This window comes from Kingella denitrificans ATCC 33394 (genome assembly GCF_000190695.1).
Lineage (GTDB): Bacteria > Pseudomonadota > Gammaproteobacteria > Burkholderiales > Neisseriaceae > Kingella_A > Kingella_A denitrificans.
Window position 1 is genome coordinate 28,043 of record NZ_GL870929.1, and the last position, 47,283, is coordinate 75,325.

At 55.5% G+C, this 47,283-nt stretch carries 44 protein-coding genes; 30 read left to right on the plus strand and 14 right to left on the minus strand.

Translation table 11 applies throughout. The features are described from left to right. Positions 1-174: 174 nt before the first annotated feature. From HMPREF9098_RS00125 to smpB, 5 genes are read right to left on the minus strand one after another with little or no spacing between them, the layout of a single operon-like run. Positions 175-765: a phosphoheptose isomerase gene (locus tag HMPREF9098_RS00125; RefSeq protein WP_003780785.1), complete on the minus strand. Its 591-nt coding sequence runs from the start codon at positions 763-765 to the stop codon at positions 175-177. Positions 766-769: 4 nt separating this feature from the next. Next, the gene (locus HMPREF9098_RS00130; protein WP_003780786.1) at positions 770-1,114 is read right to left on the minus strand and encodes a YraN family protein; all 345 of its coding nucleotides are present in this window, start codon (positions 1,112-1,114) and stop codon (positions 770-772) included. Further along, entirely contained in the window at positions 1,111-1,848 is a 738-nt protein-coding gene (gene pgeF, locus HMPREF9098_RS00135; RefSeq protein ID WP_003780787.1) for a peptidoglycan editing factor PgeF, read from the minus strand. Before pgeF ends, HMPREF9098_RS00130 begins: the two co-directional genes overlap by 4 nt. Then, positions 1,845-2,351: a 2-amino-4-hydroxy-6-hydroxymethyldihydropteridine diphosphokinase gene (folK, locus tag HMPREF9098_RS00140; protein ID WP_003780788.1), complete on the minus strand. Its 507-nt coding sequence runs from the start codon at positions 2,349-2,351 to the stop codon at positions 1,845-1,847. Before folK ends, pgeF begins: the two co-directional genes overlap by 4 nt. A gap of 8 nt (positions 2,352-2,359) precedes the next feature. After that, positions 2,360-2,806 (minus strand): SsrA-binding protein SmpB, encoded by a 447-nt coding sequence (smpB, locus tag HMPREF9098_RS00145; RefSeq protein WP_040564511.1) that lies wholly within the window; start codon positions 2,804-2,806, stop codon positions 2,360-2,362. A gap of 269 nt (positions 2,807-3,075) precedes the next feature. Between smpB and HMPREF9098_RS00150 the strand changes: the two genes are divergently transcribed. The 13 genes from HMPREF9098_RS00150 (at position 3,076) to HMPREF9098_RS00210 (ending at position 13,491) form a co-directional block, all read left to right on the plus strand. Continuing rightward, positions 3,076-4,902, plus strand: a complete 1,827-nt coding sequence (locus HMPREF9098_RS00150) for a peptidylprolyl isomerase (protein ID WP_003780792.1) — start codon at positions 3,076-3,078, stop codon at positions 4,900-4,902. A gap of 90 nt (positions 4,903-4,992) precedes the next feature. Next, complete coding sequence (locus tag HMPREF9098_RS00155; RefSeq protein WP_003780795.1) at positions 4,993-5,274, plus strand: hypothetical protein; 282 nt, start codon at positions 4,993-4,995, stop codon at positions 5,272-5,274. Positions 5,275-5,370: 96 nt separating this feature from the next. After that, complete coding sequence (gene panC, locus HMPREF9098_RS00160; RefSeq protein WP_003780796.1) at positions 5,371-6,207, plus strand: pantoate--beta-alanine ligase; 837 nt, start codon at positions 5,371-5,373, stop codon at positions 6,205-6,207. A gap of 72 nt (positions 6,208-6,279) precedes the next feature. After that, positions 6,280-6,615, plus strand: coding sequence for a YbaB/EbfC family nucleoid-associated protein (locus tag HMPREF9098_RS00165; RefSeq protein ID WP_003780798.1), 336 nt, complete (start codon positions 6,280-6,282; stop codon positions 6,613-6,615). Between the two features lie 16 nt (positions 6,616-6,631). Next, on the plus strand, positions 6,632-7,123 hold the full coding sequence (gene purE, locus HMPREF9098_RS00170; protein ID WP_003780799.1) for a 5-(carboxyamino)imidazole ribonucleotide mutase: 492 nt from the start codon (positions 6,632-6,634) through the stop codon (positions 7,121-7,123). Between the two features lie 102 nt (positions 7,124-7,225). Then, complete coding sequence (hemH, locus tag HMPREF9098_RS00175) at positions 7,226-8,251, plus strand: ferrochelatase (RefSeq protein ID WP_040564111.1); 1,026 nt, start codon at positions 7,226-7,228, stop codon at positions 8,249-8,251. A 79-nt stretch (positions 8,252-8,330) separates the two neighbouring features. Then, on the plus strand, positions 8,331-9,059 hold the full coding sequence (truC, locus tag HMPREF9098_RS00180; RefSeq protein ID WP_003780801.1) for a tRNA pseudouridine(65) synthase TruC: 729 nt from the start codon (positions 8,331-8,333) through the stop codon (positions 9,057-9,059). 10 nt (positions 9,060-9,069) lie between these two features. Further along, a complete protein-coding gene (locus tag HMPREF9098_RS00185; protein WP_003780802.1) occupies positions 9,070-9,765 on the plus strand; it encodes an alpha/beta hydrolase in 696 nt (231 codons plus the stop codon). 81 nt (positions 9,766-9,846) lie between these two features. Continuing rightward, positions 9,847-10,779 (plus strand): ACP S-malonyltransferase, encoded by a 933-nt coding sequence (gene fabD / locus HMPREF9098_RS00190; RefSeq protein WP_040564112.1) that lies wholly within the window; start codon positions 9,847-9,849, stop codon positions 10,777-10,779. A 40-nt stretch (positions 10,780-10,819) separates the two neighbouring features. Continuing rightward, positions 10,820-11,566, plus strand: coding sequence for a 3-oxoacyl-ACP reductase FabG (fabG, locus tag HMPREF9098_RS00195; RefSeq protein WP_003780804.1), 747 nt, complete (start codon positions 10,820-10,822; stop codon positions 11,564-11,566). 79 nt (positions 11,567-11,645) lie between these two features. Beyond that, entirely contained in the window at positions 11,646-12,446 is an 801-nt protein-coding gene (gene cysE, locus HMPREF9098_RS00200; protein ID WP_003780805.1) for a serine O-acetyltransferase, read from the plus strand. 12 nt (positions 12,447-12,458) lie between these two features. Next, positions 12,459-12,842, plus strand: coding sequence for a glycine cleavage system protein GcvH (gene gcvH / locus HMPREF9098_RS00205; RefSeq protein ID WP_003780806.1), 384 nt, complete (start codon positions 12,459-12,461; stop codon positions 12,840-12,842). 7 nt (positions 12,843-12,849) lie between these two features. Next, positions 12,850-13,491 (plus strand): arylesterase, encoded by a 642-nt coding sequence (locus tag HMPREF9098_RS00210; RefSeq protein WP_003780808.1) that lies wholly within the window; start codon positions 12,850-12,852, stop codon positions 13,489-13,491. Positions 13,492-13,723: 232 nt separating this feature from the next. Here the strand turns inward: HMPREF9098_RS00210 and HMPREF9098_RS00215 are convergent, their stop codons facing one another. After that, positions 13,724-14,923 (minus strand): acetate kinase, encoded by a 1,200-nt coding sequence (locus tag HMPREF9098_RS00215; RefSeq protein ID WP_003780810.1) that lies wholly within the window; start codon positions 14,921-14,923, stop codon positions 13,724-13,726. A 129-nt stretch (positions 14,924-15,052) separates the two neighbouring features. After that, positions 15,053-16,252, minus strand: coding sequence for an oligosaccharide flippase family protein (locus HMPREF9098_RS00220; protein WP_003780812.1), 1,200 nt, complete (start codon positions 16,250-16,252; stop codon positions 15,053-15,055). Between the two features lie 186 nt (positions 16,253-16,438). Between HMPREF9098_RS00220 and tal the strand changes: the two genes are divergently transcribed. Continuing rightward, positions 16,439-17,494: a transaldolase gene (tal, locus tag HMPREF9098_RS00225; RefSeq protein ID WP_040564512.1), complete on the plus strand. Its 1,056-nt coding sequence runs from the start codon at positions 16,439-16,441 to the stop codon at positions 17,492-17,494. A gap of 228 nt (positions 17,495-17,722) precedes the next feature. On the opposite strand, the gene HMPREF9098_RS00230 is transcribed toward tal, so the two are convergent. The 3 genes from HMPREF9098_RS00230 to HMPREF9098_RS00240 all read right to left on the minus strand — a co-directional run bounded on the left by HMPREF9098_RS00230 (position 17,723) and on the right by HMPREF9098_RS00240 (position 23,708). After that, a complete protein-coding gene (locus HMPREF9098_RS00230) occupies positions 17,723-19,150 on the minus strand; it encodes an efflux transporter outer membrane subunit (protein WP_040564514.1) in 1,428 nt (475 codons plus the stop codon). Between the two features lie 73 nt (positions 19,151-19,223). Then, positions 19,224-22,394 carry an efflux RND transporter permease subunit gene (locus tag HMPREF9098_RS00235; RefSeq protein ID WP_003780817.1) on the minus strand — a complete coding sequence of 1,057 codons (3,171 nt, stop codon included), beginning with the start codon at positions 22,392-22,394 and terminating at the stop codon, positions 19,224-19,226. Between the two features lie 15 nt (positions 22,395-22,409). Beyond that, positions 22,410-23,708 carry an efflux RND transporter periplasmic adaptor subunit gene (locus HMPREF9098_RS00240; protein WP_040564113.1) on the minus strand — a complete coding sequence of 433 codons (1,299 nt, stop codon included), beginning with the start codon at positions 23,706-23,708 and terminating at the stop codon, positions 22,410-22,412. 178 nt (positions 23,709-23,886) lie between these two features. Here HMPREF9098_RS00240 and mtrR point away from each other — a divergent pair, with 178 nt between their 5' ends. Continuing rightward, positions 23,887-24,510, plus strand: a complete 624-nt coding sequence (gene mtrR, locus HMPREF9098_RS00245; protein ID WP_040564515.1) for a multidrug efflux system transcriptional repressor MtrR — start codon at positions 23,887-23,889, stop codon at positions 24,508-24,510. A 195-nt stretch (positions 24,511-24,705) separates the two neighbouring features. Here the strand turns inward: mtrR and HMPREF9098_RS00250 are convergent, their stop codons facing one another. Genes HMPREF9098_RS00250 through HMPREF9098_RS00260 form a run of 3 tightly spaced genes read right to left on the minus strand, consistent with a single transcriptional unit; the run spans position 24,706 to position 26,840 of the window. Further along, positions 24,706-25,155, minus strand: coding sequence for an ExbD/TolR family protein (locus HMPREF9098_RS00250; protein ID WP_003780824.1), 450 nt, complete (start codon positions 25,153-25,155; stop codon positions 24,706-24,708). Positions 25,156-25,158: 3 nt separating this feature from the next. Beyond that, complete coding sequence (locus HMPREF9098_RS00255) at positions 25,159-25,818, minus strand: MotA/TolQ/ExbB proton channel family protein (protein ID WP_003780825.1); 660 nt, start codon at positions 25,816-25,818, stop codon at positions 25,159-25,161. 56 nt (positions 25,819-25,874) lie between these two features. Continuing rightward, complete coding sequence (locus HMPREF9098_RS00260; RefSeq protein ID WP_003780826.1) at positions 25,875-26,840, minus strand: energy transducer TonB; 966 nt, start codon at positions 26,838-26,840, stop codon at positions 25,875-25,877. 223 nt (positions 26,841-27,063) lie between these two features. On the opposite strand from HMPREF9098_RS00260, the gene HMPREF9098_RS00265 reads away from it, so the two are divergent. The 9 genes from HMPREF9098_RS00265 (at position 27,064) to aroC (ending at position 35,724) form a co-directional block, all read left to right on the plus strand. Beyond that, positions 27,064-27,594, plus strand: a complete 531-nt coding sequence (locus HMPREF9098_RS00265) for an inorganic diphosphatase (protein WP_040564114.1) — start codon at positions 27,064-27,066, stop codon at positions 27,592-27,594. A 123-nt stretch (positions 27,595-27,717) separates the two neighbouring features. After that, positions 27,718-29,130, plus strand: a complete 1,413-nt coding sequence (dnaB, locus tag HMPREF9098_RS00270; RefSeq protein ID WP_003780830.1) for a replicative DNA helicase — start codon at positions 27,718-27,720, stop codon at positions 29,128-29,130. 25 nt (positions 29,131-29,155) lie between these two features. Next, positions 29,156-29,854, plus strand: a complete 699-nt coding sequence (locus HMPREF9098_RS00275; protein WP_050781206.1) for a GspH/FimT family pseudopilin — start codon at positions 29,156-29,158, stop codon at positions 29,852-29,854. Between the two features lie 38 nt (positions 29,855-29,892). Next, entirely contained in the window at positions 29,893-30,516 is a 624-nt protein-coding gene (gene pilV, locus HMPREF9098_RS00280; protein ID WP_003780835.1) for a type IV pilus modification protein PilV, read from the plus strand. Positions 30,517-30,536: 20 nt separating this feature from the next. Beyond that, positions 30,537-31,601: a PilW family protein gene (locus HMPREF9098_RS00285; protein ID WP_040564518.1), complete on the plus strand. Its 1,065-nt coding sequence runs from the start codon at positions 30,537-30,539 to the stop codon at positions 31,599-31,601. 14 nt (positions 31,602-31,615) lie between these two features. Beyond that, positions 31,616-32,218: a pilus assembly PilX family protein gene (locus tag HMPREF9098_RS00290; RefSeq protein ID WP_003780838.1), complete on the plus strand. Its 603-nt coding sequence runs from the start codon at positions 31,616-31,618 to the stop codon at positions 32,216-32,218. 15 nt (positions 32,219-32,233) lie between these two features. After that, positions 32,234-32,722, plus strand: a complete 489-nt coding sequence (locus HMPREF9098_RS12375; RefSeq protein WP_003780840.1) for a type IV pilin protein — start codon at positions 32,234-32,236, stop codon at positions 32,720-32,722. A gap of 131 nt (positions 32,723-32,853) precedes the next feature. Next, a complete protein-coding gene (locus tag HMPREF9098_RS00300; protein ID WP_003780842.1) occupies positions 32,854-34,524 on the plus strand; it encodes an AMP-binding protein in 1,671 nt (556 codons plus the stop codon). A 102-nt stretch (positions 34,525-34,626) separates the two neighbouring features. Next, a complete protein-coding gene (gene aroC / locus HMPREF9098_RS00305) occupies positions 34,627-35,724 on the plus strand; it encodes a chorismate synthase (protein WP_040564116.1) in 1,098 nt (365 codons plus the stop codon). Positions 35,725-35,880: 156 nt separating this feature from the next. Here aroC and purL read toward each other — a convergent pair whose 3' ends face one another. Next, the gene (gene purL / locus HMPREF9098_RS00310; protein WP_003780845.1) at positions 35,881-39,777 is read right to left on the minus strand and encodes a phosphoribosylformylglycinamidine synthase; all 3,897 of its coding nucleotides are present in this window, start codon (positions 39,775-39,777) and stop codon (positions 35,881-35,883) included. Positions 39,778-39,991: 214 nt separating this feature from the next. On the opposite strand from purL, the gene tkt reads away from it, so the two are divergent. The 6 genes from tkt (at position 39,992) to HMPREF9098_RS00340 (ending at position 47,191) form a co-directional block, all read left to right on the plus strand. Then, positions 39,992-41,971 carry a transketolase gene (tkt, locus tag HMPREF9098_RS00315; protein ID WP_003780847.1) on the plus strand — a complete coding sequence of 660 codons (1,980 nt, stop codon included), beginning with the start codon at positions 39,992-39,994 and terminating at the stop codon, positions 41,969-41,971. Between the two features lie 178 nt (positions 41,972-42,149). Beyond that, entirely contained in the window at positions 42,150-43,199 is a 1,050-nt protein-coding gene (pseI, locus tag HMPREF9098_RS00320) for a pseudaminic acid synthase (RefSeq protein WP_003780848.1), read from the plus strand. 112 nt (positions 43,200-43,311) lie between these two features. Further along, complete coding sequence (locus tag HMPREF9098_RS00325) at positions 43,312-44,229, plus strand: hypothetical protein (RefSeq protein WP_003780849.1); 918 nt, start codon at positions 43,312-43,314, stop codon at positions 44,227-44,229. Positions 44,230-44,335: 106 nt separating this feature from the next. Next, complete coding sequence (radA, locus tag HMPREF9098_RS00330; protein ID WP_003780850.1) at positions 44,336-45,715, plus strand: DNA repair protein RadA; 1,380 nt, start codon at positions 44,336-44,338, stop codon at positions 45,713-45,715. A gap of 147 nt (positions 45,716-45,862) precedes the next feature. Further along, positions 45,863-46,165 (plus strand): hypothetical protein, encoded by a 303-nt coding sequence (locus HMPREF9098_RS00335; RefSeq protein ID WP_003780852.1) that lies wholly within the window; start codon positions 45,863-45,865, stop codon positions 46,163-46,165. A gap of 357 nt (positions 46,166-46,522) precedes the next feature. Next, positions 46,523-47,191, plus strand: a complete 669-nt coding sequence (locus tag HMPREF9098_RS00340) for a hypothetical protein (RefSeq protein WP_003780855.1) — start codon at positions 46,523-46,525, stop codon at positions 47,189-47,191. Positions 47,192-47,283 lie beyond the last annotated feature (92 nt).

The following is a 47,283-nucleotide window of genomic DNA, read 5'->3' on the forward strand; positions in this document are numbered from 1 at the left end:
ATACGGCGTTGGCTCACCTTGACGTACTACCTGTACGCCTTGCGGCTCGCCGCCTTGTCTCATTTTTATTTTAATCCACTATATTTTGCCGGATACGCCAAACGGTACGTTGCAATGGAAAAAGCAGCCTGCATGGCGTTTTTCAACGTGCAGGCTGCTTTTTGGGCAGATAGTTCAGCCTTCCAGCAACATGGAATCAATGCAGTCGCACAGCGCGTGTATCAACAGCAGGTGCACTTCCTGAATGCGGGCGGTGCGCGGGTAGGGTACATTGAGCAGCACGTCGCCGTCGCGCAGCAGTCCGGCAATTTTGCCGCCGTCGCGTCCGGTGAAGGCAATCACGTTCATTTCGCGTTCGTGCGCGGCGTGAATGGCTTCGATGATGTTTTTGGAATTGCCCGATGTGGAAATGCCGACCAGCACGTCGCCCATCCGCCCCAAGGCGCGGACTTGTTTGCTGAAAATGTGGTCGAAGCCGTAATCGTTGCCGATGGCGGTGAGGGCGGAAGTGTCGGTGGTGAGGGCGACGGCGGCCAGCTCCATGCGTTCCTGTTCGAAGCGGCCGGTCATTTCGGCGGCAAAGTGCTGGGCGTCGGCTGCGGAACCGCCGTTGCCGCAAATGAGGATTTTTCCGTCGTTGGCCAATGCGTCAAATAAGAGCTGCGCGGCTTGGGCGGCGGCTTCGGTCAAAACTTCCTGCGCCATCTGCTTAGTGCGGATGCTCTCTTCAAAATGGTCAAAAACACGTTTGTTCAAATCAATCATGGGTTTATCCTGAAATATTCTGTATCCATTGCGGTGCCTGCGCGCCTTGCAGCAAAACGGCGTCTAAGCGGCAGTGCGGGTTAATGTGTTGGGTTTGCAGGTAATATTCTGCGCTGCGTTGCAGTTTGGCCAATTTGGCGGGGGTGATGCTGTATGCCGCGCCGCCGAATGCGTTGCTGCTGCGGAATTTCACTTCGACAAACAGCAGCGTTTCCCCGTGCTGCATAATCAGGTCGATTTCGCCGTAGCGGCAGTGCCAGTTGCGTTCGCGCAGCAGGCAGCCTTGTTGTTGCAGAAACTGCAATGCGCGTTCTTCGGCGGCGCGGCCTGCTGGATGGTTCAGTTTCATCGCTCAATCCAGACGGCGCTGGCCATGCGTCCGGTTTGACCGTCGCGGCGGTAGGAGAAGAAGCGGTCGGATTCTTTCACGGTGCAGAAATCGCCGCCGTAAATCCGCGACACGCCGGCCTGTTGCAGGATTTGGTGTGCCAGCCCGTAAATATCGGCCAGATATTTGCCGTTGCCCAGCGGTGCGAAGCAGGATTGCGCGGCGGGGTTCGGGGCGCAGAAAGCAGCCTGCACATCGCCGCCCACTTCAAACGATTCCGCGCCGATGGCCGGTGCCAGATACGCCATAATTTCATGCGCCGGAACGCCCATCGCCCGAACGGTGTTTTGCAGGATGCCGCCGGCCAGCCCGCGCCAACCCGCGTGTGCGGCGGCCACCACATTGCCCGATTGATGGCAGAACAGCACGGGCAGGCAGTCGGCCGTCATGACGGTGCAGGCTGCTTTTCCCGTGTCGTCCCACGAAGCGTCCGCATTTTGCGGTTGCGCGATGCTGTCGGCGGCGCGAACCACATCGGTGCTGTGCGTCTGGTTCAGATACGCCATCGGCACGGGCACGGCCTGCTGCACCAAGGCGCGGTTGTGCAATACATGCTGCGGACGGTCGCCCACATGCAGGCCCAGGTTCAGGCTGGCGAACACGCCCTCGCTCACGCCGCCCTGCCGTGTGGTGATTAAGGTTTTGACCGAAGGCGGCGCGTCCCAATCGGCCGTGAAAAAGCAGCCTGCACTCATGTGGTTTCCTCCTGCAAACGGACAATGCCGTCATCTGCCAATGCGCGTGCCAAATCGGCGGCGCGGCCGTGGCTGCCCAGCACATAATCGGGGGCGATTTCCGCCAGTGGGCACATCACAAAACCGCGTTCGTGCGCACGCGGATGCGGCAGGGTCAGTGTGTCGGTTTGCCAAATTTCATGATGAAAATCAATCAAGTCCAAGTCCAATGTGCGCGGCGCGTTGCGGAAGGTGCGCTCGCGGCCGAACGCCTGCTCCACCGCCTGCAAACGTTGCAGCAGCGCCATGGCCGAGTCGCGCGTCTGCACCAAAGCCACGGCATTGATGAAGTCCGGCTGCTCCGCGTAGCCCACGGGCGCGGTGCGGTATAAAGACGAGAGGCGGAACGACACCATATTCGGCAGTGCCGCCACCGTTGCCGCCGCTTGGCGGACTTGGCGCGCAGGTTCTTCCAGATTGCTGCCGAACGCAATCACGGCGGTGTAAATATCCTGATGATTCATATGCCTGCCTATCGCGCCTGCTTCATCAAACGTTGTTTTTCGCGCTTCCAATCCGATTCTTTGGACGACTCGCGTTTATCGTGCAGCTTTTTGCCTTTCGCCAAACCGATTTCCGCTTTGATTTTGCCGCGGTGAAAGTGCATGTTCAAAGGCACAATCGTATAGCCCGCGCGTTCGGTTTTGCCGATGAGTTTGTTGATTTCGCGCTGGTTCAGCAGCAACTTGCGCGGACGGACAGGGTCTGGGCGGACGTGCGTGGAAGCGGTGGGCAGCGCGGTGATGTGGCAGCCCACCAGGTAAAAAGCATCTTTTTTCCAATAGATATAGCTTTCCTTCAACTGCACGCGCCCCGCACGGATGGCCTTCACTTCCCAGCCTTCCAGCACTAGGCCTGCCTGAATCTGCTCTTCGATATAATAATCGTGGAAGGCCTTGCGGTTGTTCGCAATCGACATGGTCGCTCCTTGCAAAATGTTTAACGGACGGTATTTTAACAGAAAAACAACGGCGGCACAGTGCAGGCTGCTTTCGGCGCGGTTCAAAAGCAGCCTGCACCTCCGTTTTCCCGTTGCAGGCTGCCTTCGAATTGCGATTTCCACCAACGGCACAGGCGCAATCTGTTATAATCGTCCCTATTTTTGACACGCCGGCGCGCAAAAAGCAGCCTGCACGGACACTGTCCGTTTGTTTATCCGCCAACCTATTTGTTTTTTGAGAAATTTTCATGTTTCACGCAATTGAAAAATACCGCACCCTGTCGCAAGTCCTGTTGGGCATCATCGGCGTTTCGTTCGTGGGCTTCGGCATCGCCAGCTTCGAAATCGTGCGCGACAACCGCTACATCGTCAAAATCGGCGACCAAGTCATCAACCGCGCCGCATTGGACGAAGCCGTCCGCAACTCGCAGGCATCGGGCGGCAGCGCAAGCCGTGAAGAAGTGTTCCAAACCTTGGTGCAGCGCGCCTACCTGATGGAAGGCGCAAAAGCCTTGGGCATTGCCGTTTCCGACACGCAAATCAAACAAGGCATTGTGGACGCGCCGATTTTTCACGACGAACAGGGCAAATTCAGCCCCGAACGCTTCCAAACATTCTTGAAGAACAACCATTTGAGCGAAAGCGCGTTTATGCAGATGGAACGCGAACGCCTGACGCTGGTGAGCCTGCTGCAAATGCTCAACAGCAACGTGGTGACTTCGGGCCAGGCGGAGCGCTATATCCAAACGCAGATGGCCGAGCGTGTCATCCGCACCAGCGTGTTCAATCCCGAAAATTACGCCGCGCAAGTGAAGGCGGGCGACGCGGAACTGCAAAAATATTATGACGCGCACAAAAGCAATTACGCCGTCGCGCCCGGCGTGAAATACGAATACATGGTGGTGTCGCCGAAAGATTTGGTCGACAAGCAGACCGTGTCCGCCGAAGAAGTGCAGGCTGCTTTGAAAACGGCAACCACCAACCAAAAACCCACGCGCCGCATTGCCCACATCATGATTAATGCGCCGAAATCCGCCGATGCCGCCACGCGCCAAAAAGCACGCGAGCAGGCAGAGAAAATTGCGCAGGAAGCCAAAGCGTCGCCCGATAAATTTGCCGAATTGGCCAAGCAGTATTCGCAAGACACCGGCTCGGCGCAAAACGGCGGCGATTTGGGCGCGCTGACACAGGGTAGCCTGCCCGCCAAACCGCTGGACGACGCGGCGTTCAAACTGGCGCAGGGCGCGGTGAGCGACGTGGTGGAAACCGATTTCGGCTACCACATCGTCCGCGTGCTGGAAATCCAGGGCAACGACGCGGCTGCGCAGGAAGCCCGCGTGCGCCAAGAATTGCAACTGAAAAAAGCGCAGCAGGCGTATGAAAAAATCCGCGAAGAAATTGCCGAATTCACACTGAACACGCCCGATTTGAAAGCCGCCGCGCAAAAATTCGGCCTGACCGTGCAGCAGCAGAACGAATGGCTGACACAGGCCAACGCAGGCAGCCTGCACGTGCCCAAAGCCGTGGCGGACACGCTGTTCAGCGAAGACGTGATGACGAAGAAACACATTTCCGAAGGCATTAGCGCGGACGGTGCGACTTGGTTCGTGCGCGTAACCGACACGCGCCCCGCCGGCACGGAAACGCTGGCCACCGCGCGCGACCGCATCCGTGCGGATTTCGTCCGAGCCGAAAGCATTCGTCTGGCGCGTGCCGCCGCACAGCAGGCGCAAACCGATTTGCAGGCGCGCAAAGCCGTTACGCTGGCATGGACGCCCGAACAAAATGTGCTGCCGATGCAGATGCAGGCTGCTTTGGTGCCCGCCGACTACAAAGCCTTTATGGCCGCCGTGCCGAACAACGGCCAGCCTGCTTATGCCGTGGTGGAACGCAACGGCATGGTGGAACTGGTGGAAGTGCTGAAAAACAATCCGCTGGGCGGCGGCCAGATTATTCAGGCCGTGCGCATGCAGTTGGCGCAGTTGCGCGGCGAAACCGTGACACAGGCGTATCTGCAATATCTGCAAACCAAGATTCCGACCAAGCAGGGCGTGGAAAAGGTCAACGAAGAATAAGCCTTGTCCGGCCGGTGCGCCATGCCGTTGGAGGATGGCGCGGCGGGGTGTAAAATGCGGTGCGGGAATGTTCCTGATTAGGAGTATGACATGAAAAAATACCGCGTTATCGCTGCTTTGGCGGCCTGCCTTCTGGTGCAGGCTGCATCGGCAGAAGTCGTGCTGTACAGTTATAAGGGCGACATCCGCCGCTGCGAAATCCCCGTTTCCGTCATCCGCCGCCATCTGGAAGAGCAGCCGTTTTACGAGATTCAACGCGGCACCTGTCCGTATATTCGGATTGTGGACGACGAAGCGCGCGGCCAAAACCCGCCAACCACCGAACCCCGTACCGAATCCGCCCCCGAAGATGTGCCGATATCGAACCGTTAAATTTACCGTTCAAAGTGCAGGCTGCTTTTGAAACCGACAAAAAGCAGCCTGCACTTCCATTTCATCAACAGAATCAACCATTAAACGGAACCCGTTATGAAGATTATCCACACCATTGCCGAGCTGCGCGCTTGGCGCAAAACCGCCGGCAGCGTCGCCTTCGTGCCGACCATGGGCAACCTGCACGCAGGCCATCTGGCACTGGTCGCCCAAGCGCGCGCCGCTGCCGAACACGTTGTGGTGAGCGTGTTTGTGAACCGCCTGCAATTCGGGCAGGGCGAAGATTTCGACCAATATCCGCGCACATTGGAAGAAGATGCCGCCAAACTGCGCGATGCCGGCGTGAGCGTGCTGTTCGCGCCGAGCGAGCAAGAGCTTTATCCGCGCGTGCGGCAGGATTACCAAGTCGAACCGCCGCACCTGCAAAACGAATTGTGCGGCCAATTCCGCCCGAACCATTTCCGCGGCGTGGCCACCGTGGTGTGCAAGCTGTTCAACATCGTGCAGCCCGATGCCGCCTGCTTCGGCAAAAAAGATTATCAGCAACTGGCCATCATCCAAGGCATGACGGACGATTTGAACATCCCCGTTCGGATTATCCCCGTCGATACGGGGCGTGCGGAAGACGGCTTGGCCCTGTCCAGCCGCAACCAATACCTGTCGGCCGAAGAGCGGCGGGAAGCACCGCGCCTGTTCCGTGAATTGCAGGCCGTCGCCCAAGCCGTGCAGGCAGGCAATCGCGATTACTCCGCCCTGCAAAATGCCGCAGCACACCACCTGCAACAGCACGGTTGGCAGGTGGATTATGTCGAAATCCGCACGCAGGGCAGCCTGCACATCGCCCGTTTGGGCGACACTCGGCTGGTGGTTTTGGCTGCGGCGCGCCTGGGCAAAACACGCTTAATCGACAATTTGGAATTTGCCGCCGAATAGGGCATATACTCAACAAAAGCGAATTTTGTTATACTGGAACATTATTTTTCCAACAGATTTAGGAGACCTACCATGTTTGGTAAAGCCGGATTGGGCGGCTTGATGCAGCAAGCCCAAAAAATGCAGGACAATATGAAGAAAGCCCAAGCCGAATTGGCGCAGACCGAAGTGGAAGGCCAGGCGGGCAATGGCTTGGTGAAAGTGAAGGCCACTTGCGGCCATGTGGTTACGCGGCTCGACATCAGCCCCGATTTAATCGCCGAAGCGGCGGACGACAAAGAAATGCTGGAAGATTTGATTCTGGCGGCGATTGCCGATGCGCACGAAAAAGCCGAGCAAACCACGTCGGCGCGCATGGCGCAGTTCACGCAGGGCCTGCCTCCCGGCTTCGGCGATTTCTTCAAATAAACGGAAGGGCGGCGTTATGGTCAAAATCGGTATCATCATGGGCAGCAACAGCGATTGGGCGGTGATGGAACATGCCGCACGCATGCTGGAACAGTTCGGCGTTGCCTACGAGGCCAAAGTCGTGTCGGCGCACCGCACGCCTGATTTAATGTTTGAATACGCCAAATCGGCACAGCAACGCGGCTTGCAGGCGATTATCGCCGGAGCGGGCGGCGCGGCGCACCTGCCGGGCATGGTGGCCAGCCAAACACCGCTGCCCGTGCTGGGCGTGCCTGTGCCGAGCAAATATCTGCGCGGCGAAGATTCGCTGCTGTCCATCGTGCAAATGCCCAAAGGCGTGCCGGTGGCCACGTTTGCGATTGGCGAGGCGGGCGCGGCCAATGCGGCCTTGTTCGCCGTGTCGTTGCTGGCAAACCACGATGCCGCCCTGGCACAAAAATTGGCCGATTTCCGCACACGGCAAACGCAGACCGTGTTGGATATGACGCTGCCTGCCGTGTCCGAATAAACGGACGTGCCGCCCGAATGACCCATCAAAAGCAGCCTGCACACGGATAGCGTCATCGTGGCACACGAAAGTGCAGGCTGCTTTTTTGACGGAACGAAGCAAATGAAATTCAAACCGGAATATCCGAACCATGCTGCCGAGAAGGAACGCATCGGCGTGTTGCTGCTGAACCTGGGCACGCCGTCCGCCCCCAAGCCGGAGGCGGTCCGCGCTTATTTGCGCGAATTTTTGTCCGACACGCGGGTGGTGGAATTGCCCAAATGGGTGTGGCAGCCGCTGTTGCACGGTATTGTGTTGCCGTTGCGCAGCAAAAAAAGCGCGCATGCTTATGAAAAAATCTGGTTCAAGGAAGGTTCGCCGCTCTTGGTGTTTACCCGTCGCCAAGCCGAAGGCCTGCGCCGCCTGCTGCCCGAAACGGTGTGTGTCGAATATGCCATGACGTATGGCAAACCGTCCATCGCCGAAAGTATCGATGCGCTGAAAAGCCAAGGCGTGGGCAAGCTGCTGGTGCTGCCGCTGTATCCGCAATACGCCGCCAGCTGCACGGGCGCGGCGCTGGACAAGGTGTGGCGCGAGATTTTAGCGCAGCGCAACCAAATGTCGGTGTGCAGCATCAGCCGTTTTTACGACCATCCAGCGTATATCCGCGCATTGGCGCAGCAAATCCACAATTACCGCGCGCAGCACGGCAGCGGCGATTTGCTGATGTTCAGCTTCCACGGCATTCCGCAACGGCACAATGATTTGGGCGACCCTTATCCAGACGAATGCCGCCGCACCGCGCAATTAACTGCCAAAGAGCTGGGTTTGACGGAAAAAGATTATGTGGTGTCGTTCCAAAGCCGTTTCGGCAAGAACAAGTGGATTGAACCGTCCACGCAGACGCTGTTTTCCACCTTGCCGAAAAAACAGGGTGTGCGGCGGCTGGACGTGATTTGCCCCGGCTTTGTGTCGGATTGCTTGGAAACGATGGAAGAGATTGCCATTGCGGGGCGCGAGCAGTTTCACGCGGCCGGCGGCGAACAGTTCCACTACATCCCCTGCCTGAACGACAATCCCGAGTTTTTGGACGCGCTGGTACGCATTTTGCAGGACAATAGCGCGTGGCTCGCCGCAGCCGAATCGTAATGGCCAATGCCAAAAGCAGCCTGCACTTTCCGTTTATAGCGGGTGCAGGCTGCTTTTTTACCTTTGCCGCATTTTCCGTATGATAGAAATCCTTGCCCAAACAGACGATTACATTGCCGTGAACAAACCGGCCGACATGCTGGTCCACCGTACATGGCTTTCCTGCGGTGAAACCGTGTTCCTGCTGCAAACCCTGCGCGACCAACTGGGGCGGCACGTTTTCCCCGTCCACCGGCTCGACCGCCCCACGTCGGGCATTATGCTGTTTGCCCTGCACCGCGAAGCCGCCCAATATTTCACCGGGCAATTCGGCAGCCGCCTTGTCCGCAAAACCTATCTTGCCATCGCGCGCGGCTGGACGGACGATGCAGGCTGCATTGATTACCCACTCAAAGAACAGCTCGATAAAATTGCCGACCAGCACGCCGACGGCGACAAGCCCGCCCAAGCAGCCTGCACCGAATACCGCACGCTGGCCCGCAGCGAACTGCCCATCGTCAGCACGCCGCGTTATGCCACCTCGCGCTATTCGCTGCTGCGCCTCATGCCGCACACCGGGCGCAAACACCAAATCCGCCGCCACCTCAAACACATTTTCCACCCGATTGTGGGCGACACCACGCACGGCGATTTGCGCCAAAACCGCGCCATTCACCAATTTTACGGCAACACGCGGCTGCTGCTCCACGCCGAAAGTCTGCAATTCACCGACCCGCAGCAGCGCGAAATCCACATCGCCGCGCCCACCGATGCGGCATGGCGGCAAGTGCAGGCTGCTTTGTTCCCCGAATACGCGGCGCAGGAATGAAAGGCACAATATGAAGAAAACGGAAATGCACATTGCAGGCAAAGACTGCGTATTGTACGCGCAGGAAAACGCGGAATACCTGCTGGTTCAGCCCGTTGACGAACACGACAGGGCGTTGCTGGACAGTGAAGTGGCCTATATTGCGGGCAACACGGAGCAGCGGTTCGGCCTGGCCGCCTTTCACATTGACGATTGGAACAGCGCGCTCACGCCGTGGGAAATGCCGCTGTTGCGCGGAAAAGGGCGCTTCGGCAGCGGTGCGGCGGACACGTTGGACTGGATATGCCGCCACCTGCTGCCGTATTGCACGGAACGCCTCGGCATGGCGTATGGCAACGCGCGCTGTTTTCTGGGCGGCTATTCGCTGGCAGGGTTGTTCGCTTTGTGGAGCGGTTATCAGACGGACAAATTTTGCGGCGTGGCGGGCGTATCGCCTTCCGTGTGGTACGAAGGCTGGCTTGAATTTGCCGCCAAAAGCAGCCTGCACGCCGAATCCGTGTATTTGAGCCTCGGCACGAAAGAAGAAAACGCCAAACACCCCGTATTGGCACAAATCGGCCATCGTATCCGCGAATACGCGCAAATTCTTGCCGATGCCGACCGCGCGCCGCGCCATGTTTTGGAATGGAACGAAGGCGGCCATTTCAGCGATTCGGACACGCGCACCGCCAAAGGGTTCGTGTGGCTGCTGCAAAACGGCGGCTGAAAAGAAATCCGCCGTGCGAATGCGGAGAAGCCTGCATTTCGTGCTATGATAGCCCCATTTCAGACAACAGAAGGATCAGCCATGCCATTTGCATTTTTCTTCCCCGGCCAAGGCTCGCAAAGCCTGAACATGATGAGCGGTTTTGACGGCGTTTCGGTGGTGCGCGACACCTTTGCCGAAGCTTCGGACGCATTGGGTCAGGATTTGTGGGCGATGATGAACGGCGAAGATGCCGAACTCATCGGCCAAACCGTCAATACGCAGCCCTTGATGCTGGCGGCGGGCGTGGCGACGTACCGCGCTTATTTGGCGGCAGGTGGCAAAATGCCCGATGTGGCGGCAGGGCACAGCCTGGGCGAATACACCGCGCTGGTGGCCGCAGGCAGCCTGCACTTTGCCGATGCGGTGCGTTTGGTGCGCCGCCGTGCCGAATTGATGCAGTCCGCCGTGCCGCAGGGCGTGGGCGCGATGGCGGCAATTCTGGGTTTGGACGATGATGTGGTCCGCCAAGTGTGCGCCGCCGCCGAACAGGGCGAAGTGTGCGAAGCCGTGAACTTTAATTCCGTGGGGCAAGTGGTGATTGCCGGCAATACCGCGGCGGTGGAACGCGCCATGCAGGCGGCCAAAGAAGCCGGTGCCAAACGCGCCCTGCCGTTGCCCGTGTCCGTGCCGTCGCATTGCCGCCTGATGCAGCCTGCAGCGGAAAAACTGGCCGCCACGTTGGACGAAGTCGATGTGCAGCCGCCGCGCATCCGCGTGATTCACAATGCCGACGTGGCCGCGCATGCCGAACCCGCACAAATCAAAGACGCGTTGGTGCGCCAACTGTATTCGCCTGTGCGCTGGACGGAAACCGTGCAGCTGCTGGTGCGCGAAGGTATCACCCAATCCGCCGAATGCGGGCCGGGCAAAGTGTTGGCCGGTTTGGCCAAACGCATCGACAAAGAAGCAGCCTGCACCGCTCTGGTGTCGCAAAGCAGCGTGGAAGAATTTATCGCCGCACACGCGCAGTAAACCGTTTGCATCTTCAAAATCCAATCATTAGGACGACATTATGACGACACAAAACCTGACAGGTAAAACCGTTTTGGTGACCGGCGCATCGCGCGGAATCGGCGCGGCGATTGCCGACACATTGGCACAGGCCGGCGCCACCGTTATCGGCACGGCCACTTCAGAAAGCGGGGCTGCCGCCATCGGCGAGCGTTTGGCGCAATGGAACGGACACGGCCGCACGCTGAATGCGGCAGACGAGCAGGGCATTGAAACGCTGATTGCCGATATTGAAAAAGAATTCGGCAAACTGGATATCCTGGTCAATAACGCAGGCATCACGCGCGACAACCTGCTGATGCGCATGAAGGACGAAGAGTGGGACGACATCATGAACGTGAACCTGAAATCCGTGTACCGCGCCTGCAAAGCCGTGATGCGCGGCATGATGAAACAGCGCAGCGGCCGCATCATCACGATTACCTCGGTGGTCGGCACCATGGGCAATGCGGGGCAGACGAACTATGCCGCCGCCAAAGCCGCCTTGCAGGGGTTCAGCAAATCGCTGGCACGCGAAGTCGGTTCGCGCGGCATTACGGTGAACTGTGTCGCCCCCGGCTTTATCGACACCGACATGACGCGCGCCCTGCCGGAAGAAACGCGCAAAACGTTTGAAGCGCAAACCGCATTGGGCCGCTTCGGCGAAGCGCAGGACGTGGCTGACGCGGTGCTGTTCCTCGCCTCCGACCAGGCGCGTTACATTACCGGCCAAACGCTGCATGTGAACGGCGGCATGTTGATGCCTTAAACCAACGGCCATAAAAGGTGCAGGCTGCTTTTCGCATTTTTAAAAGCAGCCTGCACTTTACACACCAAAAGGACAACGCATGATCACAACGGCCAACCTTTGGCACACCATCCGCGCGGAAGTGGAAGCCGCCGCACGCGAAGAGCCCATGCTCGCCAGTTTCCTGCATTTGACTGTGCTGCGGCACGACAGCCTGGCACACGTTTTGGCCTTCCATTTGTCCAGCAAATTATCCAGCAGCACCATGGACGCGCGCGCGCTGTACGAAACCTTCCTGCACGTTTTGCAGCACCATCCCGACATTACCCGTGCCGTGGAAAGCGACATCACTGCGTGTTACGAACGCGACCCCGCCTGCGATGCCTATTCGCTGCCGCTGCTGTATTTCAAGGGCTTCCACGCCATCCAAACGCACCGGATTAACCACGCGCTTTGGCGGCAGGAACGCAAAACGCTGGCCTATTTCCTGCAAAACCGCGCCTCCGAAGTATTCGGCGTGGATATCCATCCGGGCGCGAAATTCGGCTGCGGTATCATGTTCGACCACGGCACGGGCATTGTGATTGGCGAAACCGCCGTGTTGGGCAACAATATTTCGCTGCTGCACGGCGTTACGCTGGGCGGTTCGGGCAAAGAAAGCGGCGACCGCCACCCGAAAATCGGCGACGGCGTGATGATTGGCGCGAATGCGTCCGTGTTGGGCAATATCCGTATCGGCCATTGCGCGAAAATCGGCGCGGGCAGTGTGGTGGTGCGCGATGTCGAACCGCAGACCACCGTGGTCGGCGTGCCCGCCAAAGCCGTGGGCTTGTCCAAAAACACGCCCGCCGCCGACATGGATCAATCGCTGCTGTGCGATGATTTTATCTATGTGATTTAATGGAAACGAAAAATGAGTCAGATTCCGACAGAGTTGCGTTATAGCGCAGAGCACCAATGGGTGCGGCTGCAAGAGGACGGCACTGCCCAAATCGGCATTACCGACACCGCCCAGAACGCGTTGGGCGACATTGTGTTTATCGAACTGCCCGCTGTGGGCGCGACGTTTGCCGCAGGGGAGCAGGCTGCATTGGTCGAATCGGTGAAATCCGCTTCCGATGTGTATTGCCCGATTGCGGGCGAAGTGGTGGCGGTGAACGGCGTGTTGGACGGCAGCCCGGAAACCGTGAACGAATCGCCTTATGATGCAGGCTGGTTTTTCGTCATCCGCCCGGCGCAGGTGCAAGACATCGAAACGCTGCTGACGGCCGAGCAATACCGCGCCCTCAACAGCTGATTCCGACATGGCACACACACCTTATCCGCTGACACGGCGGCATTTTTTGCAGGCCGTCGCCGTTTTGCTGGCCGCCGGCGCATGCCGTTTCGCCAAGAAATATACCAAAATCCCCGCAGGCAGCACGGTGTTGGCGCTTGGCGATTCCTTAACCGAAGGTTACGGCGCGCGCCCGGGCGAAGATTATCCGACACAGTTGGCCAAAATCACGGGCTGGAATGTCATCAACGGCGGCGTGTCGGGCGATACCAGCGCGCAGGCATTGGCGCGGCTGCCCGGTTTGATGAAGCAGAATCCCAAGCTCGTGCTGGTCAGCATTGGCGGCAACGATTTCCTGCAAAAGAAACCGGAAAGCGAAACCGTGGCCAATATCAGCCGGATGATTGAGCAGATTCAGGCGGCCAAAGTGCCGTTGGTGCTGGTGGCGATTCCGTATTTCACGGCCGGCGCGCTGATTGGGCGCGTATCCGAACATGCCTTGTTTTCGGATTTGGCGGAAAAATACCGAGTGCCGCTGCTGAAAGGTGCGTGGGCGGATATTTTGGGCGACAAGGATTTGAAGTCGGACACGGTGCATGCGAATGCGAAGGGCTATTTGCAGTTTGCCGAAGAAATGGCGGATTTTTTGCAGGCGCAGGGCTTTCGATAAGCGGATAAACAGGGTGCAGGCTGCTTTTTTGGGGTATCAAAAGCAGCCTGCACTTTTCAATTTCCATTTTTTATAGTGGATTACAATAAAAATGAGACAGGGCGGCGAGCCAATGCCGTATCATTGCAATTTTAATCTACTATATATGGTTGATGAAATCACGAGCGCAATAAAGTGCAGGCTGCTTTTCAGTTTCCCAAAAAAGCAGCCTGCACTTTTATTGACCGGACGATTACGCTGCCAAGCCGCTCAAACGTGCGGTGTCTTGTGCAATCATCAGTTCTTCGTTGGTCGGAATCACCACAGCTTTGACTTTGCTGCCGGCAGCGGTAATCACGCCTGCTTTGCCGAAGCGTGCCGCCGTGTTGGCTTCTTTGTCCACGCTGAAGCCCAAGAATTCGCAGTAGTTCAATACTTTTTCGCGGATGATGTCGGAGTTTTCGCCGATACCGCCGGTGAACACCAATGCGTCCAAACCGCCGGCCGCCACGGCCATGGAAGCGACATATTTCGCCAGACGGTAAGAGAACATTTCCAGTGCCAATACGGCGCCTTCGTGGCCGTTCAGCGATTCGTCTTCAATCACGCGGCAGTCGCTGGACAGCTCGGAAATGCCCATCAGGCCGCTTTCTTTGTTCAGAATGTCGGTGATTTGCTGGGTGCTCAATTTCAGGTTGTCGGCCAAGAATGAGAAGATGCTTGGGTCCACATCGCCCGAACGCGTGCCCATCACCAAGCCTTCCAAAGGTGTCAGACCCATGCTGGTGTCCATGGATTTGCCGTTGCGCACGGCGGTGATGGACGCGCCGTTACCCAAGTGGGCGATGACCAGTTTCAGATTGTTTTTGTCCGCGCCCAAAACGTTGGCGGCTTCTTCGGCCACGAAGCGGTAGCTGGTGCCGTGGAAACCGTAGCGGCGCACGCCCAAATCGCGGTAGAACTTGCGGGGGATGGCATACATATACGCGTGTTCGGGCATGGTTTGGTGGAATGCGGTGTCGAACACGGCCACATTCGGCAGGCCTTTGAAGATGTCTTGCGCGGCGCGGATGCCCAGCAGGTTGGCGGGGTTGTGCAGCGGTGCCAGCGGAATGCATTTTTCGATGGCTGCCATCACGCTGTCGTCAATCAGCACGGATTCGCTGTATTCTTCGCCGCCGCTCACCACGCGGTGGCCGATGGCGCCGATTTGGCTTTCCAAGCCCATGGCTTTCAGTTTTTCCAACATTGCGCCCACTGCGCCGGTGTGGTTCGGTGTTGCGCTCAAATCGACACGTTCTTTTTGGCCGTTCACTTTAAATGTGATGTAGGCATCTGCCAGGTTCAGTTTTTCGCCCAGACAGCTCAGCAGCACATCGCCGTTTTCGCTGTTTAAAACCGCTCCTTTCAAAGAAGACGAACCGCAGTTTAATACCAAAATCAATTTAGACATGAGTTTTCCTTATTATAAAAGAGAAATAAAGTGCAGGCTGCTTTGAGCTGCAAGGGAGCGCCTTGTGAGGGCAATAAACCTTAAAGGCGGTATTTTAACGGATTTTCGGCCGTTTGATAATCCATTGGGCTAATCTGCGGCGTTTGGGCGCACGAAATAATACAGAATTGGCAAAATGGCGAGGTTGCCGGCCACCATCGCCCACGGCAGCCATGCCATCCCCAGTGGCGCGACGGCGAACAGAATCAGCAGGTAAATGGCGGCGGACAATAGGGAAATGCTGGAAATCAGCGAATTTTTGCCGAAATAAAACAGGTAATTGATCAGCAGGTAATAGGGGATGGTGAGTGCGTAGCCCAAGGTGAAGAGGACGATATAGTGGTGCGCGCCAATGTATTGCGCCCCTAAAAACCACACGAACCAGGATTCGGGTATGCACCAAACGGCGGCGGCGAACAGCGGTGCGGCGCAGAAGCCGAGCCATGCCCAGCGGCGGACGCGGCGGGCGGTGAGTTTTTTCTGTTCGATGGCGTGATAATAATACGGCACGGTGGCTTTGTTCACCGCCATCAGGATAATGCTCAGAATGCCGGCCAGTTGCAGGGCGGCGGCATACACGCCCAATTCGGCGGCGGAATACATGCGGTAGATGATGATGCGGTCGAGCTGGCCTTTGACGAAGCCGCTGGCGTGGTGCAGCAGCAGGGGTAGGCCGAAGGCCAGGATATAGCGCAGCGAATGCAGGGCGCGGCGGCGGGTGAAATGTGCAGGCTGCTTTTGATTGGCCCAGCAATATGCGGCGGCGGCCACGGCAAAATTCACCGAACACAGCGCGGCAAAGCGCATGGCGACCGGCTGGTATGCCGTGCATTCCAGCAGGAGGACGGTGAGAACGGCGGACAACGCGCTGCTGCTGATTTGTATCGCCACATAAGGCAGGGCGCGTTTTTGGCATTGCCGCCAGGCCAGTTGCGCACCGAGCAGGGTTTGGCTGCCCGCGGTCAGGACGACAAAGCCCACAATCCACGATTGCCGCCACCAGGCGAACAGCAGGCCGAGCAGGGTGAGCGCGAGGGCGTACAGGCCGCCCGTGCGCAAAACGTTGGGCAGGTTGCGCTTGCCGTAAAAATAAAAATAGCGCGTGATGGCGCCGTCTTGGCTTAAGCCGAATGCGAGTGCCAGCAGCGACAGGACGGTTTGGTAATACGACAGTTCGCCGAAGCCTGCCGCGCCGAGTTTGCGCGTCAGATAGGGCAGGAGCAGGAAGGGCAGGGCTTTGGCAAACAGTTCGCCCAGCAGGTAAACCGCGCTGTCTTTCAGGATTTTCATGTGCAGGCTGCTTTGGAAAATGCGGCAAAAGTGGGCAATATTAGCGGAAAATTTGGGGCGGTGGCAAATGTGCAGGCTGCTTTTGGCACGCGCGCCGTTAAATTTTGCCGCCGCCCTGTTCAACCGGCGCGAAAAGGTTTACATTTGCGCTTTCCGCATCTCAAACAAAAACGAAAGAAGAACGATATGACGATTTTAGCCGAAGTGAAAAAACTGGGACAACAAATCTGGCTGGACAATTTGTCGCGCACCTTGGTGCAAAGCGGCGCATTGGCGAAAATGCTGGAACAGGGCGTGTGCGGCGTAACGTCCAATCCGGCCATTTTCCAAAAAGCCTTTTCGGGCGACGCGCTGTATGCCGCCGATATTGAAATGCTGAAACAACAGGGCAAAGATGCCAAAACGATTTACGAAACCTTGGCCGTGGCCGATGTGCAGGCTGCCTGCGACGTCTGCCGCGCCGAATTCGACCGTTCCGGCGGCAACACGGGATTTGTGAGCCTGGAAGTGTCGCCAGAGTTGTCACGCAACGCGCAAGGCACGATTGACGAAGCCAAACGCCTGCACGCTGCCATCAACCGCCCGAATGTGATGATTAAAGTGCCGGCCACCGACGAAGGCTTGCAGGCATTGACCGAGTTGGTGGCGGACGGCATCAGCGTGAACCTGACGCTGCTGTTTTCGCGCCGCCAAACGCTGAAAGCTTACCGCGCTTATGCGGACGGCATTGCGAAACGCTTGGCGGCGGGCGGCGATGTGCGTGCCGTTCATGTAGTGGCGAGCTTCTTCATTTCGCGCGTGGACGGCGCACTGGATGCCACGCTGCCCGAACACCTGCAAGGCAAAATCGCCATTGCGTTGGCCAAAGCCGCGTATCTGGATTGGCAGGCATTTTTTGCCGCGCCCGAATTTGCACGGCTGGCAGAGCAGGGCGCCAACAAAGTTTCGCTGCTGTGGGCTTCCACCGGCGTGAAAAATCCCGCGTATCCCGACACGCTGTATGTGGACAGCCTGATTGGCGCGGACACGGTGAACACAGTGCCAGATGCCACGCTGAACGCCTTTATCGACCACGGAAAAGCAGCCTGCACATTGACCGAAGGCACGGAAGAAGCATTGGCGCAACTGGCGGAAACGGCGCAACTGGGCATTGACTTGGAAACGCTGGCCACGCGCCTGCAAGACGACGGCTTGAAGCAGTTTGAAAAAGCGTTCGAGCAACTGCTGGCACCCTTGGCCTGACGGGAAAATCATCATACGAAAAAGCAGCCTGCACTTTCATGAACCGTGAAAAGTGCAGGCTGCTTTTTGGCTTTGCAGATGTGTCGGCAATATATAGTGAATTAAAATCGCAATGATACGGCGTTGGCTCGCCTTGACGCGGCTCGCCGCCTTGTCTCATTTTCCTTTTAATCCACTATAAAACGGCCGAACCTGAAAACCGTTCGGCCGTTGCTTGGCGGCGGAGGGTCAGCGGGCTTCCGAAGCAGCCTGCACCGCGGTATCTGGCGTGTCGTGCGTGTACCGTTTCAGGCCGCCGCCCAACACTTTATACAAATCCGCCATGTTTTCCAGCAGGCTCAATTCGGTGGCGAGCAGGTTGCTGCTGGCCGAATAGTTGCTGCGTTCCGCATCGAGCAAATCCAGCGAGCTGGACACGCCGTGGCGATAGCGCAGGCGCACCAGGCGCAGGCGGTCGGCAAAGGCTTTGCTTTGGGTAACATTGGCATTGTATTGCGCGTTCAGCGCGGAGCGTGCCGCCAAAGCGTCCGATACTTCGCGGAATGCGGATTCGACCGCCGCTTCATAAGCCACCACGGTTTTTTGCTGGGCGATTTTGGCGGCATCCAAATTCGCACTATTGCTGCCCCAGTCGAAAATCGGCAGGCCGGCAGAACCGCCGAACGACCATGATTTGCTGCCGCTGCTGAACAGATTGCTCAACTGCGGGCTGCCGAGGCCCAAGCTGCCGGTCAGGCTGATGCGCGGGAAGAAATTGGCACGCGCCGCGCCGATATTGGCGTTGGCCTGTTTCATGTTGTGCTCTGCGGCGATGATGTCGGGCCGGTTCAGCAGCAAATCGGACGGCAGGCCGGCGGGCAGCTGGCGGATTTTGAACTGGCGGCTCAAGGGCAGGGCAGCCGGCAGGTTGTCGGGGATTTTCTGGCTGATGAGCAGTTCGATTTGGTTGCGCGCCACCTCGGCATTTTTAACGGCTTCGGCGTAGCTGGCTTGGGCGGCGGCGATGGTGGCTTCCTGTTCGCGCAAATCCAAAGCGGAAATCACACCCGCGCGGTAACGCAGTTGCGACAGGCGGTAGGTTTCTTGGCGGGTTTTGAGGACGCGCTGCGCCAAATCCGCGCTGGCCAGTGCGTATTGTTGGTTGAAATAGGCTTTGGCGACGGTGGATATCAGGCTCAAATGGGTGCTGTCGCGGCTGGCGGCGGTGGCGAAGTAGCTTTGCAGCGCGGCTTCGCTGCTGTTGCGCACGCGTCCCCACAAGTCCAGCTCGAAGGCGGAAATGCCCAAGCCCACGGAGAAACTGTTACCCACGCCTTGCACGTTGCCGCTGCGTGTCGCGCCTGCCGAGCCGTTGAGCGAGGGCAGTTCTGCGCTGCGGGTGATGGCGTATTGGGCGCGGACTTGCTCCACGTTCAGGTTGGCGGTGCGCAAGTCGGTGTTGTTTTTCAGCGCCAGTTCAATCAATGCGTGCAGGCGCGGGTCGGCAAAATAGTCTTTCCAACCGAGGGAGGCGGCCTGAATGGCGCGGGTGTCGCTCACTTTGTTGTGGCGGAACTGGCTGCTGGGCAGCTCGACTTCGGGGCGCTCGTATTTGGGCGCGAGGTTACACGCGGACAGCGCCAGGCTCACGCCGGTCAGGATAAAGGCTTTTTTCATCATCATAAACATCTCTTGTTCGGGGTGCAGGCTGCTTTTCGTGGTTGCTTCAAAGCAGCCTGCACCGTGGTTTTTAATATTTCTGCGGTATATCCATGTCTTCTTCATCGGGAATCAAATCCAATTCGCCCTGCACGGGGTCGGATCTGCCCTTGAAGATTTTGCGCACGATTAAATAGAACACGGGCACAAAGAAGACGGACAGGAAGGTACCGATGAGCATACCCCAGAACACAGCGGTACCGATGGCGCGCTGGCTGGCGGACGATGCACCCGATGCGATATACAGCGGCACAACACCCAAGATGAACGCGAACGAGGTCATCAGAATCGGACGGAAGCGCAGCTTGGCGGCGCGCAGCACTGCATCGCCCACCGATTTGCCGGAGTCTTGCAGCAGTTTGGCGTATTCGATAATCAAAATCGCGTTTTTGGCACTCAGGCCCATCACGGTAATCATACCCACCGTGAAATAGGTGTCCATGCTGTATTGGCGGATAACCGCGCCGGTGGCGACGCCCAAAATACCCAGCGGCACCACCATAATCACGGCCATCGGAATCGACCAGCTTTCATACAGCGCCGCCAATGCCAAGAATACGGCCACGGCGGCCAACGCGTAAAGCATATTGGTTTGGGAAGAGCCTTTGGCTTCTTCTCGCGATTGGCCCGCCCATTCCAAGCTGTAGTTGCCGTCCAGTTCGGACACCAGCCGTTTCACTTCCGCCATGGCATCGCCGGTGGCTTTGCCCGCGGCGGGCGCACCCGATAACGACATGGCCGGATAGCCGTTGAAACGCTGGCTTTGCTCCACGCCTTTCACCCAAGAAACGGTGGCGAAGGTGGACAATGGAATCAAAGTGCCGTTGGAAGAGGGCACGGTGAGCGCCAGAATATCTTCCGGCTGCATGCGCGCTTCTGCGGCAGCCTGCACAATCACGCGTTGCAAACGTCCGTCGTTCGGGAAGTCGTTCACATAGCTGGACGACATGGCCGAACCCAGCACGCTGTTGATGCTGGCAAAGCTCACGCCGTTGGCGGCTGCGGCGGTACGGTCGATTTCGATTTTTAACTGCGGCGCGTCTTCCAAACCGGAAGCGCGGACGGCTTGCGCGTTGAACATTTGCGGATTCTCGCGCATTTTCGCCATCAGTTCGTTGCGCTTGGCGACCAAATCGTCATGATTGGCGGTGCCGCGCTGTTGCAGATAGAAGCTGAAGCCTGAATCGTTGCCCAGTTCCATAATCGGCGGCGGGTTCATGGAAAATGCGAAGCCGTCTTCCAGCACGCCGCTGACCGCGCCGGTAATTTTTTTGGCCACGCTGTCGGCATCGCTGCCTTTGGCGGTGCGTTCGGACCAATCTTTGAGCATGATGAAGCCCATGCCCATATTTTGCCCGCTGCCGCTGAAGCTAAAGCCGGATACGGTAATCACGTCTTTGACTTCGGGCATGTTTTTGGCCACGCCCACCAATGTGTTGAGCGCTTTTTCCGTGCGTTCCTGCGTTGCGCCGGTGGGCAGTTGCAGGCTGGTCATGATAAAGCCTTGGTCTTCGCCGGGCAAGAAGGATGTGGGCAGCTTTTTAATCATCACTACCGCAACGGCCATAATGCCCAAGTAAATCACAAAGGTAACAAACGATTTACGCAAAACGGCGGCAATCCAGCCGGAATATTTGCGCGTGCCGGTATTGAATGTGCGGTTAAACCAGCCGAAGAAGCCGCCCTTGGTGTGGTTGTGCCCTTTGGGAATCGGTTTCAGCATGGTGGCACACAACGCTGGGGTGAGCGTTAAGGCCAAGAATGCCGAGAATCCGATGGCAAACACCATGGTGAGCGAGAACTGGCGGTAAATATTACCCGATGCGCCGCTCAACATTGACAACGGCACAAATACGGAAATCAAAACGGCGGTAATGCCGACAATGGCGCCGGAAATTTGGCTCATGGCTTTGCGCGTGGCGGCTTTGGGCGGCAGGCCTTCTTCCGCCATGATGCGTTCCACGGCTTCCACCACCACAATCGCATCGTCCACCACAATACCGATAACCAGCACCATGGCGAACATGGTCATTACGTTAATCGACATGCCCAAATACGAAATGGCGGCGAACGCGCCCAACAACGAAACGGGGACGACGATGGTCGGAATCAGCGTGTAGCGGAAATTCTGCAGGAACAGGAACATCACGATGAATACCAACACAATGGCTTCGCCCAGCGTGCTGATTACTTTCTTAATCGACAGGTCCACGAAGGTTGAAGTGTCGTAAGGCGATGACCATGTAACGCCTGCGGGGAAGTATTTCTGCAATTCCGCCATTTTGGCTTTAACATCGGAAGCAGCCTGCAGTGCGTTACCGGTATTGGACAGCGACACGGCCATACCGGCGGCTTCTTTGCCGTTCAGGAACGACGAAGAACTATAGTCTTGGCTGCCCAGTTTGATTTCCGCCACGTCTTTCAGGTAAACATTGGCACCGTTGGTGTTTTGTTTCAGGAAGATGTTGCCGAATTCTTCGGGGGTTTTCAGCTGGCCTTCCGCCGATACGGTGGCGGTGATTTGCTGGCCTTTCACATTGGGCGTGTTGCCGAGTGCGCCCACCGACAGTTGCGCGTTTTGCGCCCGGATGGCGGTGCTGATATCGCTGAACGACAGGTTGTAGTTTTTCAGTTTGACGGGGTCCACCCAAATACGCATGGCGCGTTGCGAACCGAACAGGCGAACGTTGCCCACACCGTCCACTCGCTGCAATTCGGGAACGATGTTGCGTTGCGCATAGTCTTTCAGCTCTTCGGCGGATTTGGTGTCGGAATCCAAAAACACAATCATCAGGAAGTTGGAGCGCGCTTTGGACACGGTAATACCGTTGGTCTGCACCACGGAGGGCAGCTGCGCGGTCACTTCCGACAATTTGTTCTGTACGTTCATTTGCGCCAAATCTTCGTCGGTATCGGGCGTGAAGGTCAGCGTTACGCTGCCCGAACCGTTGGAAGAGGCGGAAGTGCTCATGTAATCCAAGCCTTCCACGCCGTACATATTGCGCTCGATAACGGCCAGCACGCTGTCTTCCATCACTTGTGCCGAAGCGCCGGGATAAGCGGCGGTCAGCGTGATGGTGGGCGCGGCCACGGACGGATATTGCGAAATGGGGAGTTTGCGAATCCCCATCACACCCGCAATCATGATGAAGATGGAGATGACCAATGCGAAAATGGGCCGGTCGATAAAGAATTTAGCCATGTGCCGTGGTCTCCGTTATTTTTCTGCGGAAGCGGCGGATGCGGAAGAAGCAGCCTGCACTTTCGGTGCGGCAGGTGTTGCAGAAGCAGCCTGCACTTCGGAAGTGGCGGCAGCCTGCGCTGGTGCGGAAGCTGCGGCGGCCGGTTTTTGCGTTTGCGGCGGTGTCCATTCTTTCGGCTGCACTTTTTGCGCGCCGGACATGGCGGCCAGCATCGTGCCTTCCACAATTACTTTGTCGCCCGCTTTCAAGCCTTCGGTGATAATCCAGTTTGTACCTTTTTGGCCCACCACTTTCACAGGGCGCGGCTCCATTTTGCCTTCGGGCGTCACCACCATCACGGTGTCTTTTTCGCCGCGTGTTACGGCTTGCTGCGGCACGAGGAACGCATTCAAAACGCCGGCCAGCGGCAGTTTCACGCGCACGAACATGCCGCTCATCAACGCCTGGTCGGGGTTGGGCACGGCGGCGCGCACCATGACTTGGCCGGTGCTTTCTTCCACCGAGCTGTCGATAAACAGCAGGCGGCCTTTGTGTTCGTATTCGCTGCCGTCTTCCAAAAGGATGCTCACTTCCACACCGTCGTTACGCACGCGGTCGCCGGCAAGCAGTTGTTGGCGCAGGCGCAGCAAATCGGTGGACGATTGCTGGATATTCACATACAGCACGTCGGTTTGGCGGATGGTGGCCATTTGCGTGCTGCCTGCGCTGACCAACGCGCCTTCGGTCACCAAAGACTGGCCGATAATGCCGCTGATGGGCGCGGTGATATTGGCGTGGTTCACATTGACCTGTGCGGAGCGGATGGCGGCTTGCGCTGCTTTAATCGAGGCTTCTGCCGAACGTTTAGCCAGCACGGCCGCGTCATATTCTTGTTTGCTGATGGCATCGGCGGCAACCAAAGGCTGGTAGCGTGCCAAATCGGCATTGGCTTTGGCGGCGGAGGCTTGCGCGCTCAACAGGCTTGCGCGTGCGTTTTCCAGCGTGGCGCGGTAGGCCGCATCGTCCAGTTGGTACAATGGCTGTCCTTGGCGGACAAAGGTGCCTTCTTCAAACAGGCGGCGTGTGACGATGCCGCTCACTTGCGGCACAATCACGGCGGAGCGTATGGCTTCCAAGCGGCCGGGCAGTTCGGTTTCAATCAGGACGTTTTCGGGCTTCACGGTCACCACGTTCACGGACGGAACATGCGCGGCTTTTGCGGCAGCGGCGGCTTTTTGCGCTTCTTCTGAATTTTCTGATTTGTTGCAAGCAGTTAAGGCGAGCAATGTGGCGGCTGCCAAGGCTGCGTAACGCCAGGGTTTCGGTGTTGCCATATAATAAATCTTCCTTTGACGGGGTGCAGGCTGCTTTTGTAAAGAAAGCGGCCGACTATTGAAAATAATGGAAAATGCGGTATTATACATACATTGATGAATGTTGTTAACCTATTTCCATTATATTTGCGCATTTTATTGTCAATATATCAATGCTATCAAGAACAAAAGGCCGTTTATGAGAAAAACCAAACAGGAAGCACAAAAAACACGCCAGCACTTGCTGAATGCCGCTTTGGAAATTTTCTGGCGCATGGGCGTTACCCGCGCCACATTGCAGGAAATTGCGCAGCAGGCGGGGGTGACGCGCGGTGCGCTGTATTGGCATTTTTCCAATAAAGAGGCCTTGTTTGAATCGTTGTTCGAGCAGCATTATTCGGTGTTTATGGAAAAACTGGACGACGGCGCGCTGAACAATGCCGCCGATGTGTGGGAGCATTTGCGCCAGAGCCTGTTCGATTTGTTCCGCCTGCTGGAAGAAAATGAGCAGCAGCGGAAATTTTGCCAGGTCATGTTTCTGAAATGCGAGCAGACGGAAAGCAACCAAACGCTGACCGAATTGGCTGGGCATTATCATTCGGTGTGCCGCCGGCAGATTACCCGCGCGTTGCAGTTGAGCCAGGCGCAGGGCAGGCTGCCGGAACATGCGGATATTGAGTTGGCGGCGATTTATCTGGAGAGCAATTTGGTCGGTTTGATGAAGATGTGGTCGAACGATACGTCGCGGTTTGCATTGTCGGAAACTGCGCGCAAGGTGATTGATGCGAGCATGCAGACGTTGCAGGCGGGTTTTTTGAAATAAATGGTGGTTCATGTGCAGGCTGCTTTTTGGGGGATTTGAAAGCAGCCTGCATTTTAATTTGTATTGCTAAACCAATCAGTTAATTGCCGTATAGCCTTGCCGTGGTGCAGGCTGCTTTTGTCGGTTAAAACAAAAACCGTACCACATCGGTTTTGATGGCGGTACGGTTTTTGTGTTCAAAAAGCAGCCTGCACTTTATTTGGCCGGCGCTTTGGCTGCTTGAAAGCGGAAGGCGACTTTGGCCAAGCCAGCTTCTTTGGCCGCTTCCAACACTTTTACCACGTTGTCGTATGCGGTGTCTTTGTCCGCGTCAATCGCAATGATGGTGTCCGGATTGGTTTTGGCGATTTCTTGGAAGCGCTGTTTCACGGCTTCCAAATCCACTTTCTGTGCCGAATCCGCGCCGATGGCGTAATTACCCGAAGCATCCACGGCAATTTCCAGCGGGTTGATGTCCATTTTGTTTTGGTTGTCGTTGGTTTTGCTGCTGGCCACGGGCAAGTTCATCGGAATGGAGTGCGTCATCACCGGCATGGTAATCATGAAGACGATGAGCAGCACCAACATCACGTCCACCAAAGGCGTTACGTTGATGTCGCTCATGGGCGCATCTTCGTCATGGTCGTTCATTGAGCCGAAAGCCATGGCTTACTCCTTGTGGTTAATCAGTTGGACGTGCAGGTCGTGGGCATAATTGTGCAGTGTGCGCGACAGGTTTTTGTTGCCGCGGCTGAAACAGTTGTAAGCCAGCACGGCGGGAATCGCCACAAACAGACCCACGGCGGTGGCCACCAGCGCCTCGCCAATCGGTCCGGACACTTCGGCAATGCTCATTTGGCCGCTTTTGCTAATGTTGATTAAGGCGTGGTAAATCCCCCAAACGGTACCCAACAGGCCGATAAACGGCGCGGTCGAACCGATGGTGGCCAAAGCCGTCATGCCGCCTTCGAAACGGCTCATAATTTTGCTGGCGCTGTGGCGCACTTCGCGCTCCAGAAATTCAGGTTCTGGCAGGCTGCCGGAAAGCTGTTGCAGGCTGCCGTCGCGGAAACGGCGTTGCGCTGTCAAAGCGTCCAACGTCAGCTCGCTGATGGGCGAAGGCGTTTGTTTGGCCGCTTTTTCTGCACCTGCCAGCGTTTTGGACGACCAGATGGCTTCGCTGGCGGCGGCATTGGCTTTTTTGGCGGCAACGTGGCGGATGCTGCGTAGCACAATCACGCACCATGTGCAGATGCTCATGGAAATCAGAAACAGGAACACGCCGATAAGGACGGGATCGCCTTGTTGGAATACTAAACCTAAATTCATGAATACTCTCTTTCAGGGATAAAAATTAAAAAACAGTTCGAAAAGCAGCCTGCACGTTATTCAAGTGAGAACGTGTAAGACGTGTTGAAACGGGTGCGGACGGGCGTGCCGTTAACCGATTTGGGACGGTAGCCTGCACTGCGTGCAGTGCGGACGGCGGCGGCATCCAACCGTTGATGGCCGGTGGATTGGGTTACTTTCACCTCGGACACCGAACCGTTGGCTTCCACAAGTACGGAAAGTTTTACAGTACCTTCTTCGCCTTCATCTTGTGATGCGCGGGGGTAAGCCACGGTTGGCAGTTTGACGTAACCGCCGTTCACAATGGCATTGGGGTCGGCCGCCGGTTTGTCGCTGTTGCCGTGTTTGCCGTTACCGTCTCCGTCGCGGCTGCCTGCATTGTTGCCCGGACGCTGGCTGTTCGGATTGGAGCCGCCTCCACCATTGCCGCCGTCCTGACGATGTACCGCATCAGGCGAACCGCCCGGACTTTTCGAATTGCCCGGTGTGCCGCTGGTGTTATTGCTGGCCGTTGTGCTCGGTTTCAGCGGCGTCTCCGCCGGTTTGGGCGCGGGTGGGGTCGGCGTTGGTGCCGGCGGTTTCGGTGTCGGTTCGACCGGTTTCGGTGCGGGTGTCGGCGGTTTCTCAACCACCGGTTTGGTCGGCTGCACCACATCGGCAGGCAAATCGTTCCGCACAACCGCGTTCACTTTGGGTGGCGGCGTATTGGCGGGTTTTTCCTGCACGGGTTTGGGTTTTTCAGGTGCTTGCGGCGGGGGCGGAGGAGGTGCAGGCTGCTCTTGGGCAGGCTGTGCCGCACCGCCGTTTTCCAGAGGTGCCGGAGCTCCGTCTGCAAGCGGTTTGTCGTCACCTTCGGGCGTTCCCAAATCGACAAAGGTCAATTCGTCCACCGTAACGGGCTCGGGCGGCTCTTTGCTTTTCCACGCCAGCGCCAACAGCCCCGCGTGCAGCAAACTCACCACAATGATGACAGAGGGTTTTAAAAGATTATGATTTTTCATGGGGCGCAATAATAATACAAACGATTATTGTCCGCAAATTTTTGTTAATGGCGCAAAAAGACAAAATGCCAAAAATGCATCGATTTTGGTCATTTTGTGTTCATTTATTGTTCGCGGCAAAAAACGATTTTCGTTATAATACCGCCTTTGCAACGGCTGCCGAGGCATGGATGCTTGGCTGCTTTGCTTATTTTGTTGGATTAACTCAATATTAGGAATCAAAATGGCAGATTTTAATCAAATTTTGGATGCGGGCGATGTGGATGCGGGCATTATCAACGTGGTGGTGGAAATTCCAGAAGGCAGCACGCATAAAATCGAATGGGACAGAAAACTGGCGGTGATGAAACTGGACCGCGTTGAGCCGCAAATTTTCGCCAAACCTACCAATTACGGCTTCATTCCGCAAACATTGGACGAGGACGGCGATGAATTGGATGCTTTGATTATTACAAAAAATCCGTTGCCGACCGGCATTTATATGCAGGCGCGCGTTATCGGCATTATGAAGTTTGTCGATGACGGGGAAGTGGACGACAAAGTGGTGGTGGTGCCTGCGGACGATCGCGATGCGGGCAATGAAATCAAAACATTGGCTGATTTGCCGGCGCAGCTGGTCAAACAAATCGAATTCCATTTCAATCATTACAAAGACTTGAAAAAGCCCGGCGCGACCAAAGTGGAGCACTGGGGCGATGCGGAAGAAGCCAAGCAGGTTATCCGCGAATGTCAAGCGCGTTGGAATCAGCGATAATATTGTCGGTTGTCACATGAAACGATGATAAAAGTGCAGGCTGCTTTTTGCCCAATGATAAAAGCAGCCTGCACTTTTACAAAGTGCCGTAAAATGTTAGTTTTCGTCAAAAGGACTATTTAAATGGAACATCTGCAAACGCCCGCGATGGAGGATATGGAAGTACGCCAATTAACCGTTCCGCCGCATTCTGTCGAAGCGGAACAGTCGGTGCTGGGCGGCTTGCTGATTGACGGCGAAGCGTGGGAAAAAATAGAAGACATATTGGCCGAGAATGACTTTTATCGGCACGAACACCGGCTGATTTTCCATGCCATTCATACGTTGGCCAGCGCTTCTCGAGCCGTGGATATTTTAACGGTGCAAGACGTTTTGCTGAGCAACAACACGCTGGAAGAAGTGGGCGGCTTCGATTATCTCTATACATTGGCACAAAACATCCCTTCTGCCGCCAATATCAAACGATATGCCGAGATTGTGCACGAGCGGGCGATTATCCGTCAGCTGGCAGAAGTTGGAACAGAAATTGCTAGAAATGCCTACAATCCACAAGGGAAAACGGCAGAGGAATTGCTGGATATTGCTGAAAACAGCGTTTTCCAAATTGCCGAAAGTACCGAGAAGTCGAAACAGAATTTTTTGGAAATGCCCGAATTGTTGGCAGAAAATATCGCCAAAATCGATATGCTGTACCAGCAAGGCAGCACCAGCGAAATCACAGGAACGGCAACCGGTTTTGTCGATTTGGATAAGAAAACTTCGGGATTGCAACCTGGCGATTTGGTGATTGTGGCAGGTCGTCCGTCTATGGGTAAAACAGCATTTGCCATCAATATTGCAGAAAATATCGCGTTATATGAACAACTCCCTGTGGCGATTTTTTCGATGGAGATGGGCGCTTCGCAGCTGACCTTGCGGATGTTGAGTTCGGTTGGCCGCGTGGAACAATCCTTGCTGCGAAATGGTCAGTTGAATCGGGAAGAATGGGCAAGGCTGAATGAAGCGGTAACGCATTTGAATGCGGCGCCTATCTTTATTGACGAAACATCTGCGCTGACGGCGTTGGAGGTTCGCGCCCGTGCAAGGCGGTTGGCCAAGCAGCAGGGCGGAAAGTTGGGCGCAATCGTGATTGACTATCTGCAAATGATGTCCGGTTCAGGGAAGCGCAACAGTAACCGTGTTGAAGAATTGGGCGAAATTTCACGCTCATTGAAATCTTTGGCAAAAGAATTGCAGGTACCGGTAATCGCATTGTCGCAACTGTCGCGGTCGGTGGAAAGCCGCCCAAATAAGCGCCCGATGATGTCGGATTTGCGCGAATCGGGTGCAATTGAGCAAGATGCCGATTTGATTATGTTTATGTACCGCGATGAATATTACAATAAAGAAAAGAGTGAGCTGAAAGGCTTGGCCGAATGTATTATCGGTAAGCACCGTAACGGACCGACAGGTACAGTTTACCTAACATTCTTGGGGCAGTTCACACGCTTCGAAACGGCTGCCTATGTGCCTGAATATGCAAACACATCGGAATAATATTTTAAATTATGGATATGCTTTTATGAAGAAATATACTAATCCCACAAAAGGATTTACTCTGGTCGAGTTGATGGTGACGCTTGCTGTGATGGGCATTATGGCGGCAATCGCATTTCCCAGTATGAGTAATTTTATCGCCAATACCCGATTGACCAACCGGGCAGGTCAGGTGGCTAACCTATTCCGTTTTGCGAAAGGCGAGGCGGTTCGTTTGGGTGTGCCTGTTGTGGTATGTGGGGTTAAAGTGCGGACGGATGGCCGCCCTTCGGGTGTTTGTTCTCCAAGCAGTGTTAGCAGCGGAATGATGGCCTATGCCGATAATAATAAAAACGGCATGTATGATGACGGCACGGATGTAATGTTGCGTTCTGTCAGCATTAATGGAAATGACAACCCGGAAAAGATGACGGTGGAAGTCAATAAATGTAAAGTTGACGGCACGAGCTGCACAACAGATTCTATTGTGGAATATGTGTTTTTTGCGAATGGTATGTACGGTAGCAAAAAAGTAGCCAGAACGACTCAAACTGATTTAGTTAATAATGTAGAAGTGGCGCAGTCGTTTTTGCGTATTCGGATTAAAGATGTGCAAAGAACAAATCTTGCGGCACGCAATACGGTTGTTGCACCCAGTGGGGCTGCTGCGATTTGCCAAACAGGCAGCACATCTAATGCGGCAGATGGCTTTAGTGCAATCATGAAAACAGTTTGTGATTCGTAAAAATAATAAAAATTCAGAATAGTTAGGATGATACGTTCATGAAAACAGGAAAAATGTTATTTCAATCCATTGCACATGGTGCAACAATATTGGAAGTAATGGTTTCGGTGTTGCTGCTTACTTTTGGTGTGTTGGCGTTAATGGCTGCGCAACTGCGCTCTGTGGCCAGCCTTAGCGAGGCGGAGAACAGAAGTATTGTTTCGCAGGCTGCCGAGGCTTTGGCGGAAGGCATGCAGGCAAATTCCAGTTTGGAAAAAGTAGGAAGTTCATATGGTCGCACTTATACTGCTTATTACAGCGGATCTACCAGTGTAATGACGGTTGGTGATGATTCGCAAAAGACCAAAGTGCAAAATGGGTTATCAGGCACCGGATTGACGAAAAAACAGGTGGCTGATCAGCATATTGCTGAATTTGAATATGTGTTGAAGACACAATTAACCAATGTGAATACTTTGGGTTATACGATTTGTCGAGATAAAGCCAAGCCAGAAGCAGCAACCTATGATAATGGTCACTTTGATGATAAGTGTGCTCCTGCAAACAACGATACTGATACGCACGTTATTAAAGTTGTTTGGCGTATGGGCAATGGCAAAAATGATTCAAGCAACGATAACAATACGACGGCATACTCCTATATGCTTGAAGTTGGTCGATGAACATGAATTGGAAGAATAAAATGAACCGTAGATGGATTGCAAAACCAAAGGGTTTCACCCTGATTGAATTTCTTGTTGCAAGTGCCTTGGCAATTATTGTTATTTCCGCAGCAGGTGGTACTTATTTTATGACAAGAAAAGTGAATGATGCTGCACAGCGCAAATTGGAAATACAACAAAATTTACGTAATGCTGCTTCAATGCTGACACGTGATGCGCGTAACGCCGGGACATTCGGTTGCTTTAATATGGCTTCAGGGAGAGATTTTCCAGTGCTCACTTCAGGCCTTACATCTATTGGTTTGAAAATTAATAATACTGAAAATGATGGTTTGGGTGTTCGGCAGCTATCACAGGCTAATGTAACGACTTTATTGACTGGTCAAAGGCTCGTATCTGGGGGATTTACAGCTGAGAGTAATGCGTTAGTTTTTGTTTATGGACGTGGTGCAACAGGTGTTAATAAAGAAATCACAGATGCACAGCCAAATAAATTGTCCATTAATGATGCAAGTAATGACCCTGATTTAAATTTAACATTATCCGACAAAGGATACCTTGTATTGAGCAGTTGCACAGAGGGTCGGTTGGCTAAAGTAACAGGTGTTGATAGTGGGTTTAAAACAGTTGATGTTTCTATTGATACGAATAATGCACTTTCAGCGATTACGACAGATTCTAAAGACTCGCGTGGCGAAATTACCGTTAGCCGTTTCTATGCTTCCATGTATGTATTGGGTAAATTATCGGCAACCGATAGCCCTGCTTTACTGCGCTTTGATTTGAATGGCCAGGGTAAATGGCAAGGGCCCCAATTGTTGGCGGAAGGTGTGTCGGGTATGTCCATTTCCTATGGATATATTACGGATTGCACCAATTTGACAGCGACTAATGTAAGTAGGATGAACCAAGAAAAATACACATTTACAAACACATTAAGTAGCAAAACGTTACCTGCAATTGTGCGTTTGCATTTGACCTATAATACATCTGCAGATAAAGCCAACCAGTCGGAAACAGATTATTTTATTAATGCATCTGTGCGTGGTGGTAATACATGCGGAACTGTGTTGCCTGTACTATAAACAAGGGAAATAAAATGATTTTTAAAAATGTACAAAAAGGTTTTTCGTTATTCTTTGTTATGATTTTGATGCTGGTGATTGCATTTATTGTCATTATGACCAGCCAATCTTCATTGACAGAGATGCGCAGCAGTACTAATGAAGCGGATAGGAAATTTGCGCTTTCTTTGGCGGAAAATGGATTGCGTGAAGGTGAGTTTGCGATTAAGGCGGCGTTTGATGCGAAACCTACAGTTACAACATTTACGGCAGACTGCAAAAATGGTTGGTGTCTACCTGCCAAAGACAGTTATTCCAGTACCCAGTCTAATGAACCCTTCAAATTTGATACCGCTGCTGCACCTGATATCCCTGCATGGGAACGTTGTGCGGCCAATACCAGTCAGCAAGCATCATCTTGTGTTGGTAAAACAGTTTTGGATGCGGGTTGCGATGCCAGTGCCAGATGTAAGAAGAGCAATGATGGGAAAACATACTATATCGTTGAGTATTTGGGCTCGCGTATGGATAATGTGAAAGCGCAACAGATAGATAATTTCCGTATCACATCTAGAGCGCGCGGTAATAATGACGATACAGTGGTAACGTTGCAAAGCTATGTTGAATTGATTCAATAATTGATAAGGGCAAATATGAAAAAGTACTCATATGGCTTTACTTTAGTAGAGTTGATGATCGTTATTGTGATTGTTGGTATTTTGGCTGCAATCGCACTGCCCGCTTATCGCTCCCATGTAGAAAAAACCAATTTGGCAGAAGCAAAACAAAAATTGGTCGATATCCGCCAAAAACTGGAAACGCAGAAAATGACAGCGCCGGGCGAATATGCACGTGGCGCAGGTGCTGCATTGGAAACAAAATATGGTACGTTTTTGCAGGGCGAATTGGGTAAAATCGACCCTAAATTAACGGGAAAATATACATTCTCCCGTTCAGCCAAAGTAATTAATGGCAATCAGGTAAATGTGGTTATGCAAGCGTATCCTACAGCCAGCAGCGGTTATAAATTTGGCGTGTTTATTGACAGCACCAATAAAGCATGGCGTTGCCCGAAAACGGTCATGAGTGCCACGGCGGATTATACGAGTCAGCCGGCATTTGGCAACTGCGAAGCGTTTTAACGGATAGTGATATGATAAAACTGAATTTCACAGGCAATGTGGAGTTCAGTTTTTTATTTAAAGCAGCCTGCACCGCTTTACGCTATAATCTGTGGGCATTAAAAATGATGATTTTGATATAGGATACCAGTATGCAGAAAATTTGGTTGTCGAGTTATGAAGAAGGCGTGCAACCCGAAATTGACGTTACACGTTACCGTTCCGTGGTGGATGTGGTGAATTACGGAGTGCAGCAGTTTGCCCGGCAAGAAGCTTTTTATAACATGGGCAAATCACTGAGTTATCAGGAAGTGGGGCAGTTATCCGACCAAGTTGCATCATATCTGCAAAATGTGCTGAAGCTCCCGCGCGGCGAACGTGTGGCCATCATGATGCCGAATATCCTGCAATATCCAATCGCCGTGTTCGGCATTCTGAAAGCGGGATTGGTGGTGGTGAATACCAATCCTTTGTACACGCCGCGCGAATTGGAACACCAGCTGAATGACAGTGGGGCCGGCACCATCATCGTATTGGAAAATTTTGCCAATACGCTGGAATTGGTATTGCCGCGCACACAAGTGAAAAACGTCATTATTGCCAAAATGGGCGACATGTTCGGCACGATTAAAGGCGGCATCATGAATTTTGTGCTGCGCCATATCAAAAAAATGGTACCCGGTTATCATATTGCCAATGCGATTCCTTTCAAGCAGGTTCTGGCGCAGGGTGCGAAGCAGCCGTTTACACCGGTGGATTTAACACGGGAAGATTTGGCCTTCCTGCAATACACCGGCGGTACCACGGGCGTTGCCAAAGGCGCCATGCTGACACACGGCAATATTTGCGCCAATATGTTGCAGGGCGGCGAGTGGATTAAGCATAAATTGACGCCGGGGCAGGAAACCGTGATTGCGGCATTGCCCATGTATCATATTTTTGCGCTCACGGTAAATCTGCTGCTGTTTTTCCAGGCGGGCGCAAAAAGCATTCTGATTACCAATCCGCGCGATTTGGACGGCTTTATCGAAGAATTGAAAAAGCACCCCGTCAGCGTGTTCATCGGTTTGAATACCTTGTTCCGTGGGCTGCTCAACAAACCCGCGTTTCACCAAGTCGATTTTTCGACTTGGAAGCTGTCGTTGGGCGGCGGCATGGCCACGCAACAGGCAGTGGCGGAAGAATGGTTTAAAACGGTCGGCATCCCTGTGGTGGATGCGTACGGTTTGACCGAAGCCAGCCCGGGCGTATGCGTTAATCCGTTGAATGTGAAAGATTATTCGGGCGGTATCGGCTTGCCACTGCCCAATACGGAAGTTCAGTTGCGCGACGGGCGCGGCGGGGAAGTGGCTGTGGGCGAATCGGGCGAATTGTGGATTCGCGGGCCGCAGGTGATGCGTGGTTATTGGAACCGTCCCGATGAAACCGCCAAAGTCATCGACCAAGACGGTTGGCTGGAAACGGGCGATATTGCCGTGATGGACGAACGCGGCTGGCTGAAAATCGTTGATCGCAAGAAAGATTTGATTGTCGTGTCCGGCTTTAACGTGTATCCGAACGAAATCGAAGACGTGGTGGCCAGCCATGCGAAAGTGCAGGAAGTGGCGTGCGTGGGCGTGAAAAGCGACAAAACGGGCGAGGCATTGAAGCTGTTTGTGGTGAAAAAAGATGCCAGCCTGACCAGCGACGAGTTGATTGAATATTGCCGCACGCAACTGACGGGCTATAAAATCCCGCGCGATATCGAGTTCCGCGATGAATTGCCGAAATCCAACGTCGGCAAAATCCTGCGCCGCGAATTGCGCGACCAGGCGGAATCTTAACGCTGCGCAAAACAAGTGCAGGCTGCTTTTGAGCCATCGGAAAAACGGCAAAAAGCAGCCTGCACCTTTATCCGACCAACCCATGACGAACGGAAACACATTATGGCAGGCAACACCATCGGACAAGTATTCACCGTAACCACATTCGGCGAAAGCCACGGCGAAGGGCTGGGCTGCATTATCGACGGCTGTCCGCCCGGATTGCCGCTGGCGGTTGCCGATATTCAGGCCGATTTGGACCGCCGCAAACCCGGCACCAGCCGCCATGTTACCCAGCGGCGCGAGGCGGACGAGGTGGAAATTTTGTCGGGCGTGTTCGAGGGGAAAACCACCGGCACCCCAATTGCGCTGCTGATTCGTAACACCGACCAGCGCAGTAAAGACTACGGCGATATCGCGCGCCAATTCCGCCCCGGCCATGCCGACTATACTTATTGGCACAAATTCGGCACGCGCGATTATCGTGGCGGCGGGCGCAGTTCGGCACGGGAAACCGCTGCGCGCGTGGCGGCCGGTGCAGTGGCCAAAAAATGGCTGCAGGCCCATTTTGGTACGGAAATCGTGTGTTGGGTCACACAGGTGGGCGAACACGAAATCGCGTTTGAAGGCGAAGAGTTTATCGGCCAAAATCCGTTTTTTGCTGCTAACCAGTCGCAAATTGCCGAGTTGGAACGCTATATGGACAGCGTGCGTAAATCGTTGGACAGCGTGGGCGCGAAGCTGCGGATTGAAGCGCGGAACGTGCCGGTCGGGCTGGGCGAGCCGGTGTTCGACCGCTTGGATGCGGAAATTGCCTACGCGCTGATGTCCATCAACGCTGTGAAAGGCGTGGAAATCGGCGACGGTTTCGATGTGGTGGCGCAACGGGGCAGCCTGCACGGCGACGAACTCACGCCGCAGGGATTCAAATCCAACCATTCGGGCGGCATCTTGGGCGGCATTTCCACCGGGCAAACGATTACCGCCAATTTCGCCATCAAGCCGACCAGCAGCATTGCCACGCCGCGCCAATCCATCGATATTGACGGCAATGCGGTAGAAATTGCCACGCACGGAAGGCACGACCCATGTGTGGGCCTGCGCGCCGCGCCGATTGCAGAAGCCATGCTGGCATTGGTGCTGATGGACCACGCGCTGCGCCACCGCGCGCAAAATGCCGATGTGCGTGTGAATACGCCCGATATTGCGCGAATTTCGTAGCCGCATCGTTCTATAGCGGATTAAAAGAAAAATGATACAAGGCGGCGAGCCAACGTCGTAGCATTGCGATTTTAATCCGCTATATCAAAAAAGCAGCCTGCACTCCGTTTTTCAAAGTGCAGGCTGCTTTTTCTTTTGTTTCCACTATCGGGCGATTTAGCCCAACACCTTCCGCGCCGCGGCAAACAGCCGATACCAGCCGCCCAGTTCGAACGCTTTCCATTCTTCGGGACACCAGCTCATTTGCGCGGTGCGGTACACGCGCTCGGGGTGCGGCATCATGATGGTTACGCGGCCGTCGGCGGTGGTGATGCCGGCGATGCCCTGCGGCGAACCGTTCGGGTTCAAAGGATATTGCTGCGTTACTTCGCCCAAGCCGTCCGTATATTGCAGGGCGATGTGCAGGCTGCTTGGGGCTTGGTTTTCAGGCTGCCCCAAGTGGGCGAAATCGGCGCGGCCTTCGCCGTGGCTGACGACGACGGGCAACGCGCTGCCGGCCATTTCGCCCAGAATCAGCGAGGGCGATTTCGGCACGCGCACCATGCTCAGCCGCGCTTCAAACTGTTCGGATTCGTTGCGCTTGAATTTCGCCCAGCCTTCCACGCCGGGGATGATTTCGGCGAGGTTGCTCATCATCTGGCAGCCGTTGCACACGCCCAAGCTCAGCGTGTCGGGGCGGGCGAAGAATTCGGCGAACTGGTCGCGCAGCCTGCCGTTGAACAGGATGGTTTTCGCCCAGCCTTCGCCCGCGCCCAGCACGTCGCCGTAGCTGAATCCGCCGCAGGCGGCCAGCATTTGGAAATCGGCAAGGTCGGCGCGGCCCGAAAGCAGGTCGCTCATGTGCACGTCCACGGCTTGGAAACCGGCACGGGTGAAGGCGGCGGCCATTTCAACGTGGCCGTTCACGCCCTGTTCGCGCAGGATGGCGATTTTGGGTTGCAGGCTGCCTGAAAGATAGGGCGCGGCAATATCTTCTTTCAAATCAAAACTTAAATCGGCAAACAGTTTGCTACGTCTGTTGTCCGCCAGCAGGGCAAATTCGCTGTCGGCGCAGGCGGGGTTGTCGCGCAGGCGTTGGATTTGGTGGCTGGTTTCCTGCCATGCAGCCTGCAAATCGGCCAAGGCAAACACGGTGTCGCCGATTTTGAGGTCGCCGCTGCCGATGGCGGGCTGCCCGATTTGGTACAGGATTTCGGGAAATTCGTGCTGCTCGAACAAGGCCTGCACATAATGCAAATCTTCATGGCGGATTTGGATGACCGCGCCCAGCTCTTCGTTGAACAGGATGTCTTGGTCGGACAGGTTGTTCACCAGCCGTTCCATAGCAAAATCTTCTTCCAAATCAATATTCAACCCTGTGCGGCCGGCAAACGCCATTTCCGCCAGCGTGGTAAACAGGCCGCCGTCCGAACGGTCGTGATAGGCCAACAGTTTGTCTTCGGCCACCAGCTGCTGCATGATGTCGTAGAACACTTTCAGCGTGTCCGCGTCAATATCGGGGCTTTCGCCGCCCAAGTCGTTCCACACCTGGCTCAATGCAGAGCCGCCCATGCGTGCTTTGCCGAAGCCCAAATCCACCAGCAGCAGCACGCTGTCCGCCACGGGTTTGATGTCGGGTGTAACGGTTTTGCGCACGTCGTGCACGGGGGCGAAGGCAGAAATAATCAGGGAGAGCGGCGACACAACGGATTTCTGCACGCCGTTTTCCTGCCACACGGTTTTCATCGACAGGCTGTCTTTGCCCACGGGGATGCTCACGCCAAGCGATTGGCACAGTTGCGACACGGCATCCACGGTGCGGTAAAGTTTCTCGTCTTCGCCCTTCACGCCGCAGGCTGCCATCCAGTTGGCGGACAATTTGATGTTGCCCAATGCGCCGATATGGGTTGCCGCGATGTTGGTCAATGCCTCGCCCACGCACATCCTGCCCGATGCGGGCGCGTCAAACAGGGCGAGCGCGGGTTTTTCGCCCATGCTCATGGCTTCGCCGCGATGGGTGTTGAAGCCCATCAGCGTTACGGCGCAATCGGCTACGGGGGTCTGCCACGCGCCCACCATCTGGTCGCGGTGCGTCATGCCGCCCACGGTGCGGTCGCCGATGGTAATCAGGAAGTTCTTCGCGGCCACGGCGGGCAGGCGCAATACGCGGTACGCGCTTTCCTTCAAATCGTATTGGGCGGCGGAAAACGCTTGTGCAGGCTGCTTTTGCGTTTCGTCGGTGCGCGTGGTTTTGGGCGGTTTGCCCAGCAGCACGTTCAGCGGCAAATCCACGGGGCTGTTGCCGAACAGTTCGTCGCGCACCTGCAAACGGCCGTCGTCCGTGGCCGTGCCCACCACGGCAAACGGGCAGCGTTCGCGCTCGCAGATGGCGCGGAATTTTTCCAAATCTTCGGGCAGGATGGACAGCACATAACGCTCTTGCGATTCGTTGCACCAGATTTGCAGCGGCGACATGCCGTGTTCTTCCAGCGGCACGGCGCGCAATTCGAATATTGCGCCGCGCCCCGCATCGTTCACCAGTTCGGGGAAGGCGTTGGACAGGCCGCCCGCGCCCACGTCGTGAATGGCGATAATCGGGTTGCCTTGGCCGAGCTGCCAGCAGCGGTCGATGACTTCCTGCGCGCGCCGTTCGATTTCGGGGTTGCCGCGCTGCACGGAGTTGAAGTCCAAATCCGCGCTGTTGCTGCCCGTGTCCATCGATGAAGCCGCGCCGCCGCCCAAGCCGATGAGCATGCCTTTGCCGCCGAGCTGGATTAACAGCGCGCCTTCGGGAATTTCGTGTTTATGGGTTTGTTCCGCCTGAATGTTGCCCAAACCGCCGGCAATCATAATCGGTTTGTGGTAGCCGTGAACCGTGCCGTTTTTCTCCGCTTCAAAGGTGCGGAAATAGCCCAAGAGGTTCGGGCGGCCGAATTCGTTGTTGAACGCCGCGCCGCCGAGCGGGCCGTCGGTCATGATGTCCAAGGGCGATGCGATGTGTTCGGGTTTGCCGTAATCCTGTTCCCAAGGCTGTTTGAAACCGGGAATATTCAGATTGGACGTGGTGAAGCCCGTCAAACCAGCCTTCGGGCGCGAGCCGCGTCCCGTTGCGCCTTCGTCGCGGATTTCGCCGCCCGCACCGGTGGCCGCGCCCGCAAACGGGGCGATGGCAGTGGGGTGGTTGTGCGTTTCCACCTTCATGATGATGTGCGTATTTTCCTTGTGGAAGCCGTATGCCTGACCTTGGTCCGCGTTCGGGTAAAACCGCTCGATTTCCGCGCCCTCAATCACGGAGGAATTGTCTTTATACGCCACCACTGTGCCTTCCGGGCTGGCCTCGTGCGTGTCGCGAATCATGCGGAACAGTGATTTTTCCTGCTTTTCGCCGTTTAAGACAAAGTCGGCATTGAAGATTTTGTGGCGGCAGTGTTCCGAATTGGCCTGCGCGAACATCATCAGTTCCACATCGGACGGATTGCGGTTCAGCGCGCGGTAGTTTTCGACCAGATAGTCTATCTCGTCGGACGACAAGGCCAGCCCCATGTTTTTGTCTGCCGCTTCCAGCGCGGCACGCCCGCCGCCCAGCACGTCCACCGTGTTGAACGATTGGTCTTCGTGTGCGGCAAACAGTTGTTTGGCGGATTGGAAATCGGGCAGCACGGATTCGGTCATGCGGTCGTGCAGCAAAGCAGTCCATTGCGCGCGTTCTTTATCGTGCAGGCTGCCTGAAACATACACCGCCATGCCGCGTTCGATGCGTTCCACACCGTCCAGACCGCAGTTGTGCGCGATGTCGGTGGCTTTGGACGACCAGGGCGAAATCGTGCCGATGCGCGGTGTAATCAAAAACAGGCTTTGTTCTGCTGCCGGCGTATCCACACGCACGGCAGAGAGCAAAGCCTGCAATTTTTCGGTTTGCGCCGCATCCAAAGGTGCGGGAGAGGAGACGAAATACCAGTATTCGCTGGCAATTTCGGCTTGTGGCAGCCCCAAGGCGGCGGCTTTTTGCGCCAATTTTTGAATGCGGAAAAGCGAAAGTGCGGACGCGCCGCGCAAAGCGGTAATCACAGACATGGTTTGAACTCACGAAGTTAGCGGGAATGGGCGGGATTATACACGATAACGCAACGGATTTCAGGGTGCAGGCTGCTTTTTGCGGCACGGAAAAGCAGCCTGCACATTGCCGCGCAAAGATGGGGCGGATGATGGCCGGCTGCATTGTAAAGCCAACGTAAAGCTGCCATAATTCCATATCGTTTTCCGTATCAATCAGCAAAGGACAATCAACATGGCAACGCAAACAGCCAACGCAATCCGCTTTCTTTCAATGGACATGGTGCAGGCCGCCAATTCCGGGCATCCGGGCGCACCGATGGGCATGGCGGATATGGCGGACGTATTGTGGCGCGAATTTCTGCGGCACAATCCGAACAACCCGAAATTCTCCAACCGCGACCGCTTTGTGTTGTCCAACGGCCATGCTTCCGCACTCTTGTACAGCGTGCTGCATTTGAGCGGCTACAATCTAACGGCGGACGATTTGAAAAACTTCCGCCAGCTGCACAGCAAAACGCCCGGCCACCCCGAATACGGCTATACCGACGGCGTGGAAACCACCACCGGCCCGCTGGGGCAGGGCATTGCCAATGCCGTGGGCATGGCCTTGGCAGAGAAAATCCTGGCCGCAGAATTCAACCGCGACGGCTTGGACATTGTGGACCACCACACGTATGTGTTCTTGGGCGACGGCTGCCTGATGGAAGGCATTTCGCACGAAGCGGCTTCGCTGGCGGGCACGCTGGGCTTGGGCAAGCTGATTGTGCTGTATGACGACAACAATATCTCCATCGACGGCAAAGTGGACGGCTGGTTCAGCGAAAATATCCCGCAACGCTTCGAAAGCTACGGCTGGCATGTCGTCCCGAATGTGGACGGGCACGATGCGGCGCAAATCCGCGCGGCAATTGAAGCGGCGAAAAACGAAACGGCCAAACCGTCCATCATCTGCTGCAAAACCTTAATCGGCAAAGGCGCGGCGAACAAAGAAGGCAGCCACAAAGTGCACGGCGCACCGCTGGGCGCGGACGAAATCGCCGCCACGCGCGCGCATTTGGGCTGGCATTACGCCCCGTTTGAAGTGCCGCAGGAAATTTACAGCCAGTGGGACGCGAAAGCAAAAGGCGCGGCTTTGGAAAACGAATGGAACGCGCTGTTTGCACAATATCAGGCCAAATTCCCCGAAAAAGCCGCCGAATTCTTGCGCCGCACCGAGTGCAGGCTGCCTGAACACTTCGATGTCCATGTGCAGGCTGCTTTGAAAGACGTTTGCGCCAAAGCCGAAAAAATCGCCACGCGCAAAGCCAGCCAAAACAGCATTGAAATCTTGGCCAAAGTGCTGCCCGAACTGGTGGGCGGCTCGGCGGACTTAACGCCTTCCAATTTGACCGACTGGCCGGGCAGCGTGTCCGTCAGCGCGCGGCAGGGCGGCAATTATGTGCACTACGGCGTGCGCGAATTCGGTATGGCCGCCATCATGAACGGCATGGCGCTGCACGGCGGCATCAAGCCCTTCGGCGCGACGTTCCTGATGTTCAGCGAATACGCGCGCAACGCCCTGCGCATGGCCGCCCTGATGAAAATCAACCCGATTTTCGTGTTCACGCACGATTCCATCGGCTTGGGCGAAGACGGCCCGACCCACCAGCCGGTCGAGCAAACCGCCACCCTGCGCCTGATTCCGAACATGGCGGTATGGCGGCCGTGCGATACCGCCGAAAGCCTGGTGGCATGGGCAGAAGCCGCCAAAGCCGCAGACCATCCGAGCTGCCTGGTGTTCAGCCGCCAAAACCTGCCGTTCATCGCGCGCAGTGAAGCGCAGCTGGCCGACATCAAACGCGGCGGCTATGTGCTCAGCGCGAAAGACGGGGCGAAAGCCGTCATCATTGCCACCGGTTCCGAAGTGGAGCTGGCGTTGAACGCGCAAAAAGCATTGGCAGAGCAGGGCGTGGACGTGAATGTCGTTTCCATGCCGTCCACCAACGTGTTCGACCGCCAAGATGCCGCATATAAAGCCCAAGTGCTGCCCGAGCACCTGCCGAAAGTCGCCATTGAAGCAGGCGTGTCGGACGGTTGGTACAAATATGTCGGCTTGAACGGCGCGGTGGTGGGACTGGACCGCTTCGGCGAATCCGCCCCTGCCGATTTGCTGTTTAAAGAATTCGGCTTCACGGTGGACAACGTGGTGGGCGTGGTGAAATCGGTGCTGTAAACCCAATCAAAAGCAGCCTGCACTTTGGGGCTGCTTTTTTTTCATGGGCGGCGCGGCAAAAGCAGCCTGCACATAACCCGAACAGTTTATAGTGAATTAAAATCGCAATGATACGGCGTTGGCTCGCCTTGTCTCATTTTTATTTTAATTCACTATATTTTGCAATACGGATGGATTTATGAACGCACACATCAGCATTGACGGCCGGAAGATTGGCACGGATTACGCGCCGTATATCATTGCCGAAATGTCGGCCAACCACAACGGCAACATTGAAAACGCCTTTAAAATCATTGAGCAAGCAAAACGCTGCGGCGCGGACGCGGTGAAGCTGCAAACCTACACCGCCGACACGATAACGCTGGACAGCCGCGCCCCCGAATTCATGATTCGAGGTACGCTGTGGGACGGCCAGTCGCTGCACGAGCTGTATCAGAAAGCGCATATGCCGTGGGATTGGCACAAGCCGTTGTTTGATTTCGCGCGCGAGCAGGGCATCACCATTTTCAGCTCGCCGTTTGATTTCAGCGCGGTGGATTTGCTGGAAAGCCTGAACGCGCCGGCGTATAAAATCGCTTCGTTCGAAATGGTGGATTTGCCGCTGATACGCTATGTCGCCCAAACCGGCAAACCGATGATTATCTCCACCGGCATGGCCGATGCGGACGAAATTGCCGAAGCCGTGGAAACCGCGAAAAGTGCAGGCTGCCGCGAACTGGTAGTGCTGCATTGCGTGAGCGGCTATCCCGCGCCCGCCGCCGACTATAACCTGCGCACGCTGCCCGATATGGCGGCGCGCTTCGGCACGCTGGTGGGCCTGTCCGACCACACGCTCGACAACACCACCGCCGTGGCCAGCGTGGTGCTGGGCGCATGCGTGATAGAAAAACACTTCACGCTCGACCGCAACGGCGGCGGCGCGGACGACAGTTTCTCGCTCGAACCCGACGGCCTGCAAGCGCTCTGCCGCGACAGCAAAACCGCATGGCAGGCGCTGGGGCGCGTCCATTACGGCCTGAAATCCAGCGAGCAGGGCAATGTACAGTTCCGCCGTTCGTTGTATTTCGTGAAAGACCTGCAAAAGGGCGACACGATTGACGAAACCTGCATCCGCAGCGTGCGCCCCGGCTTCGGCATCGCCCCCAAGCATTTCGACGAACTCATCGGCAAACGCCTGACGCGCAATGTGCAGGCCAACACCAAAACCGATTGGGCGGATTTCGAATAACGCCCGTCCCCCAACACCCATCCCAAGTGCAGGCTGCTTTTTATGGTTGGGGAACATGAATCGGCAAGCCGGAAAAAGCAGCCTGCAACTTCTCCATCACGAAAGATGCGCAATGTCCAAGCTCCCCGAATGGTTTGCCCCGCTACTGCCCGTGTTGGCCGGTCGCCAGCCCGTCGCCGATTTCGAACGCTGGCTATATACCGAAGCAGCCAAAGCGCTGCTGCCCGAAAACACATACGCCGCCTTGTTCTGGCTGGATTACCGCAAGACGCATCCGCGCGATATCCATGACGCTTTGGCGGAAGCTGGCGATTGGGCGGGCGGTTGGCACAAACTGCCGAATGTGTATGAATATTTGCGCACGGGCTATTTGAATTGGGCGGACGAAGAACTCTTGCGCGTATTGCCACTTCCCGATGATGATATTGCCCGATTGCAGGCGTTTGCCGAGTGGGTGAACGGTAGTGCAGATATGCTGGAAGCATTGGGCATGCCTGCGGAAATTGCCGCCGTGAACGCTTTGTCAGACGGCTATCTGACCGAGTTGTGCCTATATTTTTCCGCACCGCAAAAGTGCAGGCTGCTTGCCGTGCCGCCGCCTTATCTGGCATTGCACAACGCCGCGTTGTATGAGATTGATGGCGTTCCGCGCGAAGTTTCGTTTGTCAGCGCTGCGTTTTCCTGCGAATCGGGCGATACGCCGAATGCGCCCGAAATTTACGGCAAGGCGCTCGCCCGATATTTGGCGGAAGGGCTGGCACGGCGCGGCTTTTCTGTGACGAGTTGCCGCGCGGAAGACTGGGGCTGGCGCGTGGATGTGGACAATGCGGATTTCCCGCTGTGGCTCGGTTGCGCCAATTTGACGGACGGAGAAAACCGCTTCCGCTGTTTCATCGAACCGCACACCGATTGTGTGCACCGCCTGTGGCTGTTCAAACACGATACCCGCGCCGTAACGGCACGCCTTGCCGCCGCGCTCAACGATATTTTGCAGCAGGACAATCGCATCGAATCAGTGGAATGGCAATAACGGCGTGAACATATATTATCGGCTGAATAAAAGTTCAGGCTGCTATTTCAGGTAGCCTGACCCCCCAAAAGCAGCCTGCACCCCACCACATAAAAGGAACCCCCAAATGGCCAAATCCCCCAAAACCCTCTACACCTGCACCGAATGCGGCGGCACCGTGCCCAAGTGGCAGGGCAAATGCCCGCATTGCGGCGAGTGGAACACCTTGCAGGAAGGCATCGCCGCGCCCGAGCCGAAAAACGCCCGTTTCCAATCGTGGGCGGCGGACACCACGCAAGTGCAGGAACTCTCCAAAGTTACCGCCGCCGAAGTGCCGCGCGAACCCACCGGCATGGGCGAGCTCGATCGCGTGCTCGGCGGCGGGCTGGTGGACGGCGCGGTGATTTTGTTGGGCGGCGACCCGGGCATCGGCAAGTCCACGCTGCTGCTGCAAACCGTCGCCCTGATGGCGAAAAAACGCAAAGTGCTGTATGTGTCGGGCGAGGAATCGGCGCAACAGGTCGCCCTGCGCGCGCAGCGGCTGGGGCTGGATGCGGACGGCGTGCATTTGCTGGCGGAAATCCGTTTGGAAGCAGTGCAGGCTGCTTTGAAGCAGCACCAGCCCGCCGTGGTGGTTATCGACTCGATTCAAACCATGTATTCCGACCAGATTACCTCCGCGCCCGGCTCCGTGTCGCAGGTGCGCGAGTGCGCCGCCCAGTTCACCCGCATGGCCAAGCAGATGGGCATCGCCATGATTTTTGTCGGCCACGTCACCAAAGACGGCGCGATTGCCGGCCCGCGCGTGCTCGAACACATGGTGGATACCGTGCTGTATTTCGAAGGCGACCAGCATTCCAATTACCGCATGATACGCGCCATCAAAAACCGCTTCGGCGCGGCCAACGAGCTGGGCGTGTTCGCCATGCTGGAAAACGGCCTCAAAGGCGTGTCCAACCCCTCCGCCATCTTTCTCGCCAGCTACCGCGACGACGTGGCCGGTTCGTGCGTGCTGGTCACGCAGGAAGGCAGCCGCCCGCTGCTGGTGGAAATCCAAGCGCTGGTGGACGACGCGCACGGCTTCACGCCCAAGCGGCTTACCGTCGGCCTCGAACAAAACCGCCTCGCCATGCTCTTGGCAGTGCTCAACCGCCACGCCGGCATTGCCTGCTTCGACCAAGACGTGTTCATCAACGCGGTGGGCGGCGTGAAAATCAGCGAACCGGCGGCGGATTTGGCGGTGATTCTGGCGATGGTGTCCAGCTTCCGCAACAAGCCGCTGCCCGAAAAAATGGTGGCCTTCGGCGAAGTCGGCCTGAGCGGCGAAGTGCGCCCCGTGGCACGCGGGCAGGAGCGGCTGAAAGAAGCGGAAAAACTCGGCTTCAAACGCGCCATCGTGCCCAAAGCCAACCTGCCGCGCAGCAGAAAAGAATTCCCCGGCCTGGAAATCTTCGGCGTGGAACGGCTGGATGAAGCGGTGCGGCTGTGCAGGGATTTGGCGGAGTAGGGTGCAGGCTGCTTTTGGGGGGAGAATTGGCAGAAGCGACAGTATCTGCGACTGCTTATTTTCATTTAAGGCAGGGAAAGCACGATTTTCTGAAAATTTTCGACGGCTTGCCGAGAAATCATACTGATATTCCAAGGAAGAAATGTAATGAAGTTACCTTATAAACCACAAGATATTAGGAATTTTTTTGCTTACTCGTACGAGTTTATTGATTGTTTTGATTTTATGAGAAATCCTTATGAGGTAATAGAAAATTATATAGAGTATGAAAAATTTATTATAGAAAGAATAAAAAATATTGGAATATTAGATAATTTTCATTTTGGATTATTCGATACTGATTCCTATGCTATACAGGCAATGTGGATACCACCTTTTGCTATTGTAGGTATTCTGGAAAATGGATTGATTCAGTTTGAAGATACAGGGAATTCACTTTTCAATCAATGAACAGGGGCAATATGGTTCGGATATTCAAACGGATAAACGCTGGACGATGGGTCTCGTACTATTTCATGTGAAAAATGTTAAAAGCGGAGAGTCTTTAATATTATCTCCATTTCAATTATCTATTCCTGATTATGGACTTGAATGAAGCAGGTGTAGTAGCTATAAGTACGGATCAGATCCAATCAAATATCAAGCAAGCGCAGCTCGCATGGGTAGGGTGTATGCGGAATGCTCGCACGCGGTTTTCGGTTTTCAGGTAACCCATCCCTTTCAGGCTACCTGAAAGCGCAGCTTCCGTGCAGTGAAAACAAATACAGTAAACTTCTGTGCAACTAAAAACAGCCAGGCGAATTTGCCATGAACCAATCATCCGTCATTGAAAAGCTACATCGCGTGTACACCGATTTCCTTGCCTGGAAAAGCGCCGAGTTCGGTAAGCAAGCCGAGCAGGACATTGGTGGCGAATGGGAATGTAACTATGCCGCCATGCCTGAAGTGTGGGCGGCGTGTTTTGATTTTGTGCAGCAAATCCCTGCACACGAATGGCAGCCCGAACAGGCCCGGCAGCTGCTTTATCTCACTGCACGCGACAACGAAAGCGAATACATCGCCGGAATGCTGCCCGAATCAGCACTGCTGCGGCTGTGTGAAACCTATCGGCAGAAAGCCGTGTACGATGCGGGCTGGCAGCTGGCCGTACAGCTCCCGCGGCTCTCTAACCAAGCCGTTGCATGGCAATGGGCGGAATCTTTCTGCAACGACCCCGACGAATACACTTGCCGCCGCGCCCTGATGGTATCTGGCAGCCTGCATGCGCCGCACACCGAACGCTATGCCGAACACTTTTGGCAGCGCGGCATCTACCGTGACGTTGCCGGCTGGGATGCGGATGAATACCAGAAAATTGCCGTGTTGCAGGCCTTGGCCGCTATGGGCTCGCCTTTGCTGCCGCAATATTTAAGCCTAGCTAGGCAAGATGGGCGGCGGTATTTAGTGAAGCAGGCGCAGGCCTTGGGCGGTGGATAGGTAGCTTCCGGCTTCTACAGAAACGTACTGCCATTTTTCAGGCAGCCTCTACCTCATTGCAGGCTACCTGAAAACCATCAAACAGATTGAGA

Excerpts from the sequence above, each read along its gene's own strand:
- HMPREF9098_RS00125 (WP_003780785.1), bottom strand. The coding sequence starts at position 765 with ATGATTGATTTGAACAAACGTGTTTTTGACCATTTTGAAGAGAGCATC.
- HMPREF9098_RS00130 (WP_003780786.1), bottom strand. The coding sequence starts at position 1,114 with ATGAAACTGAACCATCCAGCAGGCCGCGCCGCCGAAGAACGCGCATTG.
- pgeF (WP_003780787.1), bottom strand. The coding sequence starts at position 1,848 with ATGAGTGCAGGCTGCTTTTTCACGGCCGATTGGGACGCGCCGCCTTCG.
- folK (WP_003780788.1), bottom strand. The coding sequence starts at position 2,351 with ATGAATCATCAGGATATTTACACCGCCGTGATTGCGTTCGGCAGCAAT.
- smpB (WP_040564511.1), bottom strand. The coding sequence starts at position 2,806 with ATGTCGATTGCGAACAACCGCAAGGCCTTCCACGATTATTATATCGAA.
- HMPREF9098_RS00150 (WP_003780792.1), top strand. The coding sequence starts at position 3,076 with ATGTTTCACGCAATTGAAAAATACCGCACCCTGTCGCAAGTCCTGTTG.
- HMPREF9098_RS00155 (WP_003780795.1), top strand. The coding sequence starts at position 4,993 with ATGAAAAAATACCGCGTTATCGCTGCTTTGGCGGCCTGCCTTCTGGTG.
- panC (WP_003780796.1), top strand. The coding sequence starts at position 5,371 with ATGAAGATTATCCACACCATTGCCGAGCTGCGCGCTTGGCGCAAAACC.
- HMPREF9098_RS00165 (WP_003780798.1), top strand. The coding sequence starts at position 6,280 with ATGTTTGGTAAAGCCGGATTGGGCGGCTTGATGCAGCAAGCCCAAAAA.
- purE (WP_003780799.1), top strand. The coding sequence starts at position 6,632 with ATGGTCAAAATCGGTATCATCATGGGCAGCAACAGCGATTGGGCGGTG.
- hemH (WP_040564111.1), top strand. The coding sequence starts at position 7,226 with ATGAAATTCAAACCGGAATATCCGAACCATGCTGCCGAGAAGGAACGC.
- truC (WP_003780801.1), top strand. The coding sequence starts at position 8,331 with ATGATAGAAATCCTTGCCCAAACAGACGATTACATTGCCGTGAACAAA.
- HMPREF9098_RS00185 (WP_003780802.1), top strand. The coding sequence starts at position 9,070 with ATGAAGAAAACGGAAATGCACATTGCAGGCAAAGACTGCGTATTGTAC.
- fabD (WP_040564112.1), top strand. The coding sequence starts at position 9,847 with ATGCCATTTGCATTTTTCTTCCCCGGCCAAGGCTCGCAAAGCCTGAAC.
- fabG (WP_003780804.1), top strand. The coding sequence starts at position 10,820 with ATGACGACACAAAACCTGACAGGTAAAACCGTTTTGGTGACCGGCGCA.
- cysE (WP_003780805.1), top strand. The coding sequence starts at position 11,646 with ATGATCACAACGGCCAACCTTTGGCACACCATCCGCGCGGAAGTGGAA.
- gcvH (WP_003780806.1), top strand. The coding sequence starts at position 12,459 with ATGAGTCAGATTCCGACAGAGTTGCGTTATAGCGCAGAGCACCAATGG.
- HMPREF9098_RS00210 (WP_003780808.1), top strand. The coding sequence starts at position 12,850 with ATGGCACACACACCTTATCCGCTGACACGGCGGCATTTTTTGCAGGCC.
- HMPREF9098_RS00215 (WP_003780810.1), bottom strand. The coding sequence starts at position 14,923 with ATGTCTAAATTGATTTTGGTATTAAACTGCGGTTCGTCTTCTTTGAAA.
- HMPREF9098_RS00220 (WP_003780812.1), bottom strand. The coding sequence starts at position 16,252 with ATGAAAATCCTGAAAGACAGCGCGGTTTACCTGCTGGGCGAACTGTTT.
- tal (WP_040564512.1), top strand. The coding sequence starts at position 16,439 with ATGACGATTTTAGCCGAAGTGAAAAAACTGGGACAACAAATCTGGCTG.
- HMPREF9098_RS00230 (WP_040564514.1), bottom strand. The coding sequence starts at position 19,150 with ATGAAAAAAGCCTTTATCCTGACCGGCGTGAGCCTGGCGCTGTCCGCG.
- HMPREF9098_RS00235 (WP_003780817.1), bottom strand. The coding sequence starts at position 22,394 with ATGGCTAAATTCTTTATCGACCGGCCCATTTTCGCATTGGTCATCTCC.
- HMPREF9098_RS00240 (WP_040564113.1), bottom strand. The coding sequence starts at position 23,708 with ATGGCAACACCGAAACCCTGGCGTTACGCAGCCTTGGCAGCCGCCACA.
- mtrR (WP_040564515.1), top strand. The coding sequence starts at position 23,887 with ATGAGAAAAACCAAACAGGAAGCACAAAAAACACGCCAGCACTTGCTG.
- HMPREF9098_RS00250 (WP_003780824.1), bottom strand. The coding sequence starts at position 25,155 with ATGGCTTTCGGCTCAATGAACGACCATGACGAAGATGCGCCCATGAGC.
- HMPREF9098_RS00255 (WP_003780825.1), bottom strand. The coding sequence starts at position 25,818 with ATGAATTTAGGTTTAGTATTCCAACAAGGCGATCCCGTCCTTATCGGC.
- HMPREF9098_RS00260 (WP_003780826.1), bottom strand. The coding sequence starts at position 26,840 with ATGAAAAATCATAATCTTTTAAAACCCTCTGTCATCATTGTGGTGAGT.
- HMPREF9098_RS00265 (WP_040564114.1), top strand. The coding sequence starts at position 27,064 with ATGGCAGATTTTAATCAAATTTTGGATGCGGGCGATGTGGATGCGGGC.
- dnaB (WP_003780830.1), top strand. The coding sequence starts at position 27,718 with ATGGAACATCTGCAAACGCCCGCGATGGAGGATATGGAAGTACGCCAA.
- HMPREF9098_RS00275 (WP_050781206.1), top strand. The coding sequence starts at position 29,156 with ATGAAGAAATATACTAATCCCACAAAAGGATTTACTCTGGTCGAGTTG.
- pilV (WP_003780835.1), top strand. The coding sequence starts at position 29,893 with ATGAAAACAGGAAAAATGTTATTTCAATCCATTGCACATGGTGCAACA.
- HMPREF9098_RS00285 (WP_040564518.1), top strand. The coding sequence starts at position 30,537 with ATGAACCGTAGATGGATTGCAAAACCAAAGGGTTTCACCCTGATTGAA.
- HMPREF9098_RS00290 (WP_003780838.1), top strand. The coding sequence starts at position 31,616 with ATGATTTTTAAAAATGTACAAAAAGGTTTTTCGTTATTCTTTGTTATG.
- HMPREF9098_RS12375 (WP_003780840.1), top strand. The coding sequence starts at position 32,234 with ATGAAAAAGTACTCATATGGCTTTACTTTAGTAGAGTTGATGATCGTT.
- HMPREF9098_RS00300 (WP_003780842.1), top strand. The coding sequence starts at position 32,854 with ATGCAGAAAATTTGGTTGTCGAGTTATGAAGAAGGCGTGCAACCCGAA.
- aroC (WP_040564116.1), top strand. The coding sequence starts at position 34,627 with ATGGCAGGCAACACCATCGGACAAGTATTCACCGTAACCACATTCGGC.
- purL (WP_003780845.1), bottom strand. The coding sequence starts at position 39,777 with ATGTCTGTGATTACCGCTTTGCGCGGCGCGTCCGCACTTTCGCTTTTC.
- tkt (WP_003780847.1), top strand. The coding sequence starts at position 39,992 with ATGGCAACGCAAACAGCCAACGCAATCCGCTTTCTTTCAATGGACATG.
- pseI (WP_003780848.1), top strand. The coding sequence starts at position 42,150 with ATGAACGCACACATCAGCATTGACGGCCGGAAGATTGGCACGGATTAC.
- HMPREF9098_RS00325 (WP_003780849.1), top strand. The coding sequence starts at position 43,312 with ATGTCCAAGCTCCCCGAATGGTTTGCCCCGCTACTGCCCGTGTTGGCC.
- radA (WP_003780850.1), top strand. The coding sequence starts at position 44,336 with ATGGCCAAATCCCCCAAAACCCTCTACACCTGCACCGAATGCGGCGGC.
- HMPREF9098_RS00335 (WP_003780852.1), top strand. The coding sequence starts at position 45,863 with ATGAAGTTACCTTATAAACCACAAGATATTAGGAATTTTTTTGCTTAC.
- HMPREF9098_RS00340 (WP_003780855.1), top strand. The coding sequence starts at position 46,523 with ATGAACCAATCATCCGTCATTGAAAAGCTACATCGCGTGTACACCGAT.